Consider the following 57,671-nt stretch of genomic DNA (forward strand, 5'->3'; position numbering starts at 1 on the left):
CATCAAGATATCCCTTGGCTCACGCAGTCCCATTGAATACCGGGAGAGCCTTGGATTTACAACATAAACCAGTCCAAGTTTTACGCTGCATCCCCGACGGTCGAGAACTGAGCGAGGTTTTACGTCCCCTGTGCCGCCCCGTCCTTCGCCGCCACCTGCTGCACGTGCTGGACAAAAAATTCGAGAAAGGCCCGTGTACGCGACGGCAGAAATCGCCTGCTGGGCAGGGTTGCAACCAGCTTTAGTCCGTCCGCGCTCACCCAGGGTGCAAGCACGCGTCGCAGCTGGCTGCCATGCGGGCGGGCGGTCAATGCAAGCTCGGGCAGCAAGGTGAGGCCCGCGCCTGCCAACGCGGCTTGATATGCCGTCTCGTCGTCATTCGACATGACGGACCAGTCCGGTGCAACTGCGATGCTGCGCCCTCCCTCCATGGGGTTCACCAAATGGATGGTCTGCGGACGTGCGCCCAGAGTACGCAGGCGCACCATGCGGTGCGAGGACAGGTCTTCCGGGACCATCGGCACACCATGGGTTTGAAGGTAGCTCGTGGAACCACACAGGACGTAGGGCATGTCGAGCACGGGACGGACGACGGCATCGGCGTCCAGATTTTCGTCTTGTCGCACGATGGATAGGTCGAACTGATGCAGCTCCTGGGCCGGGCGGTCGGAGGTGTTGATCTCGACCTGTACACCTGGGTGCTGCCTCTGAAAGTCAGCTACACACGGCGCCAACAGGTTCACGGCCACCAGCGATGTGGTGACCACACGCAGGTGGCCTGAAATCTCACTCGAATACGCCCGCACCTGATCCTCCGCCTCTCCGATTTCCAACAGAATCATGCGAAGCCGCGCCAGGTAGCCCTCGCCCACCTGGGTGAGCGACATCCTCCGCGTCGTGCGATGCAGCAGACGAGCGCCAAGCGACTGCTCAAGGTCCTGGATTTGACGGGTAACGACTGCTGGCGTGATATCCAGCTTGCGGGCGGCTGCGGCAAAGCCGCCTTCATCCACCACGCACTGGAAGATACGCATCGATTGAAGAAGGTCCATGGCGATACCCTGAAAAATCCAGAATTTCGACGACCCGTGGTGCGATTACAGTTTCAGCCAAGGCCAAACGTTTTCCGCAGACCTTTTTCGACCGGACCTGCAGGCATAAAGCGGCGCAACTTGGCCAGAAGAGAGGCCTCGCCTTTGGGCGTGCGGCGCATCTTCCAGGGGCCCAGCGCGGCCTCCACCAGTGTGGCGGCAACGCCTTCGGGGGCAGGTGCCTTTTGCACATTGTTCTGGATAGCCAATGAAACGATGCCCAGCTCCTTGCTGTAGTCCGAGATCCGGGCGACCGTCTGAGGCGCGTTGAGATCCAAGTTGGTTTTGGTAAACGACGGTTCGACCAGCGCCACGCGGATGCCGAACTGGCGCACCTCGTGGTCCAGGGTCTCGGACAGTCCCTCAACAGCATGCTTGGACGCCGAATAGAGCGCCATATAAGGCGCAGGCAGAAATCCCAGCACCGAGCTCACGTTGACGATGCGCCCCGAACGCTGTGCGCGCATGTGTGGCAGCACGGCCTTGATCGTGCGCAAGAGGCCGAAGAGGTTGGTGTCGAACAGCGTCTGGGCTTCGGCAATCGACGTTTCCTCCATCGCACCCAACAGGGTCACACCTGCACTGTTCACCAGCACGTCAATGCGCTTGGCCTGGCCGATGATGGACTGGATACCACGCTCAATGGACGCTTCGTCACGGATATCCATCTCGATAAGAATAACGTCCGGTATGGCTTGCGCCTTTGCCGTGTTGCGCACGGTGCCGAAGACGCGGCAGCCTTGCTTGGCAAACTGGATGGCAGCGGCGCGCCCGATGCCGGATGACACGCCGGTGATGAGGACAACTTTGGAGTTCGACATGGAAGTTCCTTTTGTATGCAAAAAATGGGGGGGGGTAGGATCAGACGCGCGAAAGGCCTGGTTTGATCTTGAACCAGATGGAATACATGGCTGGCAGGAACACCAGGGTCAGAATCGTCCCGGCAAAAGTGCCGCCAATCAGCGTGTAAGCGAGCGTTCCCCAGAACACCGAATGGGTCAGCGGGATGAAGGCGAAGATCGCTGCCAAGGCCGTCAAGATGACGGGCCGGGCTCGCTGCACGGTGGCCTCGACCACGGCCTGGAACGGCGCCAATCCTTCTTGTTCGTTATGGTGAATCTGTCCGATCAAAATCAACGTGTTGCGCATCACGATGCCCGATAGCGCAATCAAACCAACCAGCGCATTGATGCCAAAGGGCTGCTGAAACAGCAGCAGCGTGGGCACCACACCAATCAAGCCCAGCGGGCTGGTCAGGAACACCATGACCATCGCGGAGATGGACCGCACCTGCAGGACGATGATCAGCAACGTGGCGGCCAGCATGATGGGGAACAGCGGCAACATGGCAGTCATGGCCTTGCCGGATTCCTCGATGGAACCGGCCTCCTCGATGCGGTAGCCGCCCGGCAGTTTGTCCATGATGGGTTTCAGCTGTGCGGTGATGGCGGTGGACACGTCGGGCGGCTGCAAGCCTTCGGCAATGTCGCCGCGAACGGTGATGGTCGGCACGCGGTCGCGTCGGCGCATGATGGGGTCTTCCGCGCGCACTTCGACCTTGCCCACCTGCGACAGCGGGATTCGCTGCCCATTGGCACCGGCCAGCGTAAAGCCACCGATCTTGGCGGGGTCCAGGCGGGTCTCACCCGTGGTGCGGGCGACAACCTGCACCGTGCGGATGTCCTCACGCACGGTGGTGATGGGCACGCCGCTGAGCAGGAATTGCAGTTGCTGCGCCACGGCGCTCGACGTGAGCCCCACCGCCTGCAGCCGGTCCTGCTGCAAAGTGAAATGCAAGGTAGGCACACGCGTGCCCCAGTCCGAATTGACCGAGCGCATCATCGGGCTGGCGTCCAAGACGTGTTGCACATCAGCCGCAATGCTGCGCAACTGATCCGGGTCTGGCCCGGTGACCCGGTAGGCCACTGGGTACGGCGAATACGGGCCAAACACCAGCTGGGTCACACGCACACGTGCCTCCGGGGCCACGCCGTCGGCAATCGCCTGGCGTAGTCTGAATTTCAGAGCTTCGCGGTCGTTTTGGTTGTCGGTGCGCACCACAATCTTGGCAAACGATGGGTCGGGCATTTCCGGACCCATCGAGAAATAAAAGCGTGGTGCACCTTGTCCAATATAGGCGGTGACGATCTCGGCTTCTTCTTGCTTTGCCAACCAGGCTTCCACCTTGGCGGTGGCGGCACTGGTCTGCGCAATCGAGGTGCCATAGGGCATCTGCACCTCGACCAGCACTTCGGGGCGATCCGAGATGGGGAAGAACTGCTTTTTGACCACGGCCATGCCGAGCACGGACAAGACAAACAGCCCCACCACCGAAGCGGCAACGATCCACTTGCGCGTGATGATGTGCGCCAGCAACTGGCGGAAGCGGTTGTAGCGCGGTGTGTTGTACATCGCATCGTGACCGCCCTCGATCTTTTTGAGATCTGGCAGCATCTTGACACCCAAATAGGGCGTGAAAACCACCGCGACAATCCACGATGCAATCAGCGCAATACCGACAATCCAGAACATATTGCTGGTGTATTCACCGGCGGTAGAGCGGGCAAAACCATTGGGCAAAAAGCCGACCGCAGTAACCAGCGTGCCCGACAGCATGGGCGCGGCGGTATGACTCCAGGCATAGGCCGAGGCCGCGATACGGTCATAGCCCTCCTCCATCTTTACCACCATCATCTCGATGGCGATGATGGCGTCATCCACCAGCAGGCCCAGCGCCAGAATCAGGGACCCCAGGGTGATACGGTCAAAGTTCTTGCCGCTGGCCAGCATCACCACAAAGACCACGGCCAAGGTAAGGGGCACGGCGGCGGCAACTACCATGCCTACGCGCCAACCCATGCTCACAAAACACACCACCATGACCACCAGCAAGGCGACGAAGAACTTGACCATGAATTCGTCAACCGCAGAGCCAATGTTCACGGCCTGGTCGGTGACTTTGGTCAGACCCAGCCCAAGCGGCTGCGCAGCGTTGATGGCGCTGACTTCGTTGTCCAGCGCTTTGCCCAGATCCAGTCCGTTCCAGCCATCGCGCATCACCACGCCCAGCAGCAGCGCGGGCTCGCCGCCATTGCGAATCAGAAAAGTGGCGGGGTCTTCATAACCACGCTTGACGGTCGCAATGTCTGACAGCTTTAGTGTGCGCCCCTGCGCCGCCACGGGCGTGTCGCGCATCTTCTGCAATTCATCAAAAGCACCATCCAGGCGAACAAACACCTGCGCCCCTTTGGTCTCTACAGAGCCCGCCGGTGTCAGGGCATTTTGGCTTTGGAGCGCGGCAAAGACCTCTTGCGGGCTGACCCCCAGCGTGGCCAGGCGCTCATGGGAAAACTCCACGTAAATGCGCTCGGACTGCTCACCCACAATGTTGACTTTCTTGACGCCAGGCACGTGCAACAGCCGCTGGCGCAGCGTCTCGGCATCGCGTACCAGCACCCGCTGCGACTCGCCTTTGGCCTTGAGCGCATAGAGCGCAAAGGTGGTATCAGAGTATTCGTCGTTGATCATGGGGCCAATCACACCGCTGGGCAGGGTGAGCGCTTCATCGCCGACTTTTTTGCGGGCCTGATAGAACTCCTCCTGCACTGCGGAAGGCGGTGTGCTGTCCAGCAAGGTCAGGGTTGTGAAGGCCAAACCGGGCCGGGTATAGGTTTCGCTGCGGTCATACCAGCGCAGTTCCTGCAGCCGCTTTTCAAGTTTCTCGGCGACCTGGTCCTGCATTTCCTGCGCCGTGGCCCCAGGCCAGACGGTGATGATGTTCATCACCTTGACGGTGAAGGCTGGGTCTTCCGCGCGGCCCAGTTGGAAGAAGGCAATGAGCCCCGCCACCGAGATCAGAAAGATCAGAAACAGGGTGATGGCGCGCTCGCGCACGGCGAGCGCCGACAGGTTGAATCGGCCCTCACTCACTTCCGTTCTCCTGTGTTCGCCGTGGCCGCAGTGGCAACGGCTTGGCCAGCCACTCGCACCTGTTGGCCTTCGCGCAAGAGGTGTGCGCCCAGCGCGACGATCCTGTCACCTTGCTTGATCGGGCCAGTAATGCGTGCGCCCTCGTCGTCCATGCGCTGAACCGTGACTGCTTTCCAGGTCACCTTTGTTGGCTCGCCAGCGATAGTCCAAACACCTGGCCCCTTGCCTGCATCGAACAGCGCACCCAAAGGCACCTGCATGCCCTCTTGCGCGGCGGGGCGGCCTTCCGCCATCTGGATGGTGACCGTGGCGCCCAAGGGTGCGTTGGCCAACTCTCCTTCCAGCACGTAGCGCGCCTCGAAGGTGCGGGTGAAACGATCCGCAACATTGGAGAGCTGCCGAAGTTTGGCCGCAACGCGAACGCCGTCTTTGCCAAAGAGCGAGGCATGTCCGACAGACCCCACCGCAGGGCGCAGGGTTTCGGGCAGCTGGATGATGGCTTCACGGCGCCCGGCGTGGGCCAAGCGCACCACGACCTGGCCAGCGTTGACAACCTGGCCAGGCTCGGCCAATGTTTCCATGACGACACCATCGCCATCGGCCAGCAGTTCCGTGTAGAGGCTCGCATTGCGGGCAACGTCAGCCTGGGCTTCGGCTGCGCTGAGCTGGGCCTTGGCGGCATCGGCTGCCGCAGCGATCTGGTCATAGCTGGACGCGGATATCGCACCGGTTCCACGCAGATCGCGGTAACGGGCCTCCTCTTCCGTCGCCTGCTTGGCACGTGCACGCGCAGCAGCCACAACGTCCTGCTGCGCACGGGCCGCGAGCTTGAGGTCCACCGCGTCGATACGCATCAAAGGCTGGCCCCGTTTGACGGTTTGCCCCGTGTCCACCAGCCGCTCCAGCACTTTGCCGGAGACTCTGAAACCCAAATCGCTTTGCACGCGAGCGGCAATGGTTCCAGTAAAGCTGCGTGACCCGTCAACCGCGCCCTGGACGGTGACAGCACGGACCAGCGGTGCTTCGGTTCGGGGATCGGGGGGGGTCTGGTTGCCGCAGGCGATCAACGCAAGCGGTAAGGCACAGAAGACGGCGGATGAAATGAGGCGGTGCCGGAGCATAGGGGTCCCATTGAAGAATGAACGGAACCCCGATTTTTAAACTTGTGACCAATATTGTCAATAGTCACAAACATTATTTCTGAAACTTATGGCGACAGACTGCGCAGCACCAGACTGGACAGGTGCATCGGCGCCTCTGGGTTGAAACCGTAGCTGTGCTGCAAAAGCAAGGGATTCAGGTAGGGGCGCATGACCAGGTAGATGGCCAGGGCGGTCTCATCCAGGGGCGTTTTGCGCTCAAAGTCTCCGGTCTGCCGCCCCGCCAGCAAGATCTCCTCCAGCATTTTCTGGATGTGTTCCTCGTAGGTTTGCACCACCTGCCACCGCTCGGTGGCTGCGGATGCGGCGATCTCGTACAGCTTGCGGTCCTGGGTAAACAGGCGAAGGCTAGCCTGGGTGATGGCCTTGAACATCCGGCGCAGCTTCTCGGGCGGCAGATCGGTCTCTGCAATCGCTACGCGGACTTCGGCCTCGATCTCGCGCAGGCAGTTCGCGCAGATCATCTCGCCAATGGCCTGCTTGGACTCAAAGAACTTGTAGATATAGGCCTTGGAAAAACCGATGGCCTTGGCGAGGTCCGAGACAGTGGTTTTTTCGTAGCCATAACGACTGAAATGCTCGGTGGCTGCGGCGACGACCTGGTCTCGCACCTCGTGGTCGACCGGGCCACGGGCTGAAACGGGATGGGTGCTTGCATTTTTCATGACCCGAGCTTACCGCTAGCCAGAAAACTTGACAACTAGTGACCATTACGTATACTAGTCACATTCATCAGTCCAGCTTTTCCGGAAAACCCATGCAGCCCAAACACACACTTGCCACGCTTCTCGTTGCCAGCCTTTTGGCGGGCTGTGCTAGTGGCCCCGATTACGCGCGCCCCACCCAGCCCTTGCCACAACAGTTTGTGGGCCAAGCGGCGATAGACCAACGGCCGGCCACCAGCAATGCGGATCTGCAGGCCTGGTGGACAGGTTTTGGTGATCCGCAGCTGGCGCGATGGGTCACGCTGGCGCTAGAGCAGAACCTCGACCTTGCGCAGGCATCTGCGCGTGTCACCCAGGCGCGTGCGGGGTTGGGAGTGGCCCAAGCCGCCTTGCTGCCGTCGGGCAACCTGAGCGGCCAAGCCGCCAGGGCCTACCAGTCTGTCGAAACTCCCTTGGGACAAGTCCTGAATTCAACTCCCGGCTTCGATCGTTTCGGCAATGCCTATGAAGCCAACTTGGGTGCCAGTTGGGAGCTAGACCTGTTCGGCGGCCTGCGCCGCGGGCAGGAAGCGGCGCTGGCCGATTACCAGGCTTCGCAAGCAGGTGTCGTGGCAACGCGATTGGCTGTGGCGGCACAGACCGCTGACATTTACATCAGCATCCGCGGACTACAAACACGCCTCAGCGTCGCCCGCAAACAGGTGCAGACACAACAGGACCTGCTGTCCCTCGTCAAGCTTCTGCATGGCAAGGGTTTGGCAGCCGAGTTGCAAGTGCGCCAGGCTGAAGGAGCGCTTGCCCAGAACCGTGCATCGGTACCGGTACTGGAGGCAGGCCTGGACGCCGCCATGAACGCACTGGATGTGATGCTGGGATCACCCCCCGGAACCCACCGCAGCACATTGGGCGAAGCGGGCGACATCCCGACCGCTCCCCAGATCACCGCCACCGGATCGCCCGGAGATTTACTGCGGCGCCGGCCGGACCTGATCGTGGCCGAGCGCCGCCTGGCGGCGTCAAACGCGCGCATCGGTGCCGCCATGGCCGAGTACTACCCGAAGCTGTCCCTGGGCGGGATGATAGGCAGCGCCACGTCGGTGCCCGGCAATCTGTTCAGCGGCGGCGCAAGCCAGGCTGCTGGCGTACTCGGCCTTCGCTGGCGTCTGTTCGATTTTGGCCGCATCAACGCGCAGATCGCACAAGCCAAGGGCCAGGAAGCCGAAGCGCTGGCCGCTTACCGGCTGGCTGTTCTGCATGCGGCAGAGGATGTGGAAAACGCCTTTTCGGCCCTGGTCAAGCGTGAGGACCAGGCCACCGTGCTCGCCCAAGGCGTGGACTCGCTGGTCCGCGCACGCGCAGCCTCATTTGCGGCCTACCAAAAAGGTGTTGTCAGCATGGCCGAGGTCTTGCAGGTCGACGAAAACCTGCTGCGTTCCTCTGATGCGCAGGCACAGGCGCAAACAGAATCCGCACGCGCAGCAGTCGCCGCCTTCAAAGCACTCGGTGGCGGTTGGCAGCCCAGCGAACCTGCAGCCGTAGCCAGCAGGTAATCAACCTAGGAAATACACATGTCCTCAACCATCCGTACCGAATCCGGAATCAGCATCCCTGGCCTCAGAAGCCACCTCCTCGACACTGAAAAGTCAGGTGACCACAACCAGGGGCGGCTTCGCTACCTGGCAGGCGGGACAGGTGCTCCATTGGTTTTGTTGCACACCGTACGCACCCAGGCTGAGCACTTTCGGCACCTCATTCCCTTGGTGCGGGACCGATACACGGTGTACGCCCTCGATCTGCCAGGAATGGGTTACTCGCAAATTGTGCCCGGAGCTTCTTATGAGGAGCCCGCCATGCGTGCTGCGGTCAAGAACCTGATTACTCGACTCGATCTACGCGACGTAACATTGCTCGGCGAGTCCATGGGCGCCGTACTCGCCCTCACCACGGCAGCTGATCTTCCGGACCGGGTACGAAGCGTGCTGGCGATCAACCCGTATGACTACAGTGGCGGAATCAAGCGGTCCAGTCTCTTAGCCCGGTTCATCATCACGGGTGTTCTTGCGCCCGGCATTGGTTCAGTTCTTGCCGGCGTAGAGCCCAAACCCGTCATGCGCGCAGTGCTCCGCGGCGGCCTCGTCGACAAGACTGCCTTGCAGGAGGACTACCTGGATGAACTGCTCAAGGTTGGCCGCCGCCCCGGCTACCCGTCCGTCGCGCGCTCCGTGTATGCCAGCCTCCCTAGCTTCATCGCCGCCCGAGCGCGCTATGCCGATATCAACGCACCAGTCCACCTCATTTACGGTGAGAAAGATTGGTCACGAACCTCCGACCGGCAGGCTAACAAACAGCTGATCCCCGCGGCCCAATTCACCCAAATGCCCAACACCGGCCACTTCATCGCCTTGGAAAAGCCAGCCGCGCTGGCTAATCTACTCCGTTGAATCTCAACCCGTTGGTAGACAGAGATTGCACGGAAAACTTCCAAGCAGAATGGAAAGCACCGTGCTCATAAGAGCAAACAGAAATCTGGATGTCCGGACAGGCCGACAACTAACTGCGTTTTACATGAGGCACGGTCAAATGCATTGGCATATGCACCCGACACGGCCTCAGAGGGTGCGCGCCCTACTGCGGTCTGGCATAAAACTGAACGCCATCCCGGCCCAAGGTTTTGGCTTGGTACATGGCAAAGTCGGCCGCGCTGAGCAACCCATTGAGCTCGGTGCCGTCCTGCGGGAAGCAGCTCACGCCGATGCTGGCAGTGACATTTACCGCGTGGTCGCCCAGTTGATATTCCGGGCGCAGCACCGACAAGATTTTTTCAGCCATGCGGTTGGCGTCGTCATGGCCCTCCACCAGCACCACAAACTCGTCGCCGCCCAAACGGGCCACCAGATCACCCTCGCGCACACAGTCCTCAATGCGCTGGGCGACCTGTTGCAACAGCAGATCGCCGGTTTCGTGGCCCAAGCGGTCGTTGACTGACTTGAAGTGGTCCAGGTCGATAAACAGCAGCGACGTCACCCCCTCGCTGCGCTCCATGCGGTGCAGCGTGCGTTTCAGGGCGTCCATGAACATGGCCCGATTGGGCAAACCGGTCAGAGCGTCGTGGTAGGCGCGGTAGCGCAGCTCGTCGTGCGTGCGCTTGCGCTCGTCCACGTTGAGCAAGGCCGTCATCACGCATTCGTGCCCGCCAAAGCGGATGCGCTGGGACGAATACAACGCCCAAAAAACTTTGCCATGTGCATCCTTCAGCAGCAGCTCCAGATCCGACACCCGCCCTGTGGCTTGCAAGGCGGTGATGAGCTGGTCGCGGTCGGCGCTGTTCACATAGAAATCACGGGGGCGAAAGCTCTTCATCGGTCTGTCACCAAGGCCAAACTCAGTGCGCATGCGGTCGTTCACATACATGACCGCCTCGTCTGACAAGCGCACGATGACGATGGGCAGGGGCGCGAACTGCAGCACACTCTTGACCTGCTCCTCCCCCTTGCGCAACGCCTCTTGTGTCAGCTCAAACTGCAGCAGCAGGCGACGCGACGCCCAGTAGGCCAGGGTCAGCATGAGCAGCGCGGCCACAAACACCACCAGCAGGATGACCAGCGTGTACTTGCGCGCAGCCTCACCCAAGGTGTAGGAGAAATTGTCTTCCAGCGGCGTGAGTTCGTCATTGATGGCTTGCAACTCCGCCAGAAATTGCTGCGCCTGTTCCGGCGGCAAGGGCCCGGCCTGCGTGGCGGCGTGGATACGCTCGCCCACCAGCGTCAGCTGTTCAATGTGGCGGTCTGCCGCCGCCCAGATCGCGATGGCTTTGTCGATATCGGGCAAGTGGCGAAAGCGGCGAAACAGGAACACCATGCCGTCGACATCGTCCGCATGGTTGCGCCCTTGCAAAAAACCGGCCCGTGCAACGGCATAGTCGGGCACCGGCTTTTCCAGCTCGATGCGAGCCTGTCGGTCGCCCTGGTTGACGGCCAGCGCGGCCTGGTAGGAGGTGTAGTCCACTTCCTTGGCATAAAGGGTGTAGCGGGTCAGGGCATAGAGGGCGTCTTTTTGCCCCTTGGACCACAGGCCCTCGCCTTCCACATAGGCGCGCACGGCCGATAGCAGGAAGATGCTCAGGCAAGTGAGTACGAACACGCCCACCACCACAGACACGAAAATCCAGACGACGACAAACAGCCGTCTGCGCTTAACGGGTAGGGCTGGGACCGATAGGTCCGCCACAGGGGTCATCTGCATCTCCCAATGAAGACATGCCAGACCAGGTTCCTAGCGGCACCCCAGGCCAGACACTGCCATGCCACCTTGTTCTATCGACGGCATCGGCATGCTTGGCGCCACTATAGCGGGAAGGCAGCGCAGCTGCTATACGCCGGCCAGGGCGCGCAAGCCCTGCGTGTCTACCAGCTGGACAACCCGGCCTGAACCGCTGATGAGGCTGCGCTCACGCAGGTGGCGCAATACGCGCGACAGGGTTTCTGGGGCAATGCCCAGCTGGGCGGCGATCAGACGCTTGCGCTGCTGCAGCAGCACCGTGCAGACACCGCCATCGCCCACCTTGCTACGCTCGGCTTGGTTCAGCAGCCACTCGGCACAGCGCGCCTCAGCGTCTTTGGACAGGCGGCTCACGGCCAGCTCGGTCTGCTGCCGGTGGGCCTGGGCCATGTCGGCTAGCACGCTGGCAACAGGGTTGCGGGCCTCGGCCAGCGCCGCCTGAAAGGTGGCCAGCGGCACGGCGCGCAACTGCACCTCGGTCTCAGCCACGGCATCCATGGCGGCAGGCAGATTCAAAACGGCGGCGGTGGCGTCCAGCCAGCCCGGGGCGGTTTGCGCACCCAGTTGGTGCTCCAGCAAAGCGCCTTGGGCGCTCACCTGCCCCAACACACCCAGCACCACCCGGCCCCGCTCCAGGTACAGCACCTGCGACGCGGACTCGCCCCGGCGCAGCAAACGCGTGCCAGCGGGCCGTGTTTCAGGAGTGGGGGCCGCCAGCAAGGCGACCATCGACAAAGGTGCGGGGACCAACATGGCTGCGACTGTGCCTTGGCCCAGCGCAGCAGACCTTGAGCAAGATCAAACTTTGAAAACCCAAGCGCACCGCCTGAGCACAAATACAACCCTTTGAAATCGGCAGAAAGATGTTTCATGGTGTAAACGAATGGGGCTTGGCGCACTGTGGCACCGTTACCCTCCCCCAATCAGTTGGATAAAACGAAATGATGGGTTGCCATGAAATTTTTTTTAGATTCCGCAGGCCTCGTTGGATTTGCGGAATTGCCTCTGCCCCGTAGGATTTTTTTACAAGGGCTAGGAATTAGTTCCCTAAGTTTGGCGCTACCTGGATGTGGTGGCGGCGAGGGTGGCGATTCCGGTGGCAGCACATCCTCCGCCAATGTCAATGGGCTTTACAGCACGGCAGATTTTGAACGCATGCAGACGCAGGCCAACGCAGGAGTGGCCCCCTGGAGCACTGGCTGGAATGCGCTGACCAACAGTGGGCGCGCTCAAATTTATTGGCGAGATCCAACTCCGTTGGCTGCAGTCATCCGGGGTGGCGACGGCGAAAACCACCACGTCATGGTGGAGGACATGCAGCGTGCATACCAGTTTGCACTGCGCTGGCGCGTCTCGGGAGACACTAACTTTGCGGATGCCGCTGTTAAATACATGGACGCTTGGTCATCCACCCTGACCTCCCTATGGGGCAATTCAGACCGTTACTTGGCGGCAGGGCTGTATGGTTATCAGTGGGCATTGGCCGGCGAGCTAATGCGCTCCTACTCCGGCTGGTCCAGCAGTGGCTTGCTCGCCTTGCAGAACATGTTGCTGACCCACTTTTATCCAAAGTGCCATACGTTTTTAATCACCCACAACGACGCAAACATCACCAACTATTGGGCCAACTGGGACTTGATCTCCATCTGCGGGATCGCGTTTATGGGTGTTTTTTGCAAGCGCAAGGACATCTATGACGAAGCGTTGAATTATTACTACCAAGGTCGGGGCAACGGTGCGGCCGACCACAGCGTTTACTGCATCCACCCCGGCCATCTGGGCCAGTGGCAAGAGCAGGCCCGTGACAACGGACATAGCACGCTCGGCATTGCGCTGAACGCCTTGATTTGCGAACTCGCGTGGCAACAAGGCGATGACCTCTACGGCTACCGCAACAACCGCTTTCTGGCTGGCGCAGAGTACGTGGCCAAATGCCAACTGACGGACAGCAGCAACAACAGCACGATACCTTTCTCCCTCTACATCAACCGCCAAGGCACCTTCACAGAAGCATCCACCAGTGGCAGACCGAACAACCGCGCCGCATGGGAAGCGGTCTACAACCACTATGTCAACCGCAAAGGACTGAGCGCCCCGAATGTCACGACCATTGCCGCGAACTTGCGCCCAGAAACCAATGAATGGGTTGGTGACGTTCCCAGCTTTGGCACCCTGACGTTTTCACTGCCCTCCGTCACTGCTGCGGTTGCCCCCAGTGGGCTGCGCGCCTACGTCACCGACGCTGCGGTATTACTCTCTTGGTGGGGTAGTGCGCTAGCAACTACCTATGTGGTGCAACGCAGCACCAGCGCCAATGGAGCGTTCACTGACATCGCCAGTCTTGGCAGCACCGACCTGCTGACCTACACCGACACACCGGGCGCAGGTACTTGGTATTACCGCGTCTGCACAATCTACAACAGCCAAACGCTGGTCGGCACCGACCGAGCACGCGTACAGCTCGCCAGCGAACTGCGCTTGAACCTCTCCCTCAATCAAACCAGCGGCACGAGCGCAACCGACAGTACCAGCTACGCCCGCCACGGCAGCTTGCAAGGTGGGGCGACCTGGACCACTGGCCGCAGCGGTAACGCGCTGGCCCTCAATGGCAGCAACGGCTATCTCTCCCTTCCTACAGGTTTGGTGGAAGACCTGGGGGACTGCACCATCGCTATGTGGGTGTACTGGAATAGCGCCGTAACCAACACCCGCATCTTTGACTTTGGAAATAGTGACATCGCGTATATGTGCCTGATTCCCAAAGACAGCGGCGGCGTCATGCGTTTTAGTGTGACGGGGACTACCTACTTTGGTGAACAAACCATTGCCCACGCCGCCGCATTACCCGTAGGCAGTTGGACGCACGTCGCCGTGACCCTCAAAGGCAAGCTCGGTACGCTGTATGTGAATGGTGTCTCCGTGGGGAGCAACGCTGCGGTGGACCTCGCACCCTTTCAATTAGGCTCCACCCGCCAAAACTGGCTGGGCCGCTCTCAGTACTCAGCTGACCCGTATTTCAACGGGAAAATGCAGGACGTGCGAATCTACAGCGGCGCGCTCAGTGCCAGCGAAGTAGCCGCGCTGGCCGTGTAAGCCCTGCGCACTACAGCACCAATAGCGCGCGAAAGTCGTTCACATTGGTGTGCGTGGGGCCGGTGGTGAACACATCGCCCAGAGGCTGAAAGAAGCCCACCGCGTCGTTGCGGTCCAGGCAATCGGCCAGCGAGGTGCCAGCCGCTTTGGCGCGGGCCAGCGTGTCCGGCGCCACAAAAGCGCCGGCGTTGTCTTCCACGCCGTCAATGCCATCGGTGTCGGCGGCCAGCCCCCACACAGCGGCCTGGCCTTGCAGCGCCTGGGCCAGGCCCATGCAAAACTCTCCGGCCCGGCCTCCGCGGCCCTTGGCGGCGCCTTCGCGGCGCGGGCGGATGGTCACGGTGGTTTCGCCACCGCTGAGGATGACGCAGGGACGGGCAAATGGCTCGCCACGCTGGGCCACCGCTCGCGCCAGCGCAGCATGCACCTTGCCCACCTCGCGCGACTCGCCTTCCATCTCGTCGCTAAGGATGTGGGCCGTCAGCCCCATGGCACGCGCCGCAGCGGCAGCAGCTTCCAGCGACTGCTGCGGCGTGGCAATCAGGTGCACCTGGTTGCGGGCGAACACGGGGTCACCGGGCTTGGGGGTTTCCAGGGTGCCGTCCTCCAGTGCCTTCACAATGAAATCGGTCTCTAGCCCCCGTGAAATATGCGCCAAGCGCTTCAATATTGATAGCGCATCAGCGCAACTGGTGGGGTCTGGCACTGTGGGGCCGCTGGCAATCACGCTGGGGGCGTCGCCCGGCACATCGCTGATGAGCAGCGTCACTACCTGCGCCGGATAGCAGGCTGCGGCCAAGCGCCCACCTTTGATGGCGGAGAGGTGCTTGCGCACGCAGTTCATCTCTTGGATGCTGGCGCCACTCTCCAACAGCATGGTATTGATGCGCTGCTTGTCTTCCAGGCTGATGCCTCCACCTTCCCATTGGGCCGGCAAAGTCAGCAGCGAAGATCCGCCGCCCGAGATCAGGCAGATCACCAAGTCGTCTTTGGTCAGGCCCTCAGTCAGCGCCAAGATGCGCTGGGCAGCGGCCAGGCCCGCGGCATCAGGCACGGGGTGGGCGGCTTCCACCACCTCGATGCGTTGGGGCAAGGCATCTGCAGGGCGCGGTGGGGTGTGGCCGTAGCGCGTGACCACCAAGCCGCTCATAGGCGCGTCTTGCGGCCACAGGGCATCGAACGCATGGGCCATGGAGCCACCCGCCTTCCCGGCGCCCAGCACCAGCGTGCGGCCCTTGGGCACAGGGGGTAAAAAACCGGCCAGCGTATGGCTGGGCAAGGCCTGGCGCACGGCTGCCCAGTAGAGCTGGGTGAGCAGTTCGCGGGGCTCCAGATCGGAGAAGTGGGTGGGTGGTTTTGGCATGGTCATCGCTTTATTCCATGGTACTTGAGGCAAAATTCGGGAGCGCTTCGCGCAAGCACAGCCCGGGATGCTCGGCAACGTGGTGCTCGCCTCTGGTGGCTTTTGCAGCCCGCCAGCGGGATTCGGCCTCGGCAGGACCCACCCTTGCAGGTGGAAGACTTGTTTGACGGAGAAACCTTCACATGGGCACTTTGCTGATCCACAACGCACGCGCTATCGCGACGTTCGACAACACCAACCCCGCGCAATCCACCGAGCTGCGCGACGCATCCATCTACATCGAGGGCAACCGCATTGCCTTTATCGGCGCCACGGCCGACCTGCCCCCGCAAGCGCTGCAAGCCGACGAGGTGATCAACGCCTGCCACCACCTGGTCACACCAGGTCTGGTGAACACACACCACCACATGTACCAGTCGCTGACCCGGGCCATACCCGAGGTGCAGAACGCCGAGCTCTTTGGCTGGCTGCGCGGGCTGTACCCGATCTGGGCAGGCCTGACGCCCGAGATGGTGCAGGTGAGCACGCAGATTGCGATGGCCGAGCTGCTGCTGAGTGGTTGCACGACGAGTAGCGACCACCTCTACATCTACCCCAACGGCGTGCGGCTGGACGACAGCATTGCAGCCGCAGCTGAGATTGGTATGCGCTTTGTAGCGACGCGCGGCAGCATGAGCGTGGGACAGTCGCAAGGCGGCTTGCCGCCGGACCGCGTGGTGGAAAGCGAAGACTTCATCCTCAAGGACACACAGCGGCTGATCGAGCAGTACCACGACGCATCGTTTGGTTCCATGTTGAACGTGGCCGTGGCGCCCTGCTCGCCCTTCAGCGTGAGCCGCGACCTGATGCGGGAGTCGGCACTGCTGGCCCGGCAGTACGGTGCGCGCCTGCACACCCACCTGGCCGAAAACGACCACGACCTGGCCTACAGCCGCGAAAAATTTGGTTGCACGCCCACGCAGTACGCGCAAGACCTGGGCTGGCTGGGCCATGACGTGTGGCACGCCCACTGTGTGAAGCTGGACGACGAAGGCATCAGCCTGTTTGCTGCCAGCCGCACGGGCGTGGCGCACTGCCCATGCAGCAATATGCGCCTGTCCAGCGGCATCGCCCCCATTCGCAAAATGCTGAATGCCGGCGTACCCGTGGGGCTGGGTGTGGACGGCAGCGCGAGCAACGACGCAGCGCACATGCTCAACGAAGCACGCCAGGCGATGCTGCTGGCCCGTGTGGGCCGCGCCATGCAGCCGCCCGAAGTGCGCGACGGCAAAACTTTCTTCGGCTGCGACCTGGGCCCGGCCGAGATGACGGCGCGCGATGCGCTGAGCGTGGCTACGCGCGGTGGCGCGCAGGTGCTGGGCCGTAGCGACATTGGCCACCTTGGGGTGGGCATGTGTGCCGACCTGGTGCTGTGGGACCTGGACACGCTGGGTTTTGCCGGTGGCGCCGTGCACGACCCCGTGGGCAGCCTGCTGCTGTGCGCCAGCCCACAGGCGGACACCACCATCGTCAACGGCAAGGTTGTTGTGCGCGAAGGGCATTTGGAAACCGTGGACCTGGGCCCGCTCATGGAACGCCACAACCGGCTCGCGTTGCAACTGGCGACCGCAGCGACCTAGCGCACCAGGCAGGGGCTCTTGGGGTTGAAGCTCCAGCCCGGAATCAGGTACTGCATGGCCATGGCGTCGTTGCGCGCACCCAGGCCGTGCTGCAGGTAAAGCTGGTGGGCCTTTTCCACTTCCGCCATATCCAGCTCCACACCCAGGCCGGGCGTGGTGGGCACGGCAATCTGCCCACCCACGATCTGCAGCGGGGCCTTGGTCAGGCGCTGGCCGTCTTGCCAGATCCAGTGCGTGTCGATGGCGGTGACCTTGCCGGGTGCGGCGGCGGCCACATGCGTGAACATGGCCAGCGAAACATCGAAGTGGTTGTTGGAATGCGAACCCCAGGTGAGGCCCCAGGTCTGGCACACCTGCGCTACGCGCACCGAGCCCTGCATGGTCCAGAAATGCGGATCGGCCAGCGGTATGTCCACCGACTGCAAGGCCAGAGAATGCGCCAGCTCGCGCCAGTCGGTCGCAATCATGTTGGTGGCCGTGGGCAGGCCGGTGGCACGGCGGAACTCGGCCACCACCTCACGCCCCGAAAACACGCCTTCGGCGCCACATGGGTCTTCGGCATAGGCCATCACGCCATGCAGGTCGCGGCACAGGCGCACCGCGTCTTTCAGCAGCCAGCCGCCATTGGGGTCCAGCGTGATGCGGGCCTGCGGGAAGCGCGCATGCAGCGCACGGATGGCCTCCACTTCTTCTTCGCCACGCAGCACGCCGCCCTTGAGCTTGAAGTCCTGAAAGCCGTAGCGCGCATAGGCCGCCTCGGCCAGACGCACCACACCCTCGGCGTCCATGGCCTTCTCATGGCGCAGACGCTTCCAGTCGTCGGCCTGGTCGGGCTCGCTGGCATACGGCAGATCCGTCTGGTTGCGGTCGCCCACATAGAACAGGTAGCCCAGCACGGCCACGCTGTCGCGCTGCTGGCCATCGCCCAAGAGGGCCGCCACAGGCACGCTCAAGAACTTGCCCAGCAAATCTAGCAGCGCGCTTTCTACGGCCGTCACCGCGTGGATGGCAATGCGCAGGTCAAAGGTTTGCAGACCACGGCCACCACTGTCGCGCGCCGCAAAGGCCTCGCGCATGCGGTTGAGGATGGCGTTGTAGTTACCAATGGGCTGGCCCACCACCAGCGCTGCGGCGTCTTCCAGGGTCTGGCGAATCTTCTCGCCGCCGGGCACTTCGCCCACGCCGGTGTTGCCGCTGCTGTCGGTCAGGATGACGATGTTGCGGGTGAAGAACGGCGCGTGCGCGCCGCTCAGGTTCATCAGCATGCCGTCATGGCCCGCCACGGGGATGACTTGCAGGGCGGTGATGGTGGGGGCGCGTTGCGTGGCGCCAGACTGGGGGGTGGTCATGGATTAAGTCTCCTCAGCGAGGCACTCGACATGGCGCCCCTACAAGTCAGACATCATACAACTAAACCGCGTCGGGCTGCGACTTTCGCAAACGGTCTTTGCTGTTGGCCAGGTGCGTGCGCATGGCCGCGCGGGCGGCATCGGCGTCCTGGTTGCGGATGGCATTGAAGATGTATTCGTGCTCCCCATGCACCCGACGCAGATAGCCCTGACGCCCTTCTGGCGCGGTGCTTGGCGTGTTCACCCGGGTGCGCGGAATGATCATGGTGCCCAGGTAGGTCATGAGGTCGGCAAAGTGGCGGTTGCCGGTGGCTTTGGCCACTTCCATATGGAAGCTGAAGTCCGAGGGCACGGCGTCCGAGTCTTCCTGGATGGAGGTCTGGAAGGCATCGAGCATGGCCTGCATGGCGTGTAGATTGGCCTCGGTGCGGCGCTGCGCAGCCAGGCCAGCGGCCTCCGTCTCCAGGCTGATACGCAGCTCCAGCAGGGCAATCACGTCGGCCACGGTGGCAAAGTCCACATCAGCGATCTGAAAGTTGCCACTACTCTGCGGCGCCAGCGCAAAGGTGCCCACGCCATGGCGGGTTTCCACCAGGCGGTTGGCCTGCAGACGCGAAATGGCCTCGCGCACCACGGTGCGGCTCACATCGAAGCGGGCCATGATTTCAGACTCGGTGGGCAATTTATTGCCCGGCTGAATCGCGCCTTCGCGGATGCTGGCGGCCAGACTTTCCACCACTTCCTGCACCAGCCCACGGGCGCGCCGCGGGCGTGGCGCATCGCCTGCATCGGCAGGGGATGGTTGCACTACAGCGGCTCTAGGGGTTTGCACTAGGTCCATAGAAAAGCCCTTGACTTGGTTGGAACAGGTGTTGACAATTTAACACATCAGACAACATACAACTGACAAGGCAGCGATAAATTTCATGACCATCAAAGTACACCACACTTTGCTGATGACCGGCGCAGCAGGCGGTTTGGGCACGGCGATGCGAGACCGGCTGAAGGCCAACTGCGAGGTGCTGCGTCTCTCCGACCGCGCCGATTTTGGCCCCGCGCGTGCAGGCGAGGAAATCGCCCTGGCGGACTTGGCCAACGCCACCGCTGTGGACGCCATGGTGAAGGGCGTGCAAGCCATCGTGCACTTTGGCGGCATCTCCGTCGAAGGTCCGTTCGAACCCATCCTGCAAGCCAACATTCTGGGTGTCTACAACCTGTACGAGGCTGCACGCAAACAGGGCGTGAAGCGCGTGGTGTTTGCCAGCTCCAACCACGTGACAGGCTTCTACAAGCAAAGTGAAACCATCACGCTAGACCACCCTGCCCGCCCAGACAGCCTGTATGGCGTGAGCAAGGCGTTTGGTGAAGACCTCTCGCGCATGTACTACGACCGGTATGGCATCGAGACGGCCTGCGTGCGCATTGGCTCCTCGTTTGCCGAGCCCAAGGACCGCCGCATGCTGGCGAGCTGGCTGAGCTTTGACGACCTGCACCGCCTGGTGACCGCCTGCCTGACCACACCCATCCTGGGCCACACGGCCATCTTTGGTATGTCAGACAACGCCGTGGTTTGGTACGACAACAGTGCCGCGCGCCACGTGGGCTATGTGCCGCAGGACAGCTCGGACCCGTTTCGCGAGGCCATTTATGCCCGCACACCGGCACCCGATATCACCGACCCTGCTGCGATCTACCAAGGTGGCGGATTCCTGTTTCAGGGCGAGCCCATGACCGCCCACAAGGCTGGCAAATAAGCCATCCATGCGCACTGCTGCCATTGCCATCAGCACCGCACGCGACCGCGTGGGCGAGTCGCCCGTGTGGTCCGTCGCTGACCAGGCTTTGTACTGGGTGGACATTGAAAGCCAGCGCATCCACCGTCTGGACTGGGCCACGCGTACACAAAGCAGCTGGACTCTGGCCGAACGCGTGGGCTGCATTGCGCTGAGCAACCGTGGCACCGTGATTGCCGCGATGGAAAGCGGCATCTACGAGGTGGAATTGCAAGACGCCCCCATGGCCCGCGTAACGTGCCTGGCCACCGTGGACCACCCGCAGCCCGGCATGCGCTTCAACGATGGCCGCTGCGATGCGCAGGGCCGTTTCTGGATTGGCACCATGGTGCGCGACATGTCGCTGGCCAGCGCTGCCGGCGGCATCTATTGTCTGGACACGCAAGGCCTGCGCGGCCCGGTGCTGCAGGGTTACATCACCCCCAACGGCATGGCCTTCAGCCCCGATGGGCGCACCGCCTACCTGTCAGATTCCCACCCCAGCCGCCAAACCATTTGGCAACACGCCTTTGACAGCGCCAACGGCATCTGGGGTCCGCAGACCGAATGGGTGGACATGAAACCCCTGCCCGGGCGCCCCGACGGTGCAGCGGTCGATGCCGAGGGCTGCTACTGGATCTGCGGCAACGACGCCGGCCAGGTCCACCGCTTCAGCCCCGCCGGGGCCTTGTTGCAATCCATTGCCGTGCCCGTGAGCAAGCCCGCCATGTGCGCCTTCGGCGGCCCCGAGCTGCGCCACCTTTTTATTACCTCGATACAGCCCGCACAACCCGCCCCCGGCTTTGACGCCGCGCTGGACGGCGCAGTGCTGGTGTTGGAGCCCGGCGTGCAAGGGCGCGCCGAGCCCCTGTTCACCCAATTTCCCGTTCCCGTTCCATCCCACTAAAACCACCCATAGGAGACATCATGAAACTGGTACCCACCCTCATCACTACACTGCTGGCCAGCATTGGCATGGCCAGCTATGCCACCGAGTTCAAGTCCGCCGACATCCACAACTCGGACGACTACCCCACGGTCACTGCTGTCAAATTCATGAGCGATGAACTCAAGAAAGCCACCGGCGGCAAAGACACCATCAAGGTGTTCAACAAGGGCGCCCTGGGCACCGAAAAAGAAACCATCGACCAGGTGAAGATTGGTGCGCTGGACATGGTGCGCGTGAACATCAGTCCCATGAACTCGGTTTGCGCCAAGACCAACATCCCGGTGCTGCCCTTCCTGTTCCGCTCGGTAGACCACCTGCACAAAGTGCTGGACGGCCCTATTGGTGAAGAAATTGCCAAAGATTGCGAATCCGCAGGTTTTGTACTGCTGGCCTATTACGACTCGGGCTCGCGCTCCATCTACAGCAAGAAGCCCGTCAAGTCGGTGGCCGACACCAAGGGCATGAAGATTCGCGTGCAACAGTCTGACCTGTGGGTGGCCGTGGCCGGCGCCATGGGTGCCAACCCCACCCCCATGCCCGCTGGCGAAGTGCTGACCGCACTCAAGACCGGTCTGGTCGATGCTGCGGAAAACAACTACCCCTCGTACGGCTCCGGCTTCCGCCACTTTGAGGCCGCCAAGTACTACAACAAGACCGAACACTCCATGGCACCTGAAGTGCTGCTGTTCTCCAAGGTCATCTTTGACAAGCTGAGCAAGACGGAGCAAGACCAGATTCGCGCTGCCGCCAAGGCATCTGTTCCCTTCAACCGCCAGGCCTGGGCTGCCTACGAGAAAAAAGAATACGACATGGTGAAGGCCGCCGGCACCGAGTTCGTGGAAGTGGACAAGAAGTCCTTCCAGGATGTCATGGCACCGGTCTACGACAAGTTTGCTAACACGCCTGACCTGAAGCGCCTGGTGAAGGCTGTGCAAGACACCAAGTAAGCGTGTCGTTCCAACACCCCGGCAGATCCGCTGGGGTGTGTTTCCCATTCACCGGAGCTGTCCATGTATACCCGCTTCTGTGCCACCCTCTCCAAGCTCAGCCTGATGCTTGCGGTGGCTGGTCTCATCGTGCTCATCGCCTGCGTGCAATACCAGGTGATCGGGCGATATGTTTTCAACGACACCCCCACCTGGGCCGAAGCGCTGGCCCTGCTGCTGGTGCTCTACATCACTGCGCTGGGCGTGGCCGTGGGTGTGCGCGACGCCGGCCACATCGGCATGGATTCCATCATCAGCCTGCTGCCCGAAAGCATGCGCCTGAAGCTGGAAATCATCATCCACATTTTGGTGGGCACTTTCGGCGCCCTCATGGCCTACAACGGCTACATCTGGGCCGTCCTGAAATGGAACGACCAGAAACCCATGCTGGCGATTCCGTCGAGCATGGACTACGTGCCCCTCGTCATTGCCGGCGTGCTGGTGGTGCTTTTTACGATTGAACATGTGATCGCCCTGATTCAGGGCAAGGAAGTGGTGCCAGCATGGAACTGACAGTTTTGGGTGTGAGCTTTGGCGTGCTGCTGCTGATCGGCGTGCCGGTCGGCTTTGCGGTGGGCCTCTCTTCCGTTGCAACCATCATCGCTGCGGGCATTCCGGTGGCCGTGGTGTTTCAAAAGATGGTGGGGGGCATGCAGGTGTTCTCCTTCCTGGCTATCCCCTTCTTCATCTTTGCGGGCGAGCTGATGCTGCACGGCGGTATCGCCGAGCGCATCGTGCGCTTTGCCAATAGCCTGGTGGGCCATGTGCGCGGCGGCTTGGGCATGTCCAACGTGTTGGGCTGTACGCTGTTTGGTGGCGTGGCAGGCTCCCCGGTGGCCGACGTGTCCGCCATGGGTTCGGTGATGATTCCGCTGATGAAGAAAGAGGGCTACGACACCGACTACGCGGTGAACGTGACCACGCATGCTTCCTTGGTCGGCGCGCTCATGCCCACCAGCCATAACCTGATCCTCTACACCCTTGCCACGGCCGGTATTGCATCGGTCAGCGTGCTGGGCATGATCATGGCCTGCATCGTTCCGGCTGTGTTGCTCACGGTGCTGAACCTGCTGGCTGCCTATGGCGTGGCCATCAAGCGTGGTTACCCCACCCGCGGTGCCTTCTCCGGCTGGGGCGAGGTGGGCAACAGCTTTGTGGCCGCACTGCCTGGCCTGCTGGTGGTGGGCATCATCCTCACCGGCATTTTGACGGGCGTGTTTACAGCCACCGAATCCGCAGCGACTGCGGTGCTGTGGGCGCTGATTATCACGGGCCTTGTGTACCGCTCGCTCTCGTGGAGCGACTTCATCAAGTCCTGCGCCAAGGCCTGCAAGACGACCGGCGTGGTGCTGTTCCTGATCGGTATCTCCAACGCCTTTGGCTACTTTCTGGCGATGTACTCGGTGCCCGAACGCACGGGCGATCTGATGAGCACGGTCACCCAGACGCCCTGGATGATTTTCCTGATGATCAACGTGGTGCTGTTCCTGCTGGGCACCTTCCTGGACATGGCCCCCACGCTGCTGATCTGCACACCCATCTTTTTGCCAATTGCGCAAAAGTTCGGTATGGACCCTTCGCAGTTTGGCGTGTTGATGCTCATCAACTGTGCCCTGGGGCTGAACACACCACCGGTGGGTACCACGCAGTTTGTGGGGTGTGCGATTGGCGGCATATCGGTTGGCGAGGTCATGCGCTCCATCTGGCCCTTCTATGGCGCCTTGCTGGCCTGCCTGGCACTGGTGACCTATGTGCCCGCCTTCTCGCTGTGGTTGCCCAACCTGATCCTGCACTGACAGAAACGCGTCCGACGTCTTGACTCTGGAGAAACCGTATGAAAAAGCAACTGATCACTTTGCTGCTAGCGACTGGCACCTGCCTGAGTGCCATGGCCTGGCCCGACAAGCCCATCACCCTGGTCGTGCCATTTCCCCCGGGGGGCTCCACAGACCAGATCGCACGCATTCTCTCGACCAAAATGGCCGAAAAAATGGGCGGCGGTGTCACGTTCATTGTGGATAACAAGGCTGGCGCCACCGGCACCATCGGGGCTGGATACGTTGCCCGTGCGCCAGCCGATGGCCATACGCTGCTGGTCTCTTCGTTGGGCCCCTTTGTGATTGCGCCCCATTTGATCAAGGTGAACTACGACGCGCTGAAGGATTTGGACCCGATCACGATCGCGGTGCAGGCACCCAATGTGCTGGTGGTACCCGCAGCCTCCGAGCGGAAATCCGTGGCCGAAGTGATTGCCTACCTGAAAGCCAATCCGGACAAGATGAGCTTTGCCTCTTCGGGCAACGGCAGCAGCGACCACCTCACCGCCGAACTGTTCTGGCAACAGACCGGCACCAGCGGTGTCCACATCCCCTACAAGGGGGGTGGCCCGGTGATGACCGACCTGCTGGGCAACCAGGTGGAGTCGTCGTTCATGAACATCAACACCGCCATGCCACAGATCAAGACCGGCAAATTGCGCGCCCTGGCCATTACCAGTGCCAAGCGTTCGCCACTACTGCCGGATGTGCCCACGCTGGAAGAAAGTGGCGTGAAGGATGCCAACGTGAACTCCTGGCAAGCCTTGGCTGCGCCCCGCGGGCTTCCCGCGGACGTGAAGAAGCGTCTGTTCGATGCTGCGGTGGCGGCGATCAAAGATCCCTCCGTAGCGCCCAAGCTGCAGGAACTGGGCTTTGAACTGGTACTCAATACGCCAGAACAGTTTGCAGCCTTCCAGGCCCTGGAATACGCACGCTGGCAAAAGCTGATCACCTCCCGCAACATCAAGGCGGATTAACCACCCTATGTCTTCGTCACCCAGCCCGAGCATGGACACACCACGCAGCATCCAAATGCACGCGGCGGACAACGTGGCCATTGTGGTCAACGATGGCGGTCTGGCCGCGGGCAGCATGTTGCCCGACGGCCTGACACTGGTGGACCGTGTGCCGCAAGGCCACAAGGTCGCGCTGGTCGCGATTGCCAAAGACGCTGCGGTGCTACGCTACAACGTGCCGATTGGCTATGCGCTGAAAGACATCCCTGCGGGTGCCTGGGTGCATGAGCGCTTGCTGCATATGCCAGAGGCCCGCTCGCTGGCAGACCTGCCGCAATCCACGGCTCCCGCATGGAACGCCGAGCCCTTGACGGGCTACACCTTCGAGGGCTACCGCAACGCCGATGGTTCGGTGGGCACGCGCAACATCCTGGCCATCACCACCACCGTGCAGTGCGTGGCCGGCGTGGTGGACTTTGCGGTGCAGCGCATCAAAGCCGAACTGCTGCCGCGCTACCCGAATGTGGACGACGTGATTGGCCTGGAACACAGCTACGGCTGCGGTGTGGCCATTGATGCGCCCGACGCCATCATTCCCATCCGCACGCTGCGCAACATCAGCAAGAACCCCAACTTTGGCGGCGAAGTGATGGTGGTCAGCCTGGGCTGCGAAAAACTGCAGCCCGAGCGCCTGCTGCCACCGGGCAGCATCCCCTTGCAAGCCAATGAGGCCCTCGATGTGGTGTGCCTGCAGGCCGAGAAGCATGTGGGCTTCATGTCCATGATCGATTCGGTGTTGGCCTCTGCCGTGCCGCACTTGGAACGGCTGAATGCGCGCAAGCGCGAGACCATTCCCGCCAGCGAGCTGGTGGTGGGTGTGCAGTGCGGTGGCAGCGATGCCTTCTCTGGCGTCACCGCCAACCCGGCCGTGGGCTTTTGCACCGACCTGCTGGTGCGCGCCGGTGCCACGGTGATGTTCTCGGAGACCACCGAGGTGCGCGACGCCGTGGAGCAGATGACGGCCCGCGCCACCACACCCGCCGTGGCCGACGCCATGGCGCGCGAGATGGCCTGGTACGACGCCTACCTGGGCCGTGGCCAGGCCGACCGCAGCGCCAACACCACGCCGGGCAACAAGGCCGGTGGCCTCTCCAACATCGTCGAGAAGGCCATGGGCTCCATCATCAAGTCTGGCACCGCGCCCATCAGCGGCGTGCTGTCACCGGGCGAGAAGCTGCAGTCCAAGGGCCTGATCTACGCCGCCACACCCGCCAGCGATTTCATCTGCGGCACGCTGCAACTAGCCGCCGGCATGAACCTGCATGTGTTCACCACCGGCCGCGGCACGCCCTATGGCTTGGCCGAGGTGCCCGTCATCAAGGTGGCCACGCGCACCGACCTGGCCCGCCGTTGGCACGACCTGATGGATGTGAACGCCGGGCGTATTGCCGATGGCGAAGCCAGCATTGCCGACGTGGGCTGGGAACTGTTTCACCTGATGCTGGAAGTGGCCAGCGGACGCAAAAAAACCTGGGCCGAACACTGGAAGCTGCACAACGCACTGGTGCTGTTCAACCCCGCCCCCATTACCTGACCGAACCGATTACCCAAAGGCTATGCCATGACCTACCCTACTCCCTACCGTCCCTTTCCCAACCAGTTCAAGAAAGACTTGCTGGCCGGCAAACGCCTGATCGGCTGTTGGTCGTCGCTGGCCAGCCCCATCACCGCCGAGGTGCTGGGCGTGGCCGGTTTTGACTGGATCCTGATGGACGGCGAGCACTCGCCCAACGACGTGATCACCTTTGTGCCCCAGCTCATGGCGCTCAAGGACAGCGTAAGCGCGCCGTTCGTGCGCCCCACCAGCAACAACGAGGTGGAGATCAAGCGCCTGCTGGACGCGGGGTTCTACAACTTCCTGATTCCGTTTGTGCAAAGCGCGGACGAAGCACGGCGCGCTGTGGCTGCCACGCGCTACCCGCCGGAGGGCATACGCGGCGTGTCGGTATCCCAGCGCAGCAACCGCTATGGCACGGTGGCCAACTATTTCCAGGAAGCCAACCAGCACATGTGCGTGGCCGTGCAAATCGAAAGCCGTGCCGGCGTAGCCGCCAGCGGCGAGATTGCGGCCCTGCCCGGTGTGGACTGCATCTTTGTCGGCCCCTCCGATTTGGCCGCCGGCTTTGGCCACCTGGGCAACGCCGCCCACCCGGAAGTGCAAGAGGCCATTGCCCACGTGTTTGCCCAAGCCAAGGCCCACGGCAAACCCACCGGCATCCTGGCGCCGGTGGAAGCCGACGCACGCCGCTATATGGACATGGGCGCGACCTTCGTCGCCGTGGGCAGTGATCTGGGCGTGTTCCGCTCGGCCACCCAAGCCCTCAAAGACCGTTACGCCGCTTAATTCTTTTTTCTTCAAGACACGACTATGACCACACTCGGATTCATCGGCCTGGGCATCATGGGCGCCCCCATGGCCGGCCACCTGCTGGCCGCGGGCCACACCGTTTACCTGAACACACGCAGCGCCGTGCCAGCGCAGCTGCTGGACGCAGGCGGCCAAGCCTGCGCCAGCGCGCAAGAGGTTGCACAAAAGGCCGACATCATTTTCCTGATGCTGCCCGACACACCTGACGTAGAAACCGTGCTGTTTGGTGAAGGCGGCGTGGCCGCGGGTCTGAGCCAGGGCAAGACCGTGGTGGACATGAGCTCCATCTCGCCCGTGGACACCAAGGCCTTTGCGGCCAAGATCAACGCGCTGGGCTGCCAGTACATGGATGCCCCGGTCTCCGGCGGCGAAGTGGGCGCCAAGGCGGCCAGCCTGACCATCATGGTGGGTGCGTCCGACGAAACATTTGCCAAGCTGCTGCCCCTGCTGCAACTGATGGGCAAGAACATCACGCTGGTGGGTGGCAATGGCGACGGCCAAACCTGCAAGGTGGCCAACCAGATCATTGTGGCGCTCAACATTGCCGCCGTGGGCGAGGCCCTGCTGTTTGCCAGCAAGGCCGGTGCCGACCCGGCCAAGGTGCGCCAGGCGCTCATGGGCGGTTTTGCCGCATCGCGCATTCTGGAAGTGCATGGCGAACGCATGGTCAAGCGCACCTTTAACCCGGGCTTCCGTATTGGTCTGCACCAGAAGGATTTGGGTCTGGCCCTGAACGGCGCCAAGGCCCTGGGCCTGGCCCTGCCGCAAACCGCCAGTGCTGCGCAACTGATGCAGGTGTGCGCGGCCAATGGCATGGCCAACTTGGACCACTCTGCACTGGTACGCGCCCTGGAGATCATGGGCGCACACGAAGTCGCCAAGGCCTGACGCCATGTGGCCCAACGCACCACGGGCCTGGGCCCTAGCAGGCCTGTTGGCGCTCGCCTGCGCCAACGTGGGGGCGCAAACCAAGCTGCGCGCCTGGAACATCCACCCCGATGGTTACCCGGTCACCCAAGCCCTGCAAAGCTTTACCGATGAGGTGGGCAAAGCCACCAAGGGGCGCTACCAGATTGAGGTGTTCTCCAACGCCACATTGGGCGACCAGCCCAAGGCCGTGCAAATGCTCAAGTCGGGTGAGGTGGACGTGGCCGAATTCAGCTCGGGCCCGCTGTCTGATGCGGTACCGGGCCTGAAAGCGCTGAACTTGCCGTTTCTGTTTACCGACTCGGCCCACATGTTCAAACACCTGGACGGCAAGCTGGGCGAGCGCTTTGCCGCCAAGCTGCAAACCGCCGGCTTTGTGGTGCTGGGCTGGTACGACGGCGGTGGCCGTTCGTTCTACTGCGCCAACCGCAGCGTCGGCAGCTTCAAAGATCTGGCGGGTGCCCGCATCCGCGTGCAGCAGTCTGAGGTCTATATCGAAATGGTCAAGCTGCTGGACGCCACCCCCGTGGCCCTGCCCTTCAAGGAGGTGCTGGGCGCGCTGCAGCAAGGCAGCGTGGACTGTGCCGAGAACAACATGCCTTCGTTTGAATCCACCGGCCACTACAAGGTGGCGCGGTCGGTCTATGTGACCAACCACGTGGTGTCGCCCGAGGCCCTGGTTGTGTCCAGCAAGCTGTGGGCCAGCCTGAGTGCGGAAGACAAAGAGGCGTTTCGGGCGGCGGGCGCGCAGTCGGCCACCTACATGCGAGAGCTGTGGAACAAGCGCGTGGCCTCCGCCATCGACATTGCCACCAAACAGGGCGTGCAGTTTGTCCGCGTGAAAGACGTGGCGCCTATGGTGCGGCGCATGGCCCCGCTGTACCGCAAGTACATGGACGACCCCAGCACCCGCGAAGAGCTGCTGGCCATCATCGGCAACTGACGGGCTGTTGCACAAACCCAGCTACCTACGTGAAGGCAATGGCGCCGTGCTAGCCGGAGGCCGGGCAAAGCCCTAGAAGGCCGTGACGCGAAAAAGCGGAGGCCAGCCTCATCCTGCGGTATGACGCTACCTCAAAAGAACTCGGGGTGGCCGGTTGCAAGTGTGCTTTCCCATTGCGTCACTGCCTTAAGCGTTCTGAACTGCGGCTCCATTCGCCGACCTAGATCCCAGCTACGCCAGGCACCGGCCATGTTGTAGCGCGTGAGTTCCACATCCCCAAGATCCTTGTAGACACCTGTGACGTGTGGATGTGCGTCCAGCACTTCCAAAAATAGTTTTCTTGCTGCCACGGAGTCGCCGAGAAGGGCACGGTTGTTGGCCTCGAAGATCTTGAGCACATAAGCCTTGGATCCGACCGCCTGCCGGGTCTCCTCAAACGTTTTAATGGCAGCACTCAGCTCTTCCTTGGTCCGCGCGGTCAAGGCCCTGGCCATCTGCATGGCAGTGGCATCTGCCTGAAACCGACCCTTCTGCTCTTCGCTCAAGGGAGGAAGGGGTTCACCCGTCATGACGGTCCACTCCAGGATGTTTAGATAGGCATCCAGGATGCGCCCTTCGCGCAATGCCGTGGCGATCGCGTCCTTGACCGCTTGCCTAGCCGCAAGCGACTCGGCCGGCGTAATGGCCTCGGCCCGGTCCAGCACGCGCTCCACAGGGTCCGTCGACGCCGAGGCCGGTCGTGTAGGGAAAACCGGAAAATCTCGCGTTGCTTCCCTGGTGCGCGTGACGGAGGTCACGGAGACCCGGCGTGTGGTGGTGCCCTGGGCGTTGTAGGTCGTCAGGACGAATCGCGAGGGAATCGCGTCGGAGCGGGCCATGGCTTCCAGAATCTGAGGATGCCCTCCCAGCACATAGCGGAAGACTTTGGCAAACATTCTGGCGTCCTCCGCCGAGACCGATGTACCTGCGCTGCTGCGGCGGAAGAATTCGGTGGAGCCGTCCAGGAAGACCTCGTCCGCGCCGTCCGTCTTCGCCAACAGCGGCGCCTCCGGTGTTTCCTGTATTGCCAGAGCGTGCTGGTTGTTCAACGCAGACATACCCACATCCGCGACATCAGCGATCTTTGCCGCGGCCATCGCCTTGCCCAACATATTGCGGTTGCGCAGCTCCAAGAGCCGGAAGCCCACAGTGTCGTACAACGAATAGTTCACCTGCGTCTTAGTTTGAAGGTCTGCCACCACCCGCCGGCGCTTGTCGAAGTCCAACAGAGTGACCTCCTTATCCGATCGCAGCAGCACCCATTTTTCTCCCCACACCACCTCCCACACATCCTGGCGGTCCTTGGGAACATTGCTGCTACTCTTGGGCTCCGTATGGCTGGCCACCTCCAGCGTCAGCGTCACATTGGCCCGCGCTGAAGTCAGAAAGACCATGCAACTCAACAATAAACCAGCGGTGCGCAGATAGCCCATGGTGATTCCCTGAAATGAATGTGTTCGGAGTTTAGTTGGGGCGGAACGCCCCTTTGGCGGTAGGTTCTGGGCTAGGATGGTCACCCCGCCTTCTGTCCGGCCACGCGCCCACCGAACCATGCCTACCCTAAACACTTTTCTTACTTTCTTCGGCGCCTCGGTGCTGCTGGCCCTGTCACCGGGCCCCGACAACGTGTTTGTGCTGCTGCACTCGGCCGTGCATGGGCGGCGTGCAGGCCTGCTGGTGGTGCTGGGCTTGTGCAGTGGCCTGCTCTTCCACACCGCCGCGGTGGCGCTGGGCCTGGCAGCGGTATTTGCCGCATCGGCCACGGCGTTTACCGTGCTCAAACTCTGCGGCGCTGGGTATTTGCTGTGGCTGGCCTGGGGTGCCTGGCGTGCGCCTGTGGGCATCATGGACAGCGACACCTCGCCCCCCATGACTGCGGCGCAGACCTTTAGCCGCGGCGTGCTCATGAACATCACCAACCCCAAGGTGGCGATTTTCTTCCTGGCGTTTTTGCCGCAGTTTGCCGACCCGCAACAGGGCAACATGGCGCTGCAGATCAGCATGCTGGGCGGTGTCTTCATCTTGGCGGCACTGCTGACCTTGAGCACCATTGCCTGGTTTGCCGCCGGCTTTGGCCAGGTGTTCAAGCAATCGCTGCGCGCGCAACGCATCCTGAACCGCGTGGCCAGCGTGGTGTTTGTGGGCTTGGCGCTGCGGCTGGCGACGGTGCAGCGCTAGAAGTGTTGCTCGGCGGAGAGACGGCGCACCGCAAAGCGTGCAAGGCGTGCGTACCTTGCCCGCGAACGGCGGCTATTGCGAGAAGACCCAGTGGGTGAGTGCGACTGACGCGAATGGCCAGATAGAGACGCTCGACATCTTGAACCTGGGCGGCAATGCGGAGCAAGAGGGCAACTTGCCCAATGTCGCCTTTCTGCGCAACAACGTGGAGTGGCTGGATGCAGGCCAGATTTGCTATGCATTTGATAGCTACTTGCGCATACCCAACAAGGGCCAGAGGCACTTTTTGCTTGAATCTGCAAATTCACCCGTTTGGGGGATATACGGGTAAGCCATTGCAGGTTAAATTCCCCTCCAATCACACATACGTCTTTAAAACAATAGGCCGTTGTACCTACATAGACCCTGTCGTTTGGAAACCGCTTTGAATCCTGCTTCACAACTCAATACAACAAACCTCCCGGCCGCTCTGCGCAAGCCCTTTGGCATTGCGCTGATGGTGCTCAGTCTCTTGGCCAGCTCCGCGGGAATGGCGCAAAGCGTGCCAACTCCATGGAATGGCGCTCGCGACCAAAGCTGTGAGCAGTACCACAGCGCGAAATACAAAACACCCCTCTACAGCGCAGAGGCCATTAACGACCACCTCGCCTACGTGCTCGCCGTAGACAACACGCCGAAGCTGTTTTACCGCTGGGAGGGGCCCGTGCGCTACTACCTGGAGGTTCCCCCCGAATACCCCGAGCTTGCCAAACTGTTTGAAGAGCAAGTGGCTCAGGTCGCAAAGTACACCGGCCTGGATATTGCAAGGCATGACAAGCCTTATCTGCCCTACAAAGATGACAAGCTCAATGACAAAAGCAAATGGCCTGGGGGTTTGAGTACCAACGCGATGGTGATCTTCACCAAAGATTTCAAGGCTACGGTGCAGACCCCGCAAATCACTTTGCTCGTGGAGTCGATGGGTGGCACAGTCAAGCAAGTATTGGCTGAATGGAATTACGCAAAAAAAATGATTCCAGCGGGAGATGCTCATGAGCGACTTACCTATAGCTACGACCCCGACAGGTTGGTTTTCATGCTTCAAGTTATTGAACCCAACTCTAACTTTTCTAACTATGTTGGGCTGCAGTCAAGATCTAATAAATTGGCTAGAGCCTCTTTTGCCAATGCCATGTCCTTCTCTACCAAATTGTTCGGTGGCAGCAAGTATCTGTCTACCATCCTAAACAAAGATGTGTACGCCCTCACCGACTTCGACAAACAGTTTCTAAGAGTCCTGTACGGCAAGCATGTTCACTCAGGCATGCTGCTCATCAAAGCCAAACGACTCGTGATGGAAGAGTTAATCGATTGTTTTAACGCCAAAGCTGGCAGCGTAAAGAGGTAACGAGATATGGGAGATATTGCTAAACCCAACTCCAAAGTCGTCTTTGAAGATGGTAAAACGACCGTGGTTACGGAGGTCAAATCGGGTAACTTCAAAACAGCCGTGGAGGTGAGCAAAGACTCGCAAGGCACAGAGGCGATTAAAGACAAAGTTGAATACAAGCTCCCCAACGGCCTAACGCTAGGTGGGTCAGCCAAGGCCAGCTCCAACGACACCACCGGCGAGACCGGCACAACGCTTGAAGCCGAGTTGTCCAAAAAATTGGAGGTGGACACAGGCGGCGTTCTATGGACCGCCAAAGCGGCCATCACTGTCGTCTATGAAGGTACCAGCAAGCCCTCTGCGCTAGACCCTGGCGTCAGCATCGAGAAAAGCTCCTTGGGCTCCTCACTCAAACTCACAGGTACGGTCAACAACGGGACACTGGAGGGAAAGACAGAAGGTAATTTTCTGGGTGTCGGGGCATCACAAGATTCTGTAGAAAAAACATCCACACCGGGTTCGCCACTCCTCACCAGCACCGTCGGCACCATCTCCGTCTTTGGCCAAAACCTGGGCTCCAATTTGCTGCAGATGAAGCCTGCAGAGTTTGCTGCTGCACAGACGCGCATCGAGGCCAGTACAGAGACCATCAAGCTCAACATGGAGCAGATGGACAAAGGCTCCCCCACGTACCAAGCTGCTGCGAGCCAGCTTGCGCAGCTGGAGCAATCCAAAACCAATCTCAAAACCGCTGAGGTATTTACCCTTGCCGATGCCGCAGAGGCGGCTATACGCAACAACACAGGCGAGTGGACAAAGACCGCCATAGACGGTGGCCGCACCGTGATGTGGGAAAAAACCGATGGCACCAAGCTCATTAGCGACCGAGGAGCCGAGCGCGTCATATTGGTACGTGGTGATGGTTCGGGTGAGGCGTTCTCTTACACCAACCCAAGCGGCAATCCGAGCGAAAGCTTTCATTTTGAATCTGGCACCGCTACGCAGGTCAAATTGCTATCGGGCGGTGTGGTGCAAGTTTCGGACGGAGTGCAACAGCTATTTGGTCTTGGCACCAACGGCTTGGCAATGAGTGATGCCCGCGCGGGCACACAGCAAGGCACCTCGTGGGTTTGGCAACTGAACGAAGACGGCAAATACGAGCGGCAATTCGTCGATGGCGTGATTCGCCTTGAGGGAGCGGCGCCAATAGGCGCTTCAACCAACACGCCCTCCGCCGTCGGCATCGACAGCCTGGGCCAGGTAGGCAACACGGCCTTTGAGCAACTCCGCCGCAACGAAATCACCCAACAAAACGCCACCGCCCCCGACGGCCAACCCTACGGCACCACAGTACAGACCGCGCCCAACGCCAGCCAAACCTGGGACAAGACCAGCCAACCCGGACTGGTGACCCGCACCCAGGATGTACGCAACCCAGACGGAAGCGTCAGCCGCATCGTCACCGATGTGGACACCGCTACAGGCAAACCCGTGTCAGAACGTGTTTACGAAAACGCCCACAGCGCCAACAACCCCAATGCGCCGGACAGCTTCAACCTAGTGGGTATCTATGACGCCGCCACAGGCCAGCGCCAGAGCATCAATCGTGAAACCGGGTTGATGGAGCCTGTGCAAGGCAGCACGCCCATCCCCGAGCGCGCCCCCTCCAGCACCTTCGTCCACACCGTAGACAGCAACCACGCCACCCTGAGCAATGACGGCACCGTCTCCGACATCGTGCTGCTGCAGAACCGCTCGGGCAACCCCATCAGCGCAGACGACATCCGGGCCGCCAACCCCGAGCTGCACATTAACGACAAGTTCACCAACGTGCCCGCAGGCACCAGCCTGCTCATTCCCACACGCGTGGGCGACAACCTAGTTACCCCACTGCCCGGTGGCGGCACGCAGTCCGTCAACACCAAGACCAACGAGCTGACGACCGTGGTGCCCAACGGCGATGGCACAAGCACCCAAACCAGCAGCACGGTGCTCGACGATTTCACCCGCAGCGTGCGCAGCATTACCTATGACGGCAATGGCGAAATCCTCAATGAACAGCGCTATAACCTCAACACCCTGGACAACACCCGCACCCCCGTTGACAACAACGGCGCGCCCATCACTGACGCCGCCTACAACCAACTCGTAGACGCCTTCAGCAACATCAACACCAGCCAAACAGGCCCCGGCGTGCAGTACGCCGACGCGGGCAACGGTGGTGTGGTCAGTGATGCAGGCGGCGGCGGTGGTAGTAGTAGCACTGGAACTTCAGCATCAAATCATCCTCTAGCCCCCGCAGTCTCTGCGCCAGCAGCTCCTGAAACCATAGCAAATTCCGGCACCCCGCAAGACCTGCTGGCCTACATGAACGGCCCCGGTGCCTCCTTGAGTGCGGCCCAACAGTACGCACTGGCCACCCAGCTCGGGCACCTGGGCCTGGGTGCGGTGGATGGCAACACTTTGAGCCTGCACAGCCTGCCCGGAGGAGGCGCCCTGCTGGCCAATGCCGATGGCGAGATCGTGGGCGAGATCAGTGTTGCACCCAACGGGGCACTGCACTTGCAGGCCAATACGGTGAATGCGGATGGCTCCAGCACGCCTGTGGACCTGCATGTCACCGGCGCCGGGCAGGTGATGACCAGCGGGCAATACCAGGACGCCCAATTCAACGCCGCCGCCAACGACGCAGCCGGTGCGTTGAGCTTGGTCAACAGCCTGGCCAACCTGGCGCACTTTGACCAGCTCACCGATCTGGGCAAGGCGCAGAGCCTGCTCAGCCTGTACAACCAGATCGACAACCTGGGCAGCGCCACAGCGCAGCTTTCCGGTAGCACCGGCGGCAACCTACCCGGCAGCCTGGGCCAATGGGGCGCAGGCCTAGGCCTGATCACCGCCCTGCAAGGCAACGACCCGATCGCACAGGCCAGCGCGGCGGGTGCGTTCTACAACACCTTTGCCAGCGCTTCCGACGCGATCCCACTGCCCTACCTCCAGGCCCTGAACCTCATAGGCGCTATCGAGAGCGGCAACACCGTCAGCATGATCGCCAGTGCCGTGGCCTTCATCCCCGGCTGGGGTACGGCGCTGAGCCTGGCCATCACCATCCTGGCGCCCTTGTTTGCCGACCACCCCCCTCCTCCCGAGGGTGTGACCCACTTTGAGTGGGACGCCAGTGGCAACATCCAGATCCACGTGGACTTCAACCAAAGCCACGGCGGGGAGATGGCGCAGCGCACCGCGCAAAGCGTACAGGGCTTGCTGGAGTCCATCGTCCAAAGCATCAACAACCAGACGCCTGAGACCAGCGACGATGTGGCCATCAACCCCTACCTGCTACCCCGTGTGGGCTTCTCGCAGAGTGGCGGTGCATGGATAGAGATGACCACCCCGGATGGGGGCAGCTACCGCGAGATGATCCAGGGCAACAACCTAGCCCAGCGCCTGTTTGACATCTTGACCGAGAACGGTGGCATTGCGCCTGCCTGGCAGGTGCAAACGCAGCTGGGCCATATGCAGCAACTGCTGGACCAGGGCGCGGGCCAGGGTGAGATAGCGGCGCAGCTGGGTGCCGGCGCCGGGGGCCATGCCTACCATGGCAACGAGGCCTATGCGATTGAGGGCAATGCCACGGAGAGTGCGGATTTCAAGACCCAGAGTTTTGGGGCGCTGGTGGTGCATCTTGGCGCTGGGGTCGTGGCCAGCGATGCGGTGCAGGCCAGTACCCAAGCACTGCAAGATTTGCAAGACCAGCAAGACCAACATCGCGTAGCCACCAGCGAGCTGTACCGCGACACCGAGGGTGATGGCTATTACGAGAAGACGCAGTGGGTGAGTGCCACCGATGCGCAGGGCCACGTGCAGGGCCTGCTGGTGCTGGACTACAACGGCAACGGCCAAATAGAGACGCGCGACATCCTGAACCTGGGCGGCAATGCGGGACAAGAGGGAAACCTGGCAAACGATGCCCTCGCCGCCAGCGCCAACGCCGCCTTGCAGCGCAATAACGTGGAGTGGCTGGATGCCAATGGGGACCATGTGCTGGATGCCCGCGACCCGGCGTTTGCGGCCATCAAGCTGTGGGTGGACCTGAACCAGGATGCGCGGCTGGACGCGGGCGAACAGGCAGACCTGGCGAGTTTGAAGATCACCAGCATCAACTTGCGCGACGGCGAGGTGACCTATGCCGATGGCCACAGCGATGCGCTGAGTGCCACCACGCTGCAGTCAGACACCGAAGGGGTGCGCTATACGCAGATGCAAGAGGCCGATGCAGAGGGCAAGCTGCACACCATCAATGCTGGGCAGATGCTGGAGCACGAGGGCTACCAGGGCCAGGTGCAAGTGGTGGACCAAGGGGGTGTGACACGCTGGGGCACGGTGCGGGAGGCTACGTTTGAGCAAGACGCGCTGACCACCGGAGACTGGGAAGGCACCGCCGAGCAAGACCAGCACCGCCATGGTGGTGCCAATGTGGCCAGCGCACCTACGCAGACCAGCGCCACGGGGGTGGTGAGTTTGGGAGAGGTAAAGCGAACCAACGGGCAAACCACCGGCCAAGGACAGATGTTGACGGACAGGCGCGTGGTGTTTGTGCCGACACCCGCCTTTGCCACGCTGGGGCGGGAGAGCGCGGGCAACTCCACCGACCAGATGGTGCGCAGTGCGCAAGAAGGCGCACTGGCGGGTGGTATGGGGGCAGGCTTGGGCGCCTTGGCCATGGTGGGCCTGGGGGCGGTACAGACCACCGCCTTTGCGACACCGGAGACGGAACGGGTGCGTGGCGGATATGCCGATGACAACATGCTGGAGACAACTGCGCGCACGGCCGTGCTGGAGGCGAAATACGCCGCCCGGCCCGATGCCAGCCGAGCGCACCCTGGAGACGTGGTGCCGGCCGAGCCGGTGCAAGGCACTTGGCAAGAAGAGCCCCGGCGCGTGGTGGATGCACCGCCGCTCCCGGGCGTGTTGGCCGATGTGGATGCCTTGCAGCGTGCAGGCCTGGACTTGTCGGCCTACACCGCGACCCACACCCCTGTGCGGGAAATCCGCGCCACGCTGGTGAGCAACGCTGCGCCCGACACGGCGCCCGCAGACGACGCCACACCCGCTGCGGCCATACCCGCAACCACAGAGATGCTGCTGGACCTGCCCAAGGTGGCGGGCGAAGTACTGGCCGGTACAGAAGATACGGTGCTGCGCATCGGCACGGAGCTGCTGCTGGCCAACGACAGTACGGCCAATGCAGATGCGCCGCTGCACATAAGCGCCGTGGGCAACGCCAGCCACGGGCAGGTGAGCCTGCAGACCAGCGTGAACGGCGCGGGGCAAACGGTGACGGAGGTGGTGTTTTTACCGGACCCGGATTTTTACGGCACGGCCAGCTTCAGCTACACGGTGACAGACCCCTACGGCCTCTCCAGCACCGCCACGGCCACCCTGCTGGTGGAGAACGTGAACGATGCCCCCTTTGCGCAGGGCGAGGTGGTGAGCGGCGCCAGCGAAGACGCCACCTTCTTGATCAACAAGACCGTGCTGCTGGCCAACGATGGGGATGTGGACGATGCACCCAGCGCACTGGGCATTGGCTGGGTGGGTAATGCGGTCAACGGCACCGTGAGCCTGGATGCCAATGGCAATGTGGTGTTCACGCCGGGCTTGAACTTCAACGGCAATGCCGAGTTTGAGTACATGACAGTGGATGCTGCGGGCCTGCTGTCGCCCGCCGTACAGGTGGTGTTGCCGGTGGCCGCAGTGAACGATGCGCCGCTGGCTGTGGACGACCAGTTTCAGACCTACGTGAACAGCACGATGACAATTGGGTTTGCGCAGCTGATTGGAAATGACTCCGACATAGAAAACGACACGCTGAGCCTGGTGGATGTGGGCAATGCGTCGCATGGCGTGGTGGCCATCGTCAACGGGCAGGTGGAGTTTGTGCCAACCGCTGGCTTTATAGGTGCGGCTACTTTTGACTATCTGGCCGACGACGGCAATGGCGGGCAAACCTGGGCGACGGCCTTTGTGGAGGTGAAGCCGCCGCCGAACTTGTATGCATCGGTAAACCTGTACGGTGCCAGTTTTTATGGCACAGGTGGCAACTCAGGGTCGCGCATTGATATGGCGGATGTGAGTTTTGCGGTATCGGACGATGGCGATACGGCGTTTTCCAGCGTGGCGCTGCAAAGTTTGAGTGTGTTGCGCGTCGACTACTCCAGTCCAGTGCAAGACGCAGAAGGCACTTATTATCCCTACTACGCTTGGCAAAGTATGGCGGGGGTGAATGCGTTCTCTTACAACAACACGTACATGAATCTGGACGTGCAACGGTGGGCCGGGTTCACGGATTTTCACAGTACGTGGAAGATCACAGATGACCGAGGGTTGGAGAATATTTGGCACCTGAACTACAGCGTGAGCGGAGGTGCCACCAGCTACATGGAGTACTCAGGGTACGTAGGGCCGGTGGTGTTGTCACTGGATGGCTCGGACCCGTCTTACATCAGCACCCAGTACTCCCATGTCCGTTACGACATGGACATGGATGGGCTGGCCGACAAGGTGGCTTGGGCAGCGCCTGGCAGTGGTGTGCTGGGTATCGATTTGAATGGTGACCACCAGATCAGCAACGCCAGCGAGTTCGCCTTCAAGCAGTATGTGGACGGTGCGCAAACCGACTTGGAGGGCTTGAGGGCCTTTGACACCAATGGCAATGGCGTGCTGGATGCAGGGGATGCGCAGTGGGGCCAGTTTGGCGTGTGGGAAGACAAGAATGCCGATGGGCAGACGCAAACCGGCGAATACCTGACCTTGGATGCTCTGGGCATTGCCACGATCAATCTGCAGTCCAACGCGCAAATGCACAGCGGGGTGGTTGCTGGGGGCGGAGTAAGCACAGACGTGACCGTGATGGGTGACACCACCTTCACCCGCACCGACGGCAGCACCGGCGTGGCGGCAGATGCGATGCTGGCCTACCAGTCGGGCGTGCACGCGCAGGCAGCGGAGGCAGACCTGGCCCGCATGGCGCTGCTGTTCAATCAAATGGCGAACACGGCCGTGACTCACGATATAGAGCCTTTGGGTTTTGTACCTCTGCAGCCGGTCGATGCCGCTTTGGCCCACGAAGAACTATTGGCTTTGCAAGCCGCCTAATGACAAGAAAACAGGGAACTTGAGAGTGCAAGCAACATTACAGCTCATCGGACTTTACGCCAAACTTCATCACCTTCATCTCGACGCAGCACAGTTAACACACCAGTTTGGCGGCTACGCCAACGAAGGTGCAGCGCCCCGCGTGGCTACCGGCGATGTGCTGCGGATATTGCAGCAGCTGGGCTTTGACACCAAGCTGCGCAGTGGGTCCGTCAAGGCCATTTCTCAGGTAACGCTACCGGCCTTGATGCCCACCCGCGATGGCAAGTGGATGCTGGTGGGAAAAATAGACACTACCGGCTCCACCGGCGTGGTGGTGCTGCAGCAGACGGGGGACAGCAGCCCCCGCCAAGTCACGCTGGCTGAGTTTGAGGCCCTGTTTGCGGGGGAGTGGATTGTGGCGCGGCCGACAGATACCGTGCCAGGGACGACAGCAAGCCAGGCTGCCAACGACGCCGGCAAGTTTGGCGTGGGGTGGTTTTGGCATTCACTCAAGAAATACAAGGTGCTGATGGCAGAGGTGCTGCTGGCCTCGCTGTTTGTGCAGATCATTGCGCTGGTCACACCGCTGATTTTTCAGGTGGTGATCGACAAAGTGCTGACCAACCGCACGCTTTCTACATTGGATGTAATGGTGATTGCGCTCCTGGGTGTGAGTATTTTTGAAGTAGTGCTGGGGGCCATGCGGCACTATTTGCTGAGCCACACCACCAACCGGGTGGATGTGGAGCTGGGTGCCAAGTTGTTCAAGCACTTGCTGCATCTGCCGCTGTCGTACTTTGAGAGCCGGCGCAGCGGGGATACGGTGGCCCGTGTGCGGGAGCTGGACAACGCGCGCAACTTCTTGACTGGCCAAGCACTGACAAGCTGGCTGGATTTGCTATTTGCGCTGGTGTACATCGCCGTCATGTTCTATTACAGCGTGACGCTGACTTTGGTGGTGTTGGCAGCGCTCCCGGTGTTTTTCGGCGCCTCCGCCATCATCACGCCGCTGCTGCGCAAGAAGCTGGAAGACAAGTTCGCGCTGGGCGCAGAGAACCAGGCGTTTCTGGTGGAGACGGTCACGTCCATGGAAACGCTCAAAAGCCACGCGGTGGAACCCCAGTGGCAAGGTGCTTGGGAGCGGCGCTTGGCCAGCTATGTGAACACGTCGTTTGAAGGCGGGCATTTGGGCAATGCCACCAACCAGTTCATCAGCATGGCGAGCAAGGTCCTCACCGTGTTGCTGCTGTGGCTGGGCGCGCGACAGGTCATCGATGGGGCACTGACAGTGGGCGGCCTGATTGCGTTCAATATGTTGAGCGGCCGGGTCAATGCACCCATTTTGAAGTTGTCATCGCTGTGGCAAGACTTCACGCAGATGAAGGTGAGTATTAAGCGCCTGGGCGACATTCTGGATGCTTCGCCAGAACCGGCGTTTCGCCCCCACCGCTCCGTTCCGCCCGATGTGCAGGGGCAAGTCACGCTAGAACATGTGACCTTCAAATACACACCCAATGGACCGGCCATTTTGAATGACATCAGTTTTGATGTGCAGCCCGGCGAAGTGATTGGCGTGGTTGGCGTCTCCGGCGCCGGCAAGACAACGCTGATGCGCTTGTTGCAGCGGCTTTACACCCCTGAAGCGGGACGCATCTTGATCGACGGAGTGGACATCAATTTGGTAGACACCTCGTGGCTGCGCAGGCAAATGGGGGTTGTGGGGCAAGACACCTTGCTGTTCAACCGCAGCGTGCGCGACAACATTGCCTTGGCCGACCCTGGCCTGGACATGGAGGCCGTTATGGCGGCAGCGCGTTTGGCGGGGGCGAATGATTTCATCTTGAAGTTGCCCGATGGCTACGACACGGTCATTGGTGAACGCGGCAGCAAACTGAGCGGCGGACAACGCGCACGCATCGCCATTGCACGCGCGCTGGCTACCAATCCACGCATGCTGCTTTTGGACGAGGCCACGGCATCTTTGGACTATGAGAGCGAACGTCTGATCCAGGACAACATGGCGACCATTGCGCAAGGACGCACGGTGTTTGTAGTGGCGCATCGTCTATCCACCCTAAGGCTTGCGGACCGCATTTTGGTGCTGGAGGATGGACGTTTGATAGAAACGGGTAGCCACCCACAGTTGCTGGCCAAAGGGGGCAAATATGCCTCGCTGTACCAGGCTCATCAAGTATTGCAAGTGCAAGGGGTAGCGGCGTGAGCAACGGTAGCAACAAGGTCGAATTCAACCAGTTCAGCTCGGCTGCGCTGGCGGCAATGGCACAACCACCGTCTTATGTAGTGCGCATGGTCTCTCTTGCCATATGCGCCATGGCGGGGATGGCGTTGGTGTTTTCCTATCTTGCGCAGATGGATGTGGTCATCACCGCGCAGGGCAAGGTAATTCCAGCTGGCAAGAGCAAGGTGGTGCAACCGCTGGAGACAGCCGTGGTGCGAGCCATTGCCGTGCGAGATGGGCAAGAGGTGAAGGCTGGCGATGTACTGGTGGAACTCGATTTGACCAGCAGCGGGGCAGACCGCGACCGCGTACAGCGTGAGTTGTGGGAAGCAAAGGCCGAGGTTTTGCGCGCAACGGCGCAGTTGGCCGGGCGGGGGCAATTCTCTGTCCCGGCGGGTATGCCGGTGGAGGTGGCCACCAATCAGCTCGCAGTGCTGCAAAGTCGCTTGGCGGAGCAACAATCAAAGTTGGCAGCGTTGGATGCGGAACTGGGCAAGCGCAAGGCAGATGCGGCCGCCATCAGCAGCGGACTGGCACAACAACGTGTCAGCGTGCCTTTGATTCAGCAAAAGTACGACATGCGGGAAGAGTTGGCCAAGACTGGCCATGTGGCACAAACAGGCGTGATTGAGTCGAAGATGGAACTGATCAACGCAGAAAAGGAACTGGCGGTCCAGGGCAATCGCCTCCAAGAATCCCAAGCGGGCTATTCGGCGGCGCAAGAGCAACGCGCGCAAGCTGTGGCCGAGTTTCGTGCCAAGGCCAGTGGTGAGCTGCTGGAAGCCACAAAGAAACGTGATGCGGCTGAGCAGGAATTCATCAAGGTAAGCCGCCGGCTGGCACTGCAAACTCTGCGTTCGCCCATTGATGGTGTGGTGCAGCAGTTGGCGGTGACGACGGTGGGGGGTGTGGTGACCGCCGCCCAGCCTTTGATGACGATTGTTCCCGCAGACACTCCGTTGGAACTGGAAGCCCAGGTAGCGAACCGCGATATCGGTCACATTCGCGTTGGCCAGCGGGTGATCAATAAAGTGGAAACATATGACTTCACCCGTTACGGTTACATAGAGGGTGAGGTGCTGTGGGTAGGCACCGATGCAGTGCAAGACCAGAAGCTGGGGCCTGTATTTCCGGTGCGCATCAAGTTGAACAGCACCGAAACGCCCACAGCAGTGAATGGCCACGCGGGGCTCATCAAAGCCGGTATGAGCGTGACCGCCGACATCCGTACGGACCAACGCAGACTGATCGACTACTTGCTCGCCCCCATGCTGCGCTACAAGCAGGAGGCCCTGCGTGAGCGTTAACCAGTTCAAATTGCCTCGCATCGTGGGCGGGCTCATAGGGTTGCATCTGATGGCGGGAGCCTGTCCCGCTTTTTCGCAAAGTTTGATCGCCGTCTATGAGAAGGCGAAGGAACAAGATGCGCAGTACCAGGCATCCCGCAAGGCGTTTGTGGCTGCGATGGAGAAGTTGCCACAAGCGCGCGCAGGGTTGTTGCCCGCAGTGAGTTTGAGCGCTAACAAGAACCGCCAGTTTGGCACCGCATCGTTTGCAGGGGCCGACGCCGTCGATCGCGATGTGCAGTCATGGTCATGGAATGCGCAACTCACCCAACCGCTGATCCGCTGGGCCAACTGGGTGGGCTACCAACAAGCAGATGCCGCCACACGCCAGGCGATCGCCCAGTTCTCCCTGGCCGAGCAAGATTTGGTCTTGCGCGTGTCTCAGGCGTATCTGGATCTGCTGGTTGCAACGGAAAGCACGGAGGTGATGCAATCGCAGCTGACGGCTTTGAATGAACAACTGGCTCTGGCCCAACGAACCTATTCGGTAGGAACGGGAACCATCACCGATGTGCATGAAGCCAAAACCAAGTGGGCCCAGAGCCAAGCGCAAAGTGCGGCAGCCAACCAAGAGCTGGAAAACAAGCGTGCGGAGCTGGAGAAGATACTGGGAGAGCCTGTATCCACCCCTTCTGGGGGGCTGCACCACGCGCCGCCAACTCCATCGCCGAAATCGCTGGCGGATTGGCTTGCCCAAGCAGATGCACAAAATCTGCAGATCAAGGCACAGCAAGCGGCACTGGATGTAGCAAATAAAGAAATTTCCAAAAGTGAGGCGGCCCATCTGCCCACGTTGGATTTGGTTCTCAGCAGGGCAACGAATTACAGCTCGGGGTCTTTGAGCTCTCCCGCCGATTTGACAACCTATGTGAGTTCAAACCAAGCAGGACTTCAACTGAACATTCCTTTGTATGCGGGAGGTGCAACGCAATCGCGTGTGCGCGAGGCATTGGCCTTGGCTGACAAGGCACAGGATGAACTGACGCTCACGCGCCGCACGGTGGCCAACCAGGTGCGCCAGGCCTATGCCGGCATCGTGAGCGGGCAGGCACAAATTGTGGCCCTGCAAACCGCAGTCGAGGCGGGACGAAATGCGGTGGAGTCGAACAAGATCGGGCTTCGCATTGGCACCCGGATCACCCCCGATGTTCTCAATGCAGAGCAGCAGTTGTATGCCTCCCTGCGCGACCTGTCCAAAGCGCATGCAGAGACTGCCATTCAGCACTTGAAACTCAAAGCGGCAGCCGGAGCCCTGACCCAGGAGGATCTGGCCTCGCTAGATCAGTTTTTGGCTGCTGGCAACAGCAAACTATAAAAATCCCCATAAGGAATTGACGCGATGAATACCTCTCAGCCCACTGAAAAAGAAGGCTCCCCCAACGAAGCGATGAGTTCTTCGGAGTTAGCAGACTTTGCCGCACTGCTCAAAAAACAAGCGCAACGTGTGGTCGGCAAGTTGCCCTTGCTAGGTGCCGTTGGCTGGCTGATGATGCAGCAAACGGCAACACGCCACACCCTGTTGAGTGAACTGGAGTGGCGTGTCATGCCCGCGTTGGTGTTGGACCAAGCCAAGCTCTATATGCGGGATGACTCCCCCATTGCCTACGTGTCGTGGGCCACGTTGTCAGAGCCCGTAGCACAACGCTATAGCGCGGCCCCGCACCAGTTGACCGCCTCGGATTGGCAGTCGGGGGAGCAAGTTTGGATTGTGGATTTGTTTGTACCCTTTGGCGGCGCACAAGAAGTGATGAACGATTTACGCACCACGGTGTTCGCCGGGCGCCCCGTCCACCAACTGCATATGGGCGCAGACGGCCGCCTCAAATCGATGACGTGGCCAGCCCAACAGGGCGACACCACGCCCAGGCCTTAGTCGACCTTCGCTCCCGCCTCAAACCACTGCGCAATTACTTCGCGTTCGGCCTCGGTGATGTTGGTCGCGTTGTTCATGGGCATGATCTTGGTGACCACAGCCTGCTGGTACACCGCCTGCGCGTGGGCGGCCACACCTTGGGGGGAATCCAGGCGCACGTTCTTCATCTGCACCGCCTCACCGTGGCACATATAGCAGCGCTGGGCCAGGATGGGTTGCAGCTCTTTATAGCCAAATTGGGCTGTAGCCCCCGTATTCACTGCGCTAACAGCTCCTGAATTTATAGCGCCTTGCGCAGGTGGCGCAGGCTTGAGCCAAACCAGCGCACCCACAATGGCGACCACGCCGGCCAGCGCATAAGGCCAAGGGTGGCCGTTGCGGCCCAGCTTGAAGCCATGGCGCAGCACGAAGAACTGGCGAATGGCGGCGCCCGCAAACATCATGACGATCAGCACCAGCCAGTTCTGCGGGTGGCTGTAGGTGAAGCTGTAGTGGTTGCTCAGCATGGCAAACAGCACGGGCAGCGTGAAATAGGTGTTGTGCACGCTGCGCTGCTTGCCGCGCCAACCGTGGATGGGGTCCACCGGCAGCCCGGCCTTGATGCTGGCCACCATCTTGCGCTGGCCCGGGATGATCCAGTGCGCCACATTGGCCGTCATCGTGGTGGCCATCATGGCGCCCACCAACAGGAAGGCCGCGCGCCCGGCAAACCAGTGGCACGCCAGCCACGATGCGATGCACACCAGCACAGCCACACCCAGGCCGACAATGGCATCGCCGTTTTTGCGCTGACCGAACAAGCGGCAGATCACGTCATACGCCAACCAGAAAACGACGAGGAACCCGATGGCCACGGCGATGGCGGCATGCGGGTGCCAGTTCATGACGGACTTGTCGATCAGGTAGGTGCCCGCATTCCACAAATAGGACACCGTGAACAGCGAGAAGCCGGTCAGCCAGGTGCTGTAGCTCTCCCAGTAAAACCAGTGCAGGTGCGCCGGCAGCTTGGGCGGCGCGCTGGCGAATTTCACCGGGTGGTAGAACCCGCCGCCATGCACGGCCCAGAGCTCGCCGCTCACGCCCTGCTTCTTCAAATCTTCGTCTTCGGGCGGGGTGAGGCTGCTGTCCAGAAACACGAAGTAAAACGAAGAGCCAATCCAGGCGATCGCGGTGATGACGTGCACCCAGCGCAACAGCAGGTTGGCCCAGTCGAGTAAATAGCTTTCCATGCGGGTGTTCTCCTAGATTGATGTCACTTGCAAGAGTTGGGCCGCCACGGCCACCGCAATCACCTCGGGGCGCTTGTCGGCAATGCCGGGCACACCGATGGGGCTGGTGACGTGGTCCAACTCGGCCTCAGAAAAACCGCGCGCCTGCAGGCGCTTGCGAAAGGTCGCCCACTTGGTACGGCTGCCGATCAGGCCGATGTAGGGCAGATCGCCCTGCGCACGCTGGCGCGTCAGGCAGGCGGCCACGATGTCCAGGTCTTCGGCATGGCTGAAGCTCATGACCAGCACGCAGGACTGCGGCGCCAGCGTGGCCACCGCGCCCTGCACCGGGTCGGAGTGCTCGCACTGCACGGTCTCAGGCACCGGGTCTGGGAATATTTCGTCGCGGCTGTCGATCCAGCGCACATCCATGGGCAAGGTGCCCAGCACCTGCACCAGCGCGCGGCCCACATGGCCACCACCAAACAGCGCCACGGGCCAATGTGGCGGGCGCAGCCGTTGCTGCAGCGCAGGGATGTCGGCAGCGCCTACGCGCTCAAACTGCAAATGCACCTCGCCGCCGCAGCACTGCCCCAGGCTGGGGCCCAGCGCATAACGCTCGGTGTGCGGCGCGGGCGCCGGGCTTTGCAACAATAGGTTACGCGCCTGCGCAACAGCGTCCAGCTCCAGACGCCCGCCTCCAATCGTGCCCACCGTGCCCTGTGCGTACACGGCCATCCAGGCGCCGGCCTCGCGCGGCACCGAGCCGCGGCTGGACTGCACGCTGACCAGCACGGCATCGGTCTGCCGCAGCACGCTGGCGAGGGACTGCAGGGCGTTCACAAACAGATACCTTTGTCGCAAACATGCATCCAATCGGGGCCATAATTTGCTCCACAGCACGCGGGCACAGACCCGATTGGAGACCCATGATGGAATTGAACAACACCGCCCGCGCGCCCCGTTGGAAGCGCGGCACCTGGTTGGCCTGGAGCGCTGGCATCGCTCTGGCCAGCATATTGGCTGGCTGTGCCACCAAGCGTGAAGCACCGCCCCCTGTGGCCACCGCCCCCACGCCACCATCCGCTCCCGTTGTGATGGTTCCGCCCCCACAGGATATTCCCCTGCTGGTGTCGCAGGCCCTGTCGCCGCGCGACTACCGGCGTGACGCCGCTACCCACCTCTATGCACGCAACACCGATCGCATCTGGTCCGGCAAGCTGCCGCCGCTGCTCTACGCGGTGGGTGTGCTGCAGGTGGACATTGACCGCCAGGGTTACGTGACCGACATCCGCTGGATGCGCGCACCCAGCCATGTTCCCGAGGTGATGGCCGAGATTGAACGTTCGGTGCGCATGGCCGCGCCCTTTCCCGCACCGGTGCGCATGGGCAAGGTGACCTACACCGACACCTGGCTGTGGCACAAAAGCGGGCGTTTTCAATTGGATACCTTGACCGAAGGACAGTTGTAGCCAACCCTCAGGAGCCGCGGTAGGTGGAATAACTCCAGGGGCTCACCAAGAGCGGCACGTGGTAGTGCTGGTCTACATGGGCCACACCAAAGTCCAGGCTCACTTGGTTCAGAAAATTCGGTTCGGGCAAGGCCACGTTGCGGGCCTTGAAGTAGCCCGCCACATCAAACACCAGCCGGTAGGTGCCCGTCTTCAAGCTCGCGTTGTCGTACAGCGGGCCATCCGGGTTGCGGCCGTCGGCGTTGAGCACAAAGCGTTTCACTAGCGTGGCAGTCTCGCCTTGCGGCCCAGCCTGTGTGGTGTACAGCGCCACGGTCATGCCTGCTGCAGGCGTGCCGTGCATGGTGTCCAGTACGTGTGTGCTCAAGCCCATGGCGCTGCCTTTCGCTGAAAAATCCAAAGTGTATACACTTTTCGGCATTCTCGGTATCATGCCCGCATGGAGCCCACCACCACCAGTTTCATCGTCGAGGCCATCACTCGCTCCATCGTGGAGCACCGGCTGCAGCCCGGCGCCAAACTAGGCGAACAAAAACTGGCCGACCAGTTTGGTGTCTCGCGCACGCTGATCCGCCAGGCGCTGTTCCAGCTATCGCAAAACCGGCTGATCCGCATGGAGCCTGCGCGCGGGGCGTTTGTCTCGGCCCCTTCTGTGGCCGAAGCGCGCCAGGTGTTTGCGGTGCGCCGCATGCTGGAAGCGGGCATGCTCCGTGCATTCATCCCCAGCGTCACTCCCCACCACATTGAGGCGCTGCGTGCCCACATCGTCGAAGAACAACAGGCCGTACGCGAAGGCAACATCACCAGCCGCACCGAGCTGCTGGGCGACTTTCATGTGCGCCTGGCCCAGCTCATGGGCAATGAGGTACTGGCCTTGCTGATGATGGATCTGCTCTCGCGCTGCGCGCTGATCACGCTGATGTACCAGTCCAGCGCGGCGGCCGAGCATTCGCACGAAGAACACACCGCCATCGTGAACGCGCTGGAAGCGCGCGACGAGGCCCTGGCCCTGCAACTGATGGACGCGCACCTGCACCACGTGGAAGCCGCCCTCACCCTCACACCGACAGCCACACCATGACCACCTACGACAGCACCCAGCCCTACCCCCGTGACCTGATTGGCTATGGCGAGCACGTGCCGCATGCGCAATGGCCGGGCCAGGCCCGCGTGGCCGTGCAATTCGTCCTGAACTACGAGGAAGGCGGCGAAAACAGCGTGTTGCATGGCGACACGGGCTCCGAACAATTCCTCTCGGAGATGTTCAACCCCGCCAGCTACCCGGACCGCCACATCAGCATGGAAGGCATTTACGAATACGGCTCGCGCGCCGGCGTGTGGCGCATCCTGCGTGAGTTCGAAAAACGCGGCCTGCCGCTCACGGTGTTTGGCGTGGGCATGGCGCTGGAGCGCCACCCCGAGCTAACGCGCCGCCTGGTAGAGCTGGGCCACGAGATTGCCTGCCACGGCTGGCGCTGGATCCACTACCAAAACATCGACGAAGCCACCGAGCGCGAACACATGCAGCTAGGCATGGCCGCGATCGAAAAACTCACCGGCCAGCGCGCGCTGGGCTGGTACACCGGCCGCGACAGCCCGCGCACGCGCCGCCTGGTGGCCGACTACGGCGGCTTTGCGTATGACAGCGATTACTACGGCGACGACCTGCCCTTCTGGATGAAGGTGCAGAAGACCGACGGCAGCGTGGTGCCCCAGCTCATCGTGCCCTACACGCTGGACTGCAACGACATGCGCTTCGCCCTGCCCCAGGGCTATTCGCACGCGGACCCATTTTTCCAGTACCTTAAAGACACCTTTGACGCGCTGTACGCCGAAGGCGATCCCAATGGTTTGAACCGCCCGTCGATGATGAGCATCGGCATGCACTGCCGGCTGCTGGGCCGCCCGGGGCGCATCACCGCGCTGCAGCGCTTTCTGGACCACATTGGCCAGCATGAGCGCGTGTGGGTGGCGCGGCGCATTGACATTGCGCGGCACTGGAAAGCCACCCATCCTTACGCCGGGTGAACACCATGCCGACACCAATCACCCTGGACCAACTCAACCGCGCCACGCTGGACGATGCTGCCGCGATGCTGGACGGCCTCTACGAACACTCGCCCTGGATTGCGCGCGCCGCCCTGGCCAAGCGCCCCTTTGTCTCGCTGGCCCAGCTCAAATACGCCATGGTGCAGGAAGTGGCGAATGGCGGGCGTGATGCGCAGCTGGCACTTTTGCGCGCCCACCCCGAGTTGGCCGGCAAGGCCATGGTGGACAACAGCCTGACGACCGAAAGCACCAACGAGCAAAGCAAGGCCGGGCTGACGCACTGCACACCCGCCGAGTTCGAGAAGATCCAGCAGCTCAACGCGCAGTACAACGCGCGCTTTGGTTTCCCCTTCATCCTGGCTGTGCGCGGCCCGCGCGGCACCGGCCTGTCCAAAGCCGAGATCATCGCCACGCTGGAGCGCCGCGTGCAGGGCCACCCCGAGTTTGAGCTGGCGGAGTGCCTGCGCAACGTGCACCGCATTGCCGAGATACGCCTCAACGACAAGTTTGGCTACACCCCCACCCAGGGCCACCAGGTGTGGGACTGGCAGGAGACACTGGCCCAGCACACCGACCCCGGCTACGCCGAGCTGGGCCAGCTCACCGTCACCTACCTGACCGATGCGCACCGTGCCTGCGCGCGCCAGATTCAGGCCGACATGCTGACCGCAGGCTGCGACAGCGCCGTCATTGACGCCGTCGGCAACGTGGTGGGGCGCTACGAAAGTGATAGCTTGTTGCGCAATGACGACGGGGGCTACGAGCCTAAAACACTTAAATCTTTGCTCACTGGCAGTCATTACGACACCGTGCGAAACGGTGGCAAGTACGACGGCCGCCTGGGCATCTACGTGCCACTGGCCTGCGTGCAGGCCCTGAAGGCCGAGGGCAAGCGCTTGCCCTACGCGCTCGAAGTGGTGGGCTTTGCCGAAGAAGAAGGCCAGCGCTACAAGGCCACCTTTCTGGGCTCGGGCGCGCTGACCGGCGACTTTGACCCTGCCTGGCTGGACCAGGTGGACGCCGACGGCATTTCCATGCGCGAGGCCATGGCGCATGCCGGGCTGGATGTGAATGCCATTTCGGCCATCCGCCGCAATCCCGCGGATTACCTGGGCTTTGTGGAAGTGCACATCGAGCAGGGCCCGGTGCTCAATGCGCTGGACATCCCTCTGGGTGTGGTGACCTCCATCAACGCCAGCGTGCGCTATGTGGGTGAGGTCATCGGCATGGCCAGCCATGCGGGCACCACGCCCATGGGTCAGCGGCGCGATGCCGCCGCCGCCGTGGCCGAACTGGTATTGCTGGTAGAGCACCTGGCCACACAAGACGGCGACTCGGTGGGTACCGTTGGGCAATTGAACGTTCCCAACGGCTCCATCAATGTGGTGCCGGGACGTTGCCAGTTTTCGCTGGACTTGCGCGCACCGTCCGATGCACAACGCGATGCGCTGGAAGAAAAAGTCCTCACCGGCCTGCGCCTGATCTGCGAACGCCGTGGTCTGCATTACAACCTGACGCAGACCATGCAGGCCAGTGCTGCGCCCAGCACACCGGCCTGGCAACAACGCTGGCAAGCCGCGGTGACTGCGCTGGGCGTGCCCCTGCACCGCATGCCCAGCGGTGCGGGCCACGACGCCATGAAGCTGCACACCGTCATGCCGCAGGCCATGCTGTTTGTGCGCGGCCTGAACTCCGGCATCAGCCACAACCCGCTGGAATCCAGCACCAGCGACGACATGCAACTCGCGGTCGACGCCTTCTCCCATCTGCTCGAACAACTGGCTGCGCAAGCCTGAGACCACCCCACCATGACCACTGCCTACGACCAACTCGACACCTGGATTGACGCGCACTTTGACGAACAGGTACGCTTTCTGCAAGAGCTGGTACGCGTCCCCACCGACACGCCACCAGGCAACAATGCCCCACACGCTGAACGCACCGCGGAACTGCTGGCCGCCATGGGCATCACCGCCGAAAAGCACACCGTGCCCGCTGCCGATGTAGCCGCAGCTGGCATGCAAAGCATCACCAACCTGGTGGTACGTCGCGCGTATGGCCCCGGCCTCACTATCGGCCTGAACGCCCACGGCGACGTGGTGCCGCCTGGTGAGGGCTGGACCCATGACCCCTATGGCGGCGAGGTTGCCAACGGCAACATGTACGGCCGTGCCACGGCAGTCAGCAAGAGTGACTTTTCCAGCTACACCTTTGCCGTACGCGCACTCGAATCGCTGCGCCTGCCGCTCAAGGGCGCGGTGGAATTGCTATTCACCTACGACGAAGAATTCGGCGGCGAACTCGGCCCGGGCTGGCTGCTGGAAAGAGGCCTGACCAAACCCGACCTGCTGTTGGCCGCCGGCTTCTCCTACCAGGTCATCACCGCACACAACGGCTGCCTGCAAATGGAAGTGACCGTGCACGGCAAGATGGCGCACGCCGCCATTCCCGACACCGGCGTGGACGCGCTGCAAGGTGCGGTGCACATCCTCAACGCGCTCTATGCACAGAACGCGCTGTACAAGCAGGTGACATCCGCGGTAGAGGGCATCACCCACCCCTACCTGAACGTGGGCCGCATCGAAGGCGGCACCAACACCAATGTGGTCCCCGGCAAGGTGGTGCTCAAGCTGGACCGCCGCATGATCCCCGAGGAAAACCCCACTGAGGTGGAGGCAAACATTCGCCAAGTGATCGCCGATGCGGCTGCGGCCTGCTCCGGTATCACCGTAGATATCAAGCGCCTGCTGCTCGCCAACTCCATGCAGCCGCTACCGGGCAACCAACCGCTGGTGGACGCGCTGCAAAAGCATGGGCACGCCGTGTTTGGCGAGCCCATTCCCGCCATGGGCACGCCGCTGTACACCGATGTGCGCCTGTTCGCCGAACGCGATATTCCGGGCGTGATCTATGGCGCCGGCCCGCGCACCGTGCTGGAGTCGCATGCCAAGCGTGCCGACGAGCGTGTGAGCCTGGACGATTTGCGCAAGGCAACCAAGGTGGTGGCGCGCACGCTGCTGGACTTGCTGCAACCTTGAACTAAGTCCCAGGGACATCGCACAAAATTCCCGAAAGTCAGCCCGTCACCGTTTGACGAAGTCGAGGGCCTGAAACTCCGCTTTGGGCACCGGCTTGCTGTAGAGATACCCCTGTGCAACCTGGCACCCATGGGCCTGCAGGAACGCCGCCTGCTCCAGCGTCTCAACCCCTTCGGCCACCACCTCTTGCCCCAGGCAACGTGCAATGGAAAGAATCGCCTTCACCAGCTCTGCACGGAAATGCTCTGTGGTGAGGCTACCGATGAACGAGCGGTCAATTTTCAGCGTGTTGATCGGGAAGCGTGCCAGGTAGCTCAGTGATGAATAACCGGTGCCGAAATCGTCGATGGCGATGGTGACGCCCATGGCGTTGAAGCTTTTCAGCATCTCCAACACTTGGCCCTGCTCGTCAAGCAACAGGCTCTCGGTGATCTCTAACTCAATCCACTGCGGCTGGCAACCGGTTTCTTCGAGAATACCGCGCACCGTACTAACCAGGTCGTGGGACTGGAACTGGCGCGCCGACAGGTTGATGGCGACCTTATGTAGGGGCTTCTCCGCACCGTTCCAATCGCAGGCAGTGCGACACGCGTCACGCAGAACCCACTGGCCAATTTCGATGATCAGTCCGCTGTCCTCGGCAATCGAGATGAACTGATTCGGTGGCACGATGCCCCGCTGCGGATTGTTCCAGCGGAGCAACGCCTCTGACCCCACCAGCATGTTGTCGCCCAAGCGAACCTTGGGCTGGTAATACAGCTCCAACTCGTTGCGTTCAAGCGCACGGCGCAATTCTGATTCCAGCGACAGTTTTTCGTCCGCGCTGGCGGTGAGGTCTTTGGAGTAGAAGCGGAAATTGTTGCGACCGGAGCGCTTGGCGAAATACATGGCCGAATCGGCCTGCTTGATCAGCCCATTCGGATCGATGTCGTCATCGGGGTACACCGCAATGCCGATGCTGGTAGACACGAACACTTCGGTGCCCTCCAGTAAAAACGGTTCATTGAATGCCGTAAGAATTTTGCTGGCCACTCGCCCAAGGTCATCGCCGCTGCGGATATCGGGTAACAAAATGGCGAACTCGTCCCCGCCCAGACGAGCCACGGTGTCATAGGTGCGCACACAGAAGGTCAGTCGAAGTGCAGCTTCGCGCAACAGGGCATCGCCGGCGGGGTGGCCCAACGAGTCGTTGATGGCCTTGAAGCGGTCCAAATCCAGCAGCATCACTCCAGCCAGTTGGCCGTGCCATTCTGCATCGTGAAGCACCTGATGCAGGCGATCGTTGAACAGGGCGCGGTTTGGCAACGCGGTCAGATTGTCATAAAACGCCATCTGATGAATCTTCTGGCGGAAGTTGTTCAGCTCAGTGATATCGCGTCCCACAGCCAGCACGGTGGCCACGGTGCCGTTGGCATCAAACTCCGCTGTGAGGCGGATATGGCTGCTCAGATCTTGTCCACTCTTGCTCACCCAGGTCAACTCAAATTCGGTGTTGACACCCGTTGCAAGAACTTCACGCAATTTTTCCTCGTAGATCTTGGATTGCTCGCCACCAGGAACCTCGGCGGGGGTTTTGCCAAGTGCAGCTTCCAAGCCGCCTTCGATGCCGTTCGCCAAGGCCTGATTCGCAAAGACACGGATGCGATCGCGGTTGTAACGGGCGATGGTGTCTGGTGTGTTCTCGATCAGGGTGCGCGACTCATGCTCGCGCTCGGCCAACGCCGTCTCCAGACGCCGCTGCTCAGTGACATCGCGTATGGCTGCGCAAATCGCCCCTGCACCGTCATCGATGCTGGGCGGACGGGACAGGGAAATGTCCACGAAAAATTCGCTGCCATCTTTACGACGACCTCTCAGCTTGGCAGCATCTCCCCCCATCTTTCTGCCCTTCGAAGGCCCACGGATAAAGCCGTTGCGAAGAGCCACATGTTCACCGCTGGCTTGTGGTGGAACCAGTGTCTCAATCGGCTGGCCGATCAGCTCGTCATCTGCATAACCAAACATCCGGCAAAGCTGCGCATTCACCAACGTAATGGTCCCTTGTTCACTCACTACCAGCATGCCGTCTGGTGCTGATTGCAGAATGCCGCGGTACCAGGCTTCGGTTCTCTGAAGTTGCGCCCTGGAAGCCTTCAGTGTTTCGGCCTGTTGCTCCATGTCGCGGGCTGCTTCTTCCAGAGTCCGATTGAGCGCAGTGATTTGGTCAAAGTTTTCCCGCAGTGCGCGCTCTGTGTGCTTGCGCTCGGTGATGTCGCGCGCTACGGTCAGGCCGAACCTTGCCCCACCCTCTTCAAACTGCACACCGCAAATTTCGACCGGATAGGTTCGACCGTCTTTGGTCCGATGACGTGTCTCAATGATGTTCATCAAACCGATCGGAGACTCCCACATTATTTTCAATAACACTTCGCGTTGTATGTCCGGGTCAATGTCGCAAGGCCCCATAGTCATCAGCTCTTCGCGGCTATAGCCCAGTGCACGGCAAGCGGCTTCGTTCACATAGTTGAAGCGAAGCTGTTCGTCGATCATGAAAATGGCATCTGCTGACATATCAATTGCGCGGTCGAGCAGCTCCAGTTGCTGCTGCGCCCGCTTGCGTTCGGTGATGTCATGCACATAGCCGTACCAGACGATGCCGCCGTCCGAATGTGGCTCAGGATGGGTGTTGGATTCCATCCAACGCTCACCGCGCGTGGGGTGAATGACCCGGTACTCCTCGTGCCAGGTTGTCATGTTGCCAGCCGACTCAGCAATCGAATCCGCCACTCGCCGCGCGTCGTCTGGATGGGTCATCGCCATAAGCGGCGTTGCGTCGTTCACAACGTCTTGCGGCCGCAGGCCGAACAGTTCTTCGATCTTCGGAGAGACATAGGGCATGCATATCGAACCGTCCGGGCGCGAATAGAACGTCCCCATCATGCCCGGCGAAGACTCGGCCAATGCGCGAAGCTCACGCTCGCGTTCAACCACAGCCTGCTGCATGCGGTAAAACTCCGTCATATTGCGCCCTAACCCCAGCACGCTGACGACACGACCTTCGGCATCGAACTCCGGTACTAGGCTGACTTCGTGGAATTGAATCTCGTCATCGACCAGGGCGGATTGACGCACAAGTTCCACCATCTGCCCGGTTGCAACAACCTGTGCGACGGCCGCCTTGACGTGCCCGTGCGTATCGGGGAGCGGCTTGCCGATGAGATCGCTTGCAGCAAGGCCCAGCGTTCGTTCATGGACGGGGTTCACATATAAATAGCGCCCATCCACATCCCAGCGCGCAATATTGTCCGGCAGGTTTTCCGCCAGCGAACGAAACTCTCGCTCACGCTCAACCAACTCATTCTGCAGGCGTTTGCGCTCAGTGATGTCCAGCGATGTGCCAATAAAGCGCACAGGTTTTCCCTGCGCATCGTATTGCGGCTCACCCTGCTCCAGGATGTATTTGACCCTTCCATCCGGGAACAACAGGCGATGCTCGACTTCGTAGAGCGAGTGGTTGCCAATGGCTTCGTTGTAGGCCTGCGTTACGCGCTCCCTGTCCTGCGGGTGCACCGTATCGACGAATGCCGCGAAGTCCGCCTTGAATTTCGTCTTGTCGATTTCCCAAATACGAAAAATCTCATCCGACCAAACGAGCTTATCGTTCACCAAATCCACATCCCAACTGCCGACATGGGCAATGCGCTGGGCATCTTGCAGCATGTGTTCGCTGTCAGCCAAAGCTTTTTCAATTGCTTTGCGCTCGGTGATGTCACGACTGATGGCAACAACATACCGTTGTCCATCATTAAACGTGAAAGGGGATTTTTGGGTTAGCAGGTAGCGCGTATTGCCATCCGCACCGGTGAGAGCCTCCTCATTGACGTTGATTTGGCCTGACTTGAACACCAGATCGTCTTTTTCCCAGAACACGTCAGCTTGCTCTTTGGGCAGAAAATCATAATCAGACTTGCCAAGCAATGCTTCGCGGGGATGGCCGAGCATGGCGCAACACGTGTCGTTCAGCAGTATCCAGTGATGCTCACTGTCCTTGACGGAGATGTTGTCGGAGATGGAATTGATGACTTTGCTGAGAAAGTTGCGCGAGTCCTCTAGCGCATGCTCCAAGCGCTTGCGCTCGGTAATGTTGTGTGAAAAGATGCTCAGCCCGACGACTTCGCCTGCATCATTGCAAATTCGCGAACCGTGGTGTTCATAGTATTCGTAGGTCGTGGTGCCCTCTTGCACGACTGCTTCCCTTGTCTCCACGGAGAGACTGTGACCCGCCAACGCAGGCCCGAATCCATGGCGGAAAAACTCCCTGAATTCCTCGCGCTCGACGATATCGATCGCGCTCATCCCGATGGCAATATCCACTCCTCTCAATTTTGAGCTTCTCGTGTGTTCAGCATTGAACATCA

42 protein-coding genes (1 of these 42 running past the window's edge) are annotated in these 57,671 nt (G+C 61.2%); 27 read left to right on the forward strand and 15 right to left on the reverse strand.

What is annotated here, in order from left to right:
- Nucleotides 1-119 precede the first annotated feature (119 nt).
- The 5 genes from J2X15_RS17575 to J2X15_RS17595 all read right to left on the reverse strand — a co-directional run bounded on the left by J2X15_RS17575 (nt 120) and on the right by J2X15_RS17595 (nt 6,846).
- Entirely contained in the window at nt 120-1,052 is a 933-nt protein-coding gene (locus J2X15_RS17575) for a LysR family transcriptional regulator (RefSeq protein ID WP_310345253.1), read from the reverse strand.
- A 53-nt stretch (nt 1,053-1,105) separates the two neighbouring features.
- A complete protein-coding gene (locus J2X15_RS17580) occupies nt 1,106-1,912 on the reverse strand; it encodes an oxidoreductase (protein WP_310345255.1) in 807 nt (268 codons plus the stop codon).
- Between the two features lie 40 nt (nt 1,913-1,952).
- On the reverse strand, nt 1,953-5,021 hold the full coding sequence (locus J2X15_RS17585; RefSeq protein ID WP_310345257.1) for an efflux RND transporter permease subunit: 3,069 nt from the start codon (nt 5,019-5,021) through the stop codon (nt 1,953-1,955).
- Nucleotides 5,018-6,142 (reverse strand): efflux RND transporter periplasmic adaptor subunit, encoded by a 1,125-nt coding sequence (locus tag J2X15_RS17590; protein WP_310345260.1) that lies wholly within the window; start codon nt 6,140-6,142, stop codon nt 5,018-5,020. Before J2X15_RS17590 ends, J2X15_RS17585 begins: the two co-directional genes overlap by 4 nt.
- A gap of 86 nt (nt 6,143-6,228) precedes the next feature.
- Nucleotides 6,229-6,846, reverse strand: coding sequence for a TetR/AcrR family transcriptional regulator (locus tag J2X15_RS17595; protein ID WP_310345262.1), 618 nt, complete (start codon nt 6,844-6,846; stop codon nt 6,229-6,231).
- Nucleotides 6,847-6,938: 92 nt separating this feature from the next.
- Between J2X15_RS17595 and J2X15_RS17600 the strand changes: the two genes are divergently transcribed.
- On the forward strand, nt 6,939-8,396 hold the full coding sequence (locus tag J2X15_RS17600; RefSeq protein ID WP_310345265.1) for an efflux transporter outer membrane subunit: 1,458 nt from the start codon (nt 6,939-6,941) through the stop codon (nt 8,394-8,396).
- An 18-nt stretch (nt 8,397-8,414) separates the two neighbouring features.
- On the forward strand, nt 8,415-9,287 hold the full coding sequence (locus tag J2X15_RS17605; protein WP_310345267.1) for an alpha/beta fold hydrolase: 873 nt from the start codon (nt 8,415-8,417) through the stop codon (nt 9,285-9,287).
- A gap of 184 nt (nt 9,288-9,471) precedes the next feature.
- Here J2X15_RS17605 and J2X15_RS17610 read toward each other — a convergent pair whose 3' ends face one another.
- Nucleotides 9,472-11,082 carry a sensor domain-containing diguanylate cyclase gene (locus J2X15_RS17610; protein WP_310345269.1) on the reverse strand — a complete coding sequence of 537 codons (1,611 nt, stop codon included), beginning with the start codon at nt 11,080-11,082 and terminating at the stop codon, nt 9,472-9,474.
- A gap of 132 nt (nt 11,083-11,214) precedes the next feature.
- Nucleotides 11,215-11,877 carry a Crp/Fnr family transcriptional regulator gene (locus J2X15_RS17615; protein ID WP_310345271.1) on the reverse strand — a complete coding sequence of 221 codons (663 nt, stop codon included), beginning with the start codon at nt 11,875-11,877 and terminating at the stop codon, nt 11,215-11,217.
- Nucleotides 11,878-12,381: 504 nt separating this feature from the next.
- On the opposite strand from J2X15_RS17615, the gene J2X15_RS17620 reads away from it, so the two are divergent.
- A complete protein-coding gene (locus tag J2X15_RS17620; RefSeq protein ID WP_310345274.1) occupies nt 12,382-14,217 on the forward strand; it encodes a LamG-like jellyroll fold domain-containing protein in 1,836 nt (611 codons plus the stop codon).
- A gap of 10 nt (nt 14,218-14,227) precedes the next feature.
- On the opposite strand, the gene J2X15_RS17625 is transcribed toward J2X15_RS17620, so the two are convergent.
- Nucleotides 14,228-15,586 carry a glycerate kinase type-2 family protein gene (locus J2X15_RS17625; protein WP_409034304.1) on the reverse strand — a complete coding sequence of 453 codons (1,359 nt, stop codon included), beginning with the start codon at nt 15,584-15,586 and terminating at the stop codon, nt 14,228-14,230.
- 176 nt (nt 15,587-15,762) lie between these two features.
- Between J2X15_RS17625 and J2X15_RS17630 the strand changes: the two genes are divergently transcribed.
- On the forward strand, nt 15,763-17,199 hold the full coding sequence (locus tag J2X15_RS17630) for an 8-oxoguanine deaminase (RefSeq protein ID WP_310345280.1): 1,437 nt from the start codon (nt 15,763-15,765) through the stop codon (nt 17,197-17,199).
- On the opposite strand, the gene gudD is transcribed toward J2X15_RS17630, so the two are convergent.
- Together gudD and J2X15_RS17640 are read right to left on the reverse strand one after the other, a co-directional pair.
- Nucleotides 17,196-18,548: a glucarate dehydratase gene (gene gudD / locus J2X15_RS17635; RefSeq protein WP_310345283.1), complete on the reverse strand. Its 1,353-nt coding sequence runs from the start codon at nt 18,546-18,548 to the stop codon at nt 17,196-17,198. The two genes, J2X15_RS17630 and gudD, sit on opposite strands and share 4 nt — an antisense overlap.
- 61 nt (nt 18,549-18,609) lie before the next feature.
- Complete coding sequence (locus J2X15_RS17640) at nt 18,610-19,389, reverse strand: FadR/GntR family transcriptional regulator (RefSeq protein ID WP_409034305.1); 780 nt, start codon at nt 19,387-19,389, stop codon at nt 18,610-18,612.
- Between the two features lie 85 nt (nt 19,390-19,474).
- Here J2X15_RS17640 and J2X15_RS17645 point away from each other — a divergent pair, with 85 nt between their 5' ends.
- From J2X15_RS17645 to J2X15_RS17690, 10 genes are all read left to right on the forward strand, one after another.
- Entirely contained in the window at nt 19,475-20,302 is an 828-nt protein-coding gene (locus tag J2X15_RS17645; protein ID WP_310345288.1) for an NAD-dependent epimerase/dehydratase family protein, read from the forward strand.
- 7 nt (nt 20,303-20,309) lie between these two features.
- Complete coding sequence (locus J2X15_RS17650) at nt 20,310-21,227, forward strand: SMP-30/gluconolactonase/LRE family protein (protein ID WP_310345290.1); 918 nt, start codon at nt 20,310-20,312, stop codon at nt 21,225-21,227.
- A 20-nt stretch (nt 21,228-21,247) separates the two neighbouring features.
- Entirely contained in the window at nt 21,248-22,216 is a 969-nt protein-coding gene (locus tag J2X15_RS17655; protein ID WP_310345292.1) for a TRAP transporter substrate-binding protein, read from the forward strand.
- A 63-nt stretch (nt 22,217-22,279) separates the two neighbouring features.
- The gene (locus tag J2X15_RS17660) at nt 22,280-22,768 is read left to right on the forward strand and encodes a TRAP transporter small permease (RefSeq protein WP_310345295.1); all 489 of its coding nucleotides are present in this window, start codon (nt 22,280-22,282) and stop codon (nt 22,766-22,768) included.
- Nucleotides 22,759-24,051: a TRAP transporter large permease gene (locus tag J2X15_RS17665; protein WP_310345297.1), complete on the forward strand. Its 1,293-nt coding sequence runs from the start codon at nt 22,759-22,761 to the stop codon at nt 24,049-24,051. Before J2X15_RS17660 ends, J2X15_RS17665 begins: the two co-directional genes overlap by 10 nt.
- Nucleotides 24,052-24,089: 38 nt before the next feature.
- Nucleotides 24,090-25,049 carry a Bug family tripartite tricarboxylate transporter substrate binding protein gene (locus J2X15_RS17670; protein WP_310345300.1) on the forward strand — a complete coding sequence of 320 codons (960 nt, stop codon included), beginning with the start codon at nt 24,090-24,092 and terminating at the stop codon, nt 25,047-25,049.
- Between the two features lie 7 nt (nt 25,050-25,056).
- Nucleotides 25,057-26,622, forward strand: coding sequence for a galactarate dehydratase (gene garD, locus J2X15_RS17675; protein WP_310345303.1), 1,566 nt, complete (start codon nt 25,057-25,059; stop codon nt 26,620-26,622).
- 27 nt (nt 26,623-26,649) lie between these two features.
- The gene (gene garL / locus J2X15_RS17680; RefSeq protein ID WP_310345307.1) at nt 26,650-27,432 is read left to right on the forward strand and encodes a 2-dehydro-3-deoxyglucarate aldolase; all 783 of its coding nucleotides are present in this window, start codon (nt 26,650-26,652) and stop codon (nt 27,430-27,432) included.
- Nucleotides 27,433-27,456: 24 nt separating this feature from the next.
- The gene (locus tag J2X15_RS17685) at nt 27,457-28,344 is read left to right on the forward strand and encodes a 2-hydroxy-3-oxopropionate reductase (protein ID WP_310345309.1); all 888 of its coding nucleotides are present in this window, start codon (nt 27,457-27,459) and stop codon (nt 28,342-28,344) included.
- Between the two features lie 4 nt (nt 28,345-28,348).
- Nucleotides 28,349-29,326: a TRAP transporter substrate-binding protein gene (locus J2X15_RS17690; protein WP_310345311.1), complete on the forward strand. Its 978-nt coding sequence runs from the start codon at nt 28,349-28,351 to the stop codon at nt 29,324-29,326.
- A gap of 131 nt (nt 29,327-29,457) precedes the next feature.
- Here the strand turns inward: J2X15_RS17690 and J2X15_RS17695 are convergent, their stop codons facing one another.
- A complete protein-coding gene (locus J2X15_RS17695) occupies nt 29,458-30,798 on the reverse strand; it encodes a hypothetical protein (protein WP_310345314.1) in 1,341 nt (446 codons plus the stop codon).
- Nucleotides 30,799-30,916: 118 nt separating this feature from the next.
- Here J2X15_RS17695 and J2X15_RS17700 point away from each other — a divergent pair, with 118 nt between their 5' ends.
- The 8 genes from J2X15_RS17700 to J2X15_RS17735 all read left to right on the forward strand — a co-directional run bounded on the left by J2X15_RS17700 (nt 30,917) and on the right by J2X15_RS17735 (nt 45,507).
- Nucleotides 30,917-31,543, forward strand: coding sequence for a LysE family translocator (locus J2X15_RS17700; RefSeq protein WP_310345317.1), 627 nt, complete (start codon nt 30,917-30,919; stop codon nt 31,541-31,543).
- A 46-nt stretch (nt 31,544-31,589) separates the two neighbouring features.
- A complete protein-coding gene (locus J2X15_RS17705) occupies nt 31,590-31,874 on the forward strand; it encodes a hypothetical protein (RefSeq protein ID WP_310345319.1) in 285 nt (94 codons plus the stop codon).
- A gap of 81 nt (nt 31,875-31,955) precedes the next feature.
- On the forward strand, nt 31,956-32,930 hold the full coding sequence (locus J2X15_RS17710) for a hypothetical protein (RefSeq protein ID WP_310345322.1): 975 nt from the start codon (nt 31,956-31,958) through the stop codon (nt 32,928-32,930).
- A gap of 6 nt (nt 32,931-32,936) precedes the next feature.
- Nucleotides 32,937-40,067, forward strand: a complete 7,131-nt coding sequence (locus J2X15_RS17715) for a cadherin-like domain-containing protein (RefSeq protein ID WP_310345324.1) — start codon at nt 32,937-32,939, stop codon at nt 40,065-40,067.
- Between the two features lie 25 nt (nt 40,068-40,092).
- On the forward strand, nt 40,093-42,270 hold the full coding sequence (locus J2X15_RS17720) for a peptidase domain-containing ABC transporter (protein WP_310345327.1): 2,178 nt from the start codon (nt 40,093-40,095) through the stop codon (nt 42,268-42,270).
- Nucleotides 42,267-43,595: an HlyD family type I secretion periplasmic adaptor subunit gene (locus J2X15_RS17725; RefSeq protein WP_310345329.1), complete on the forward strand. Its 1,329-nt coding sequence runs from the start codon at nt 42,267-42,269 to the stop codon at nt 43,593-43,595. Before J2X15_RS17720 ends, J2X15_RS17725 begins: the two co-directional genes overlap by 4 nt.
- Before the next feature lie 49 nt (nt 43,596-43,644).
- Complete coding sequence (locus J2X15_RS17730; protein ID WP_310345674.1) at nt 43,645-44,949, forward strand: TolC family outer membrane protein; 1,305 nt, start codon at nt 43,645-43,647, stop codon at nt 44,947-44,949.
- 24 nt (nt 44,950-44,973) lie between these two features.
- Complete coding sequence (locus tag J2X15_RS17735; protein WP_310345330.1) at nt 44,974-45,507, forward strand: toxin-activating lysine-acyltransferase; 534 nt, start codon at nt 44,974-44,976, stop codon at nt 45,505-45,507.
- On the opposite strand, the gene J2X15_RS17740 is transcribed toward J2X15_RS17735, so the two are convergent.
- Together J2X15_RS17740 and xdhC are read right to left on the reverse strand one after the other, a co-directional pair.
- Nucleotides 45,504-46,736 (reverse strand): urate hydroxylase PuuD, encoded by a 1,233-nt coding sequence (locus J2X15_RS17740; protein ID WP_310345333.1) that lies wholly within the window; start codon nt 46,734-46,736, stop codon nt 45,504-45,506. The genes J2X15_RS17735 and J2X15_RS17740 overlap by 4 nt on opposite strands.
- A 12-nt stretch (nt 46,737-46,748) precedes the next feature.
- A complete protein-coding gene (gene xdhC / locus J2X15_RS17745) occupies nt 46,749-47,558 on the reverse strand; it encodes a xanthine dehydrogenase accessory protein XdhC (protein WP_310345676.1) in 810 nt (269 codons plus the stop codon).
- An 86-nt stretch (nt 47,559-47,644) separates the two neighbouring features.
- On the opposite strand from xdhC, the gene J2X15_RS17750 reads away from it, so the two are divergent.
- Nucleotides 47,645-48,187, forward strand: a complete 543-nt coding sequence (locus tag J2X15_RS17750; protein ID WP_310345336.1) for an energy transducer TonB — start codon at nt 47,645-47,647, stop codon at nt 48,185-48,187.
- A gap of 7 nt (nt 48,188-48,194) precedes the next feature.
- Here the strand turns inward: J2X15_RS17750 and uraH are convergent, their stop codons facing one another.
- Nucleotides 48,195-48,560: a hydroxyisourate hydrolase gene (uraH, locus tag J2X15_RS17755; RefSeq protein WP_310345338.1), complete on the reverse strand. Its 366-nt coding sequence runs from the start codon at nt 48,558-48,560 to the stop codon at nt 48,195-48,197.
- 66 nt (nt 48,561-48,626) lie between these two features.
- On the opposite strand from uraH, the gene J2X15_RS17760 reads away from it, so the two are divergent.
- From J2X15_RS17760 to J2X15_RS17775, 4 genes are read left to right on the forward strand one after another with little or no spacing between them, the layout of a single operon-like run.
- Complete coding sequence (locus J2X15_RS17760) at nt 48,627-49,268, forward strand: GntR family transcriptional regulator (protein ID WP_310345340.1); 642 nt, start codon at nt 48,627-48,629, stop codon at nt 49,266-49,268.
- Nucleotides 49,265-50,215: an allantoinase PuuE gene (gene puuE, locus J2X15_RS17765; protein WP_310345342.1), complete on the forward strand. Its 951-nt coding sequence runs from the start codon at nt 49,265-49,267 to the stop codon at nt 50,213-50,215. The genes J2X15_RS17760 and puuE overlap by 4 nt, the downstream gene beginning before the upstream one ends.
- Before the next feature lie 5 nt (nt 50,216-50,220).
- Nucleotides 50,221-52,032, forward strand: a complete 1,812-nt coding sequence (uraD, locus tag J2X15_RS17770) for a 2-oxo-4-hydroxy-4-carboxy-5-ureidoimidazoline decarboxylase (protein WP_310345344.1) — start codon at nt 50,221-50,223, stop codon at nt 52,030-52,032.
- A 12-nt stretch (nt 52,033-52,044) separates the two neighbouring features.
- Complete coding sequence (locus tag J2X15_RS17775; RefSeq protein ID WP_310345346.1) at nt 52,045-53,274, forward strand: M20 family metallopeptidase; 1,230 nt, start codon at nt 52,045-52,047, stop codon at nt 53,272-53,274.
- Between the two features lie 45 nt (nt 53,275-53,319).
- Here J2X15_RS17775 and J2X15_RS17780 read toward each other — a convergent pair whose 3' ends face one another.
- Nucleotides 53,320-57,671 carry the 3' portion of a PAS domain S-box protein gene (locus tag J2X15_RS17780; RefSeq protein WP_310345348.1) on the reverse strand. Its footprint extends 775 nt past the window's final position, so 4,352 of the gene's 5,127 nt are visible here — the last part of the coding sequence; the start codon falls outside the window, past its right edge; the stop codon is at nt 53,320-53,322.

It is taken from the genome of Rhodoferax saidenbachensis, assembly GCF_031457975.1.
Taxonomy (GTDB): domain Bacteria; phylum Pseudomonadota; class Gammaproteobacteria; order Burkholderiales; family Burkholderiaceae_C; genus Allorhodoferax; species Allorhodoferax saidenbachensis_A.

What these genes read in the sequence shown, in the direction of transcription:
- J2X15_RS17575 (WP_310345253.1), bottom strand. Translation starts at nt 1,052, where the DNA reads ATGGACCTTCTTCAATCGATGCGTATCTTCCAGTGCGTGGTGGATGAA.
- J2X15_RS17580 (WP_310345255.1), bottom strand. Translation starts at nt 1,912, where the DNA reads ATGTCGAACTCCAAAGTTGTCCTCATCACCGGCGTGTCATCCGGCATC.
- J2X15_RS17590 (WP_310345260.1), bottom strand. Translation starts at nt 6,142, where the DNA reads ATGCTCCGGCACCGCCTCATTTCATCCGCCGTCTTCTGTGCCTTACCG.
- J2X15_RS17595 (WP_310345262.1), bottom strand. Translation starts at nt 6,846, where the DNA reads ATGAAAAATGCAAGCACCCATCCCGTTTCAGCCCGTGGCCCGGTCGAC.
- J2X15_RS17600 (WP_310345265.1), top strand. Translation starts at nt 6,939, where the DNA reads ATGCAGCCCAAACACACACTTGCCACGCTTCTCGTTGCCAGCCTTTTG.
- J2X15_RS17605 (WP_310345267.1), top strand. Translation starts at nt 8,415, where the DNA reads ATGTCCTCAACCATCCGTACCGAATCCGGAATCAGCATCCCTGGCCTC.
- J2X15_RS17610 (WP_310345269.1), bottom strand. Translation starts at nt 11,082, where the DNA reads ATGACCCCTGTGGCGGACCTATCGGTCCCAGCCCTACCCGTTAAGCGC.
- J2X15_RS17615 (WP_310345271.1), bottom strand. Translation starts at nt 11,877, where the DNA reads ATGTTGGTCCCCGCACCTTTGTCGATGGTCGCCTTGCTGGCGGCCCCC.
- J2X15_RS17625 (WP_409034304.1), bottom strand. Translation starts at nt 15,586, where the DNA reads ATGACCATGCCAAAACCACCCACCCACTTCTCCGATCTGGAGCCCCGC.
- J2X15_RS17630 (WP_310345280.1), top strand. Translation starts at nt 15,763, where the DNA reads ATGGGCACTTTGCTGATCCACAACGCACGCGCTATCGCGACGTTCGAC.
- gudD (WP_310345283.1), bottom strand. Translation starts at nt 18,548, where the DNA reads ATGACCACCCCCCAGTCTGGCGCCACGCAACGCGCCCCCACCATCACC.
- J2X15_RS17640 (WP_409034305.1), bottom strand. Translation starts at nt 19,389, where the DNA reads ATGGACCTAGTGCAAACCCCTAGAGCCGCTGTAGTGCAACCATCCCCT.
- J2X15_RS17645 (WP_310345288.1), top strand. Translation starts at nt 19,475, where the DNA reads ATGACCATCAAAGTACACCACACTTTGCTGATGACCGGCGCAGCAGGC.
- J2X15_RS17650 (WP_310345290.1), top strand. Translation starts at nt 20,310, where the DNA reads ATGCGCACTGCTGCCATTGCCATCAGCACCGCACGCGACCGCGTGGGC.
- J2X15_RS17655 (WP_310345292.1), top strand. Translation starts at nt 21,248, where the DNA reads ATGAAACTGGTACCCACCCTCATCACTACACTGCTGGCCAGCATTGGC.
- J2X15_RS17660 (WP_310345295.1), top strand. Translation starts at nt 22,280, where the DNA reads ATGTATACCCGCTTCTGTGCCACCCTCTCCAAGCTCAGCCTGATGCTT.
- J2X15_RS17665 (WP_310345297.1), top strand. Translation starts at nt 22,759, where the DNA reads ATGGAACTGACAGTTTTGGGTGTGAGCTTTGGCGTGCTGCTGCTGATC.
- J2X15_RS17670 (WP_310345300.1), top strand. Translation starts at nt 24,090, where the DNA reads ATGAAAAAGCAACTGATCACTTTGCTGCTAGCGACTGGCACCTGCCTG.
- garD (WP_310345303.1), top strand. Translation starts at nt 25,057, where the DNA reads ATGTCTTCGTCACCCAGCCCGAGCATGGACACACCACGCAGCATCCAA.
- garL (WP_310345307.1), top strand. Translation starts at nt 26,650, where the DNA reads ATGACCTACCCTACTCCCTACCGTCCCTTTCCCAACCAGTTCAAGAAA.
- J2X15_RS17685 (WP_310345309.1), top strand. Translation starts at nt 27,457, where the DNA reads ATGACCACACTCGGATTCATCGGCCTGGGCATCATGGGCGCCCCCATG.
- J2X15_RS17690 (WP_310345311.1), top strand. Translation starts at nt 28,349, where the DNA reads ATGTGGCCCAACGCACCACGGGCCTGGGCCCTAGCAGGCCTGTTGGCG.
- J2X15_RS17695 (WP_310345314.1), bottom strand. Translation starts at nt 30,798, where the DNA reads ATGGGCTATCTGCGCACCGCTGGTTTATTGTTGAGTTGCATGGTCTTT.
- J2X15_RS17700 (WP_310345317.1), top strand. Translation starts at nt 30,917, where the DNA reads ATGCCTACCCTAAACACTTTTCTTACTTTCTTCGGCGCCTCGGTGCTG.
- J2X15_RS17715 (WP_310345324.1), top strand. Translation starts at nt 32,937, where the DNA reads ATGGGAGATATTGCTAAACCCAACTCCAAAGTCGTCTTTGAAGATGGT.
- J2X15_RS17730 (WP_310345674.1), top strand. Translation starts at nt 43,645, where the DNA reads ATGGCGGGAGCCTGTCCCGCTTTTTCGCAAAGTTTGATCGCCGTCTAT.
- J2X15_RS17735 (WP_310345330.1), top strand. Translation starts at nt 44,974, where the DNA reads ATGAATACCTCTCAGCCCACTGAAAAAGAAGGCTCCCCCAACGAAGCG.
- J2X15_RS17740 (WP_310345333.1), bottom strand. Translation starts at nt 46,736, where the DNA reads ATGGAAAGCTATTTACTCGACTGGGCCAACCTGCTGTTGCGCTGGGTG.
- J2X15_RS17750 (WP_310345336.1), top strand. Translation starts at nt 47,645, where the DNA reads ATGATGGAATTGAACAACACCGCCCGCGCGCCCCGTTGGAAGCGCGGC.
- uraH (WP_310345338.1), bottom strand. Translation starts at nt 48,560, where the DNA reads ATGGGCTTGAGCACACACGTACTGGACACCATGCACGGCACGCCTGCA.
- J2X15_RS17760 (WP_310345340.1), top strand. Translation starts at nt 48,627, where the DNA reads ATGGAGCCCACCACCACCAGTTTCATCGTCGAGGCCATCACTCGCTCC.
- puuE (WP_310345342.1), top strand. Translation starts at nt 49,265, where the DNA reads ATGACCACCTACGACAGCACCCAGCCCTACCCCCGTGACCTGATTGGC.
- uraD (WP_310345344.1), top strand. Translation starts at nt 50,221, where the DNA reads ATGCCGACACCAATCACCCTGGACCAACTCAACCGCGCCACGCTGGAC.
- J2X15_RS17775 (WP_310345346.1), top strand. Translation starts at nt 52,045, where the DNA reads ATGACCACTGCCTACGACCAACTCGACACCTGGATTGACGCGCACTTT.